Source organism: Winogradskya consettensis (assembly GCF_018332715.1).
GTDB lineage: Bacteria > Actinomycetota > Actinomycetes > Mycobacteriales > Micromonosporaceae > Actinoplanes > Actinoplanes consettensis.
In genome coordinates, this window is the sequence record NZ_BOQP01000021.1 from 1 (window position 1) to 57457 (window position 57457).

53 protein-coding genes (1 of these 53 cut by a window edge) are annotated in these 57457 nt (G+C 69.4%); 23 read left to right on the forward strand and 30 right to left on the reverse strand.

All coding sequences use genetic code 11. The annotated features are described in order from the left end of the window. The first annotated feature begins 86 nt into the window (after positions 1-86). A complete protein-coding gene (locus tag Aco04nite_RS20145; protein WP_212998790.1) occupies positions 87-980 on the forward strand; it encodes an NAD(P)/FAD-dependent oxidoreductase in 894 nt (297 codons plus the stop codon). On the opposite strand, the gene glgA is transcribed toward Aco04nite_RS20145, so the two are convergent. Next, positions 977-2200 carry a glycogen synthase gene (glgA, locus tag Aco04nite_RS20150; protein ID WP_212998791.1) on the reverse strand — a complete coding sequence of 408 codons (1224 nt, stop codon included), beginning with the start codon at positions 2198-2200 and terminating at the stop codon, positions 977-979. The two genes, Aco04nite_RS20145 and glgA, sit on opposite strands and share 4 nt — an antisense overlap. 60 nt (positions 2201-2260) lie before the next feature. On the opposite strand from glgA, the gene glgC reads away from it, so the two are divergent. After that, positions 2261-3493 (forward strand): glucose-1-phosphate adenylyltransferase, encoded by a 1233-nt coding sequence (glgC, locus tag Aco04nite_RS20155; protein ID WP_212998792.1) that lies wholly within the window; start codon positions 2261-2263, stop codon positions 3491-3493. A gap of 155 nt (positions 3494-3648) precedes the next feature. Here glgC and Aco04nite_RS20160 read toward each other — a convergent pair whose 3' ends face one another. Genes Aco04nite_RS20160 through Aco04nite_RS20170 form a run of 3 tightly spaced genes read right to left on the reverse strand, consistent with a single transcriptional unit; the run spans position 3649 to position 6253 of the window. Next, positions 3649-4254 (reverse strand): TetR/AcrR family transcriptional regulator, encoded by a 606-nt coding sequence (locus tag Aco04nite_RS20160; protein WP_212998793.1) that lies wholly within the window; start codon positions 4252-4254, stop codon positions 3649-3651. A gap of 58 nt (positions 4255-4312) precedes the next feature. Next, complete coding sequence (locus Aco04nite_RS20165; protein WP_212998794.1) at positions 4313-5077, reverse strand: SDR family NAD(P)-dependent oxidoreductase; 765 nt, start codon at positions 5075-5077, stop codon at positions 4313-4315. A gap of 60 nt (positions 5078-5137) precedes the next feature. Then, on the reverse strand, positions 5138-6253 hold the full coding sequence (locus Aco04nite_RS20170) for an MFS transporter (RefSeq protein WP_212998795.1): 1116 nt from the start codon (positions 6251-6253) through the stop codon (positions 5138-5140). Between the two features lie 42 nt (positions 6254-6295). Here Aco04nite_RS20170 and Aco04nite_RS20175 point away from each other — a divergent pair, with 42 nt between their 5' ends. After that, on the forward strand, positions 6296-6916 hold the full coding sequence (locus Aco04nite_RS20175) for a hypothetical protein (protein ID WP_212998796.1): 621 nt from the start codon (positions 6296-6298) through the stop codon (positions 6914-6916). Here the strand turns inward: Aco04nite_RS20175 and Aco04nite_RS20180 are convergent. Beyond that, positions 6913-7854: a hypothetical protein gene (locus Aco04nite_RS20180; RefSeq protein ID WP_212998797.1), complete on the reverse strand. Its 942-nt coding sequence runs from the start codon at positions 7852-7854 to the stop codon at positions 6913-6915. The two genes, Aco04nite_RS20175 and Aco04nite_RS20180, sit on opposite strands and share 4 nt — an antisense overlap. Positions 7855-7981: 127 nt before the next feature. On the opposite strand from Aco04nite_RS20180, the gene Aco04nite_RS20185 reads away from it, so the two are divergent. Next, on the forward strand, positions 7982-8707 hold the full coding sequence (locus tag Aco04nite_RS20185) for a hypothetical protein (protein WP_212998798.1): 726 nt from the start codon (positions 7982-7984) through the stop codon (positions 8705-8707). 6 nt (positions 8708-8713) lie between these two features. Here Aco04nite_RS20185 and Aco04nite_RS20190 read toward each other — a convergent pair whose 3' ends face one another. The 4 genes from Aco04nite_RS20190 to Aco04nite_RS20205 are packed head-to-tail and all read right to left on the reverse strand — an operon-like array spanning position 8714 to position 11754. Then, the gene (locus tag Aco04nite_RS20190; RefSeq protein WP_212998799.1) at positions 8714-9691 is read right to left on the reverse strand and encodes an AraC family transcriptional regulator; all 978 of its coding nucleotides are present in this window, start codon (positions 9689-9691) and stop codon (positions 8714-8716) included. A gap of 36 nt (positions 9692-9727) precedes the next feature. Continuing rightward, positions 9728-10060, reverse strand: a complete 333-nt coding sequence (locus Aco04nite_RS20195) for a phospholipase (RefSeq protein ID WP_212998800.1) — start codon at positions 10058-10060, stop codon at positions 9728-9730. Then, positions 10057-11460, reverse strand: coding sequence for a DUF4331 domain-containing protein (locus Aco04nite_RS20200; RefSeq protein ID WP_212998801.1), 1404 nt, complete (start codon positions 11458-11460; stop codon positions 10057-10059). Before Aco04nite_RS20200 ends, Aco04nite_RS20195 begins: the two co-directional genes overlap by 4 nt. Positions 11461-11475: 15 nt before the next feature. After that, positions 11476-11754 carry a hypothetical protein gene (locus Aco04nite_RS20205; RefSeq protein WP_203835490.1) on the reverse strand — a complete coding sequence of 93 codons (279 nt, stop codon included), beginning with the start codon at positions 11752-11754 and terminating at the stop codon, positions 11476-11478. A gap of 137 nt (positions 11755-11891) precedes the next feature. Here Aco04nite_RS20205 and Aco04nite_RS20210 point away from each other — a divergent pair, with 137 nt between their 5' ends. Further along, entirely contained in the window at positions 11892-12335 is a 444-nt protein-coding gene (locus Aco04nite_RS20210) for an SRPBCC family protein (RefSeq protein ID WP_212998802.1), read from the forward strand. Here Aco04nite_RS20210 and Aco04nite_RS20215 read toward each other — a convergent pair. Continuing rightward, complete coding sequence (locus Aco04nite_RS20215) at positions 12323-13234, reverse strand: RICIN domain-containing protein (protein ID WP_212998803.1); 912 nt, start codon at positions 13232-13234, stop codon at positions 12323-12325. The genes Aco04nite_RS20210 and Aco04nite_RS20215 overlap by 13 nt on opposite strands. Positions 13235-13433: 199 nt before the next feature. Between Aco04nite_RS20215 and Aco04nite_RS20220 the strand changes: the two genes are divergently transcribed. Further along, positions 13434-18206, forward strand: coding sequence for a TIR domain-containing protein (locus Aco04nite_RS20220; RefSeq protein WP_212998804.1), 4773 nt, complete (start codon positions 13434-13436; stop codon positions 18204-18206). Here the strand turns inward: Aco04nite_RS20220 and Aco04nite_RS20225 are convergent, their stop codons facing one another. After that, on the reverse strand, positions 18207-20129 hold the full coding sequence (locus tag Aco04nite_RS20225) for a M20/M25/M40 family metallo-hydrolase (RefSeq protein WP_212998805.1): 1923 nt from the start codon (positions 20127-20129) through the stop codon (positions 18207-18209). It abuts the gene before it with no gap. 122 nt (positions 20130-20251) lie between these two features. Here Aco04nite_RS20225 and Aco04nite_RS20230 point away from each other — a divergent pair, with 122 nt between their 5' ends. From Aco04nite_RS20230 to Aco04nite_RS20260, 7 genes are all read left to right on the forward strand, one after another. Beyond that, positions 20252-20959 carry an alpha/beta hydrolase gene (locus tag Aco04nite_RS20230; RefSeq protein ID WP_212998806.1) on the forward strand — a complete coding sequence of 236 codons (708 nt, stop codon included), beginning with the start codon at positions 20252-20254 and terminating at the stop codon, positions 20957-20959. Then, a complete protein-coding gene (locus Aco04nite_RS20235; protein WP_212998807.1) occupies positions 20956-21798 on the forward strand; it encodes a sulfurtransferase in 843 nt (280 codons plus the stop codon). The genes Aco04nite_RS20230 and Aco04nite_RS20235 overlap by 4 nt, the downstream gene beginning before the upstream one ends. After that, entirely contained in the window at positions 21788-22858 is a 1071-nt protein-coding gene (locus Aco04nite_RS20240) for an LLM class flavin-dependent oxidoreductase (RefSeq protein WP_212998808.1), read from the forward strand. Before Aco04nite_RS20235 ends, Aco04nite_RS20240 begins: the two co-directional genes overlap by 11 nt. Next, positions 22855-24153 (forward strand): FAD-binding oxidoreductase, encoded by a 1299-nt coding sequence (locus Aco04nite_RS20245; RefSeq protein ID WP_212998809.1) that lies wholly within the window; start codon positions 22855-22857, stop codon positions 24151-24153. Before Aco04nite_RS20240 ends, Aco04nite_RS20245 begins: the two co-directional genes overlap by 4 nt. Before the next feature lie 482 nt (positions 24154-24635). Then, the gene (locus Aco04nite_RS20250) at positions 24636-25052 is read left to right on the forward strand and encodes a hypothetical protein (protein ID WP_212998810.1); all 417 of its coding nucleotides are present in this window, start codon (positions 24636-24638) and stop codon (positions 25050-25052) included. A 353-nt stretch (positions 25053-25405) separates the two neighbouring features. Next, the gene (locus Aco04nite_RS20255) at positions 25406-26296 is read left to right on the forward strand and encodes a GNAT family N-acetyltransferase (protein WP_212998811.1); all 891 of its coding nucleotides are present in this window, start codon (positions 25406-25408) and stop codon (positions 26294-26296) included. Between the two features lie 48 nt (positions 26297-26344). Beyond that, positions 26345-27010 carry a hypothetical protein gene (locus Aco04nite_RS20260; RefSeq protein WP_212998812.1) on the forward strand — a complete coding sequence of 222 codons (666 nt, stop codon included), beginning with the start codon at positions 26345-26347 and terminating at the stop codon, positions 27008-27010. Between the two features lie 13 nt (positions 27011-27023). Here Aco04nite_RS20260 and Aco04nite_RS20265 read toward each other — a convergent pair whose 3' ends face one another. The 5 genes from Aco04nite_RS20265 to Aco04nite_RS20285 all read right to left on the reverse strand — a co-directional run bounded on the left by Aco04nite_RS20265 (position 27024) and on the right by Aco04nite_RS20285 (position 31308). Next, positions 27024-28070 (reverse strand): OmpA family protein, encoded by a 1047-nt coding sequence (locus tag Aco04nite_RS20265; RefSeq protein WP_212998813.1) that lies wholly within the window; start codon positions 28068-28070, stop codon positions 27024-27026. Positions 28071-28198: 128 nt separating this feature from the next. After that, complete coding sequence (locus Aco04nite_RS20270) at positions 28199-29089, reverse strand: hypothetical protein (RefSeq protein WP_212998814.1); 891 nt, start codon at positions 29087-29089, stop codon at positions 28199-28201. 61 nt (positions 29090-29150) lie between these two features. Next, the gene (locus Aco04nite_RS20275) at positions 29151-29555 is read right to left on the reverse strand and encodes a hypothetical protein (protein WP_212998815.1); all 405 of its coding nucleotides are present in this window, start codon (positions 29553-29555) and stop codon (positions 29151-29153) included. After that, on the reverse strand, positions 29552-30214 hold the full coding sequence (locus Aco04nite_RS20280) for a hypothetical protein (RefSeq protein WP_212998816.1): 663 nt from the start codon (positions 30212-30214) through the stop codon (positions 29552-29554). Before Aco04nite_RS20280 ends, Aco04nite_RS20275 begins: the two co-directional genes overlap by 4 nt. 182 nt (positions 30215-30396) lie before the next feature. Next, complete coding sequence (locus Aco04nite_RS20285) at positions 30397-31308, reverse strand: 5'-3' exonuclease (RefSeq protein ID WP_212998817.1); 912 nt, start codon at positions 31306-31308, stop codon at positions 30397-30399. Positions 31309-31418: 110 nt separating this feature from the next. On the opposite strand from Aco04nite_RS20285, the gene Aco04nite_RS20290 reads away from it, so the two are divergent. Then, positions 31419-32141, forward strand: a complete 723-nt coding sequence (locus Aco04nite_RS20290) for a DUF1775 domain-containing protein (RefSeq protein ID WP_244876142.1) — start codon at positions 31419-31421, stop codon at positions 32139-32141. Positions 32142-32240: 99 nt separating this feature from the next. Here Aco04nite_RS20290 and Aco04nite_RS20295 read toward each other — a convergent pair whose 3' ends face one another. The 4 genes from Aco04nite_RS20295 to Aco04nite_RS20310 all read right to left on the reverse strand — a co-directional run bounded on the left by Aco04nite_RS20295 (position 32241) and on the right by Aco04nite_RS20310 (position 35398). Further along, positions 32241-32909: a GNAT family N-acetyltransferase gene (locus Aco04nite_RS20295; RefSeq protein ID WP_244876143.1), complete on the reverse strand. Its 669-nt coding sequence runs from the start codon at positions 32907-32909 to the stop codon at positions 32241-32243. Positions 32910-32922: 13 nt separating this feature from the next. Then, positions 32923-33837: a 2-deoxy-5-keto-D-gluconate 6-phosphate aldolase domain-containing protein gene (locus Aco04nite_RS20300; protein WP_308161650.1), complete on the reverse strand. Its 915-nt coding sequence runs from the start codon at positions 33835-33837 to the stop codon at positions 32923-32925. A gap of 70 nt (positions 33838-33907) precedes the next feature. Continuing rightward, positions 33908-34741, reverse strand: a complete 834-nt coding sequence (locus Aco04nite_RS20305) for a hypothetical protein (RefSeq protein WP_212998820.1) — start codon at positions 34739-34741, stop codon at positions 33908-33910. Between the two features lie 63 nt (positions 34742-34804). Then, positions 34805-35398, reverse strand: coding sequence for a hypothetical protein (locus Aco04nite_RS20310; RefSeq protein ID WP_212998821.1), 594 nt, complete (start codon positions 35396-35398; stop codon positions 34805-34807). A 53-nt stretch (positions 35399-35451) separates the two neighbouring features. Between Aco04nite_RS20310 and Aco04nite_RS20315 the strand changes: the two genes are divergently transcribed. Next, a complete protein-coding gene (locus tag Aco04nite_RS20315; RefSeq protein WP_212998822.1) occupies positions 35452-36315 on the forward strand; it encodes a GNAT family N-acetyltransferase in 864 nt (287 codons plus the stop codon). On the opposite strand, the gene Aco04nite_RS20320 is transcribed toward Aco04nite_RS20315, so the two are convergent. The 4 genes from Aco04nite_RS20320 to Aco04nite_RS20335 are packed head-to-tail and all read right to left on the reverse strand — an operon-like array spanning position 36293 to position 41194. Further along, a complete protein-coding gene (locus tag Aco04nite_RS20320) occupies positions 36293-36460 on the reverse strand; it encodes a hypothetical protein (protein WP_212998823.1) in 168 nt (55 codons plus the stop codon). The genes Aco04nite_RS20315 and Aco04nite_RS20320 overlap by 23 nt on opposite strands. A gap of 9 nt (positions 36461-36469) precedes the next feature. Continuing rightward, positions 36470-39106: a putative bifunctional diguanylate cyclase/phosphodiesterase gene (locus Aco04nite_RS20325; RefSeq protein ID WP_212998824.1), complete on the reverse strand. Its 2637-nt coding sequence runs from the start codon at positions 39104-39106 to the stop codon at positions 36470-36472. A 28-nt stretch (positions 39107-39134) separates the two neighbouring features. Then, positions 39135-40172 carry a Gfo/Idh/MocA family protein gene (locus Aco04nite_RS20330; protein WP_212998825.1) on the reverse strand — a complete coding sequence of 346 codons (1038 nt, stop codon included), beginning with the start codon at positions 40170-40172 and terminating at the stop codon, positions 39135-39137. Further along, complete coding sequence (locus tag Aco04nite_RS20335; protein ID WP_212998826.1) at positions 40169-41194, reverse strand: LacI family DNA-binding transcriptional regulator; 1026 nt, start codon at positions 41192-41194, stop codon at positions 40169-40171. The genes Aco04nite_RS20330 and Aco04nite_RS20335 overlap by 4 nt, the downstream gene beginning before the upstream one ends. A gap of 196 nt (positions 41195-41390) precedes the next feature. Between Aco04nite_RS20335 and Aco04nite_RS48940 the strand changes: the two genes are divergently transcribed. The 3 genes from Aco04nite_RS48940 to Aco04nite_RS20350 all read left to right on the forward strand — a co-directional run bounded on the left by Aco04nite_RS48940 (position 41391) and on the right by Aco04nite_RS20350 (position 45174). After that, entirely contained in the window at positions 41391-43184 is a 1794-nt protein-coding gene (locus Aco04nite_RS48940) for a discoidin domain-containing protein (protein ID WP_280519360.1), read from the forward strand. A 39-nt stretch (positions 43185-43223) separates the two neighbouring features. Further along, positions 43224-44660: an MFS transporter gene (locus Aco04nite_RS20345; RefSeq protein ID WP_212998828.1), complete on the forward strand. Its 1437-nt coding sequence runs from the start codon at positions 43224-43226 to the stop codon at positions 44658-44660. Positions 44661-44736: 76 nt separating this feature from the next. Further along, positions 44737-45174 carry a GNAT family N-acetyltransferase gene (locus Aco04nite_RS20350; protein ID WP_212998829.1) on the forward strand — a complete coding sequence of 146 codons (438 nt, stop codon included), beginning with the start codon at positions 44737-44739 and terminating at the stop codon, positions 45172-45174. Here the strand turns inward: Aco04nite_RS20350 and Aco04nite_RS20355 are convergent. Then, positions 45146-45733, reverse strand: coding sequence for a cadmium resistance transporter (locus Aco04nite_RS20355; protein ID WP_212998830.1), 588 nt, complete (start codon positions 45731-45733; stop codon positions 45146-45148). The two genes, Aco04nite_RS20350 and Aco04nite_RS20355, sit on opposite strands and share 29 nt — an antisense overlap. 20 nt (positions 45734-45753) lie before the next feature. Between Aco04nite_RS20355 and Aco04nite_RS20360 the strand changes: the two genes are divergently transcribed. Next, positions 45754-46743, forward strand: coding sequence for an ATP-grasp domain-containing protein (locus tag Aco04nite_RS20360; protein WP_244876144.1), 990 nt, complete (start codon positions 45754-45756; stop codon positions 46741-46743). Further along, entirely contained in the window at positions 46740-47840 is a 1101-nt protein-coding gene (locus tag Aco04nite_RS20365) for a hypothetical protein (protein ID WP_212998831.1), read from the forward strand. The genes Aco04nite_RS20360 and Aco04nite_RS20365 overlap by 4 nt, the downstream gene beginning before the upstream one ends. A 77-nt stretch (positions 47841-47917) precedes the next feature. Here the strand turns inward: Aco04nite_RS20365 and Aco04nite_RS20370 are convergent, their stop codons facing one another. Next, positions 47918-48109, reverse strand: coding sequence for a hypothetical protein (locus tag Aco04nite_RS20370; RefSeq protein WP_212998832.1), 192 nt, complete (start codon positions 48107-48109; stop codon positions 47918-47920). 114 nt (positions 48110-48223) lie between these two features. Next, the gene (locus Aco04nite_RS20375) at positions 48224-49396 is read right to left on the reverse strand and encodes an acyl-CoA dehydrogenase family protein (protein ID WP_212998833.1); all 1173 of its coding nucleotides are present in this window, start codon (positions 49394-49396) and stop codon (positions 48224-48226) included. 179 nt (positions 49397-49575) lie between these two features. Here Aco04nite_RS20375 and Aco04nite_RS20380 point away from each other — a divergent pair, with 179 nt between their 5' ends. The 3 genes from Aco04nite_RS20380 to Aco04nite_RS20395 are packed head-to-tail and all read left to right on the forward strand — an operon-like array spanning position 49576 to position 52813. Beyond that, positions 49576-50622: a permease gene (locus Aco04nite_RS20380; RefSeq protein WP_212998834.1), complete on the forward strand. Its 1047-nt coding sequence runs from the start codon at positions 49576-49578 to the stop codon at positions 50620-50622. Positions 50623-50645: 23 nt separating this feature from the next. Beyond that, on the forward strand, positions 50646-51560 hold the full coding sequence (locus tag Aco04nite_RS48950) for a TIGR03943 family putative permease subunit (RefSeq protein ID WP_244876145.1): 915 nt from the start codon (positions 50646-50648) through the stop codon (positions 51558-51560). Continuing rightward, on the forward strand, positions 51557-52813 hold the full coding sequence (locus tag Aco04nite_RS20395) for a hypothetical protein (protein WP_212998835.1): 1257 nt from the start codon (positions 51557-51559) through the stop codon (positions 52811-52813). The genes Aco04nite_RS48950 and Aco04nite_RS20395 overlap by 4 nt, the downstream gene beginning before the upstream one ends. A gap of 90 nt (positions 52814-52903) precedes the next feature. On the opposite strand, the gene Aco04nite_RS20400 is transcribed toward Aco04nite_RS20395, so the two are convergent. The 3 genes in view from Aco04nite_RS20400 to Aco04nite_RS20410 are tightly spaced (at most 9 nt apart) and all read right to left on the reverse strand, a layout consistent with a single transcriptional unit that may run on beyond the window. Next, positions 52904-53824: an FAD-dependent oxidoreductase gene (locus tag Aco04nite_RS20400; protein WP_212998836.1), complete on the reverse strand. Its 921-nt coding sequence runs from the start codon at positions 53822-53824 to the stop codon at positions 52904-52906. Between the two features lie 9 nt (positions 53825-53833). Next, positions 53834-55063 (reverse strand): glycoside hydrolase family 26 protein, encoded by a 1230-nt coding sequence (locus Aco04nite_RS20405; protein WP_212998837.1) that lies wholly within the window; start codon positions 55061-55063, stop codon positions 53834-53836. Beyond that, a protein-coding gene (locus Aco04nite_RS20410; RefSeq protein ID WP_212998838.1) for a glycosyltransferase family 2 protein crosses the window boundary here: on the reverse strand, positions 55060-57457 show its 3' portion. It continues 374 nt past the right edge of the window; 2398 of the gene's 2772 nt are visible here — the last part of the coding sequence; its start codon lies off the right edge, out of view — the gene reads right to left on this strand; its stop codon occupies positions 55060-55062. The genes Aco04nite_RS20405 and Aco04nite_RS20410 overlap by 4 nt, the downstream gene beginning before the upstream one ends.

The window sequence follows — 57457 nt, forward strand, 5'->3', positions numbered from 1 at the left end:
CACAATTTAATTGTGCACAATTTAATTGTGCACAACTCAATCGCGCGCAGCCGGGCCACGACAGGTCACGGCCTAAGCTCGGCGTCATGGACGTCGTCGTGGTGGGTGCGGGGATCGCCGGATTGTCGTGTGCGCGAGAGCTGGCCGCGGCCGGGCGGACGGTCCGGGTGGCCGAGCGGGGGCGTGTGGTCGGTGGGCGGCTGGCCAGCAAGCGTTACGACGGGCGGCATGCGGACATCGGCGCAGGATATTTCGTCGCCGACGACCCCGATTTCCACACTCTCGCCGAGCAGTGGCGGGCCCGGGGTCTCGCGCGCCCCTGGACGGACACGTTCACCGTTTTCCCGGGTCAGTCGGATACGACCGGCCCGACGCGATGGGCGGCGCCGGGAGGCCTCCGCAGCCTCGCCGAAGATCTGGCCCGCGATCTGGACATTTCGCTTGAGTCCGAAATCTCCGCGATCGACCCGGAGACGATCACCGTGCTCGCCATGCCCGGCCCCCAGGCCCTGCGACTCGGCCCCCCGGCTGCCATCGCGGACGCCGCGAACGAGCAGCATTGGGAGCCCGTGATCGCGGCAGTCCTCGCGTACGGTCAAAGAACGTGGCAGGAGCTGCACGCAGCGTTCGTGAACGACCACCCGGACCTGGCCACGATCTTCGACGACGGTGACCGGCGCGGTGACCGGGCGCCCGTCCTGGTCGCGCACTCCACCCCGGCGCTGGCGCGGCGGCACCTGAACGACCCGGCAGCGGCCGGCCCGATCCTCTCGAAGGCGGTCGGCGAGCTCCTGGGCATCACCGAGCGGCCCGAGATCCACACGCACCGCTGGACCTACGCGCAGCCCGCACCGGGAACCGGGCCCTACGCCACCGACGGCCGGGTCTGGCTCGCCGGTGACGCGTTCGGCAGACCGCGCGTCCAGACCGCCTGGCTGTCCGGACGCGCGGTGGCACGCGCGATTCTGGAGAAGACCTAGAGCACGGAGCGGTAGACCTTCAGCGTGTCCTCGGCGATCGTCGACCAGGAGAACTTGTCGACGGCCCGCTGCCGCCCGGCGAGCCCCATCGACGCGGCCCGCGCGGGGTCGGCCAGCAGCGTCGTCATCGCGGCGGCCAGGTCGGCGACGAAGCGCTCCGGGTCGACCGGCGTGCCCGTGCCATCGGCGACCTGCTCGATCGGGACCAGCAGCCCCGTCTCACCGTCGGCCACGACCTCCGGGATGCCACCGGTCGCGGTCGCCACGACGGCCGTCTCGCACGCCATGGCCTCCAGGTTCACGATGCCCATCGGCTCGTAGATCGAGGGGCAGACGAAGACCGTCGCGTGCGTGAGGACCTGCACGACCTCGTGCTTGGGCAGCATCTCCTGGACCCAGATGACGCCGTTGGCGTCGCGGGCGTTGCGCAGCTGGATCGCCAGGCCCTCGACCTCGGCGGCGATCTCGGGCGTGTCGGGCGCGCCGGCCAGCAGCACGATCTGCGTCTCCGGGGGCAGGTCGTGGCAGGCCCGCATGAGGTACGGCAGGCCCTTCTGGCGGGTGATCCGGCCGACGAAGACGACGCTGGGGCGGTTCAGGTCGATGCCGAGCCGCTCGATCACGTCGGTGCCGCGGTCGGGGGCGTACTGCGTGGTGTCGATCCCGTTGTAGACCACGTGGATGCGGTCGGCGTCCACGCTCGGGTAGGCCGTCAGCACGTCGCGCTTCATGCCCCCGGACACCGCGATGATCGCGTCGGCGTTCTCGATGGCGGTGCGCTCGCAGAACGACGAGAGCGCGTAGCCGCCGCCGAGCTGCTCGGCCTTCCACGGGCGCAGCGGTTCGAGGCTGTGCGTGGTGACCACGTGCGGCACGCCGTGCAGCAGCTTCGCGGTGTGACCGGCGAAGTTCGCGTACCAGGTGTGGCTGTGCACGAGATCGGTGCCGGCGGTGCCCGCCGCGATCTCAAGATCGACACCCATGGTCTGCAGTGCGGCGTTTGCCCCAGAAAGGCCCGAAGGCGTCTGGTACGCCGTGACGCCGGGCTCGTCGCGGGGCGCCCCGAAGCAGTGCACACGCACGTCGGCGAGCGGGCGAAGATCGCGCGCGAGGTACTCCAGGTGCACGCCAGCGCCCCCGTACACCTCCGGGGGGTATTCACGGCTGATGAGGTCGACGCGGAGAGTGTCGCCGGTAAATTTCGAGTGCGAGTCGGTCACGTGACGCAGCTTAGGCCTTTCGACTGGCGTGGACGCCAAAGGAAAGTTAGGTTCTCGTTCATGGCTGTCAAGGTGCTTGCGATCGTTCTGGCTGGTGGCGAAGGTAAGCGCCTGATGCCCCTCACCGCGGACCGGGCCAAGCCCGGCGTCCCGTTCGGCGGCATCTACCGCATGATCGACTTCGTCCTCTCGAATCTCGCCAACGGCGGGTATCTCAAGATCGTCGTGCTGACCCAGTACAAGTCGCACTCGCTCGACCGTCACATCACCAAGACGTGGCGGATGTCGACGCTGCTGGGCAACTACGTCACGCCGGTCCCGGCCCAGCAGCGGCTCGGCCCGCGCTGGTTCGCAGGCTCCGCGGACGCGATCTACCAGAGCCTCAACCTGATCAACGACGAGAGCCCGGACTACGTCATCGTCTTCGGCGCCGACCACATCTACCGCATGGACCCGAAGCAGATGGTCAACGACCACATCGCCTCGGGCGCCTCGGTCACCGTGGCCGGCATCCGCCAGCCCAAATCCATGTCCGACCAGTTCGGCGTCATCGACGTCGGCCCCGACGGCAAGCGCATCAGCGCCTTCCGCGAGAAGCCCGTCGACGTCGAGGGCCTCCCCGACTCCCCCGACGAGATCTACGCGTCGATGGGCAACTACGTCTTCACCACCCGCGCCCTGTGCGAGGCCGTCTCCCAGGACGCGCAGAATCCGGACAGCAAGCACGACATGGGCGGCAACATCATCCCCATGCTCGTCGAGCGGGGCGAGGCCAACGTCTACGACTTCCGCGACAACGACGTCCCCGGCAGCACGGAACGCGACCGCGGCTACTGGCGCGACGTGGGCACCCTGGACTCCTTCTACGACGCCCACATGGACCTGATCGCCACGCTCCCGGTCTTCAACCTCTACAACATGGAATGGCCGATCTTCACCAACTACGGCTCCTGGCCGCCGGCGAAGTTCGTCCACGGCTACGACGACCGCCAGGGCCGGGCCATCGAATCCATGATCTCCCCCGGCGTCGTCGTCTCCGGATCGCTGGTCGAACGCTGCGTGATGTCCCCCAACGTCCGGGTCAACTCCTGGTCCCACGTGGAGAATTCCGTGCTCATGGAGGGCGTGCAGGTCGGCCGGCGCGCCGTCATCCGCAACGCCATCATCGACAAGAACGTCGTCATCCCCGAAGGCGCCCAGATCGGCGTCGACCTCGACCGCGACCGCAAGCGCTACACCGTCTCCGACAGTGGCATCGTCGTCATCGGCAAGGGCCAGACAGTAGAGCTCTGACCGGCACGGCCCGCAGCTCCCGGCCCTCTGCCAGCACGGCCTGCAGCTCCGGCCCCCGGCCGACGGGAGCTGCGGACAGGCCTGGCCGACGGGAGCTGCGGGCAAACCTGGCCGGCGGGAGTTGCGGACAGGACCTAGTCGGCGGGAGCTGTCGACTAGGGCTGGCGGGCGGGAGTTGCGGACAGGACCTGGTCGGCGAGGGTTTCGGCGACGGCCCGTAGCTCGGCGACGTCGATGCCGGTGCGGCCCATGAAGACGATGCCCTGCTGCGCGGCCACGATGGCGCGAGCAGCATGCAGCGGGTCGGCATCGGCTGAGAAATCGCCCTCGCGCTGCGCCCTCGCCACCGCCTCGGCGAGAATGCCGGCCCGCTCCTCGAACGCGCCGCGGGACGCCGCCAGCACGTCGGCGTCGGCGGCGGCCATTTCGCTGGCGCTGTTCGCCAGGAAGCACCCCCGGAGAGCGCCGGCGCCGGTGGGATCCGCGGCGGGGGCGGTCAGATAACGGCGGAGCCCGTCGACCGCCCGCGGAGCGTCTGCCAGCACGGCCCGCAGCGCCCCGTGCGTGGCTTCGACGTAGTCGCCGAGCACCCGCAGATACAGCCGGCGCTTATCACCGAACGCGGCGTAGAGGCTGCCCTTGCCGAGCCCGGTGACGCGGAGCAGATCCTCCAGGGACGTGGCCGCGTAACCGGCCGTCCAGAACTGGTCGCGGACCGCGGCCAGCACGGTCTTCTCGTCGAACTGCCGTGGTCGTGCCATGGGAGCACTTTACCCAGTTCTTGACTGCGCGGTCCACGACGACCCGTGGCGGCCGGCGTCAGGCCGCGGCGAACGTCTGGACCTCACCGCCGTCGGCGAACAGTTCGCTCCCCGTCATGTAGCTCGACTGATCCGATGCCAGGAACAGAACGGCGGCGGCGATCTCGGCGGGCTGGGCGACCCGCCCGAGCGGCACGGTGCCGGCCATCGCGTCCAACAGGGGCTGCACGTGACCGGGCTCCTGGGCGATGCCCCGCAGTCCGGGCGTGTCGGTCGGGCCGGGAACGATGACGTTCACGCGGATCCGTCGGGGCGCCAGCTCCGTCGCCCAGGTCCGGGCGAACTGGCGGATGGCCGCCTTGGACGCGGAGTAGTCGCCGAACCCGGCGTTGCCGCGGCTGGCGCTGCTGGAGCCGGTGATCACGATGCTGCCACCGTCGGCCAGCAGCGGGAGCGCCTTCTGCACCGTGAAGACCGTGCCGCGTACGTTGATGGCGAAGGTCCGGTCGAAATTCTCCGGGGTGAGCGCGTCGATGGTCGCGAGCGCGCTGCCTCCGCCTGCGTTGGCGAACACGATGTCCAGGCCGGTGCCGCCGTCGCGGATGCGGGCGAACAGCCGGTCGAGGTCGTCCAGGCGGGAGACGTCACTGCGGACCGCTGTCGCCTTGTCGCCGAGCAGGGCTGCTGCGGCGTCGAGCTCGGCCTGGCGGCGGCCGGTGATCCAGACGCGGGCCCCCTCCGCGACGAAGCGCTGCGCGGTGGCCAGTCCGATGCCCGTGCTGCCCCCGGTGACCAGGGCTGTCCTGCCGTCCAGCTGACCCACGAATTCTCCCTCGGAAGTTGTTTACCGTGCGGTCCACAATAACCATGCTGGACCGTACGGTCAAGAACTGAGCATGACCGCGAGGGCGACGGTGACCAGGGCGGCGCCCACGTAGAGGGGCGACGTGTAGCCCAGGCCCGCGCTGATCGTGAGGCCACCGAGCCAGGCGCCGAGGGCGTTGCCGACGTTCGAGGCGGAGACGTTGGCGCTGGCGGCGAGGGGTGTGCCGCCGGCGGCGTCGGTGACGCGGGTGATCATGCCGGGGACGGTGGCGAAGCCGAACAGGCCGGTCAGGAAGATCAGTGACACGGCCGCGACCCGGCTCCCGGCCAGGAGCCCGAACGCCACAAGGGTGGCGGCCAGCGCTGCCAGGGCCACGATCAGCGTACGGTCCCGGTTGCGGTCGGCAGCCCGCCCACCGAGCAGGTTGCCGGTCACCAGGCCGGCGCCGAAGACGACGAGCAGCCAGGCGACGTCGGCGGCGGAGAAGCCCGTGACCTCGGTGAACGTGTAGGCGATGTAGCTGAAGGCCCCGAACATCCCGCCGTACCCGAGGGCTGCGGCAGTGAGGGTGAGCCACACCTGCCGGGACCGGAAGGCCCCCGCCACCCGGCCAGTACGCGAGACCTCACCGGCGGACGCGGGCACCCACACCGCGAGGGCGGCCACGGCCAGCACCCCGATCGCGGCGATCCCCCAGAACGTGGCCCGCCACCCCCACCGCTCGCCGACCAGCGCACCGAACGGCACCCCGAGGACGTTGGCGACGGTCAGCCCGGAGAACATCACCGCGACAGCCCGCGAGGCCTGCGACGGTGGCACCAGCCTGCGCGCGACCAGTGACCCGATGCCGAAGAACGAACCGTGGCACAGCGCGGCGACGACCCGGCCGAGCAGCGCCACGGCGAACGTCGGCGCCACCGCGGTCAGCAGGTTCCCGGCGACGAACAGCGTCACCAGCCCGATCAGCACGGCCTTGCGGTTGATCCGCCCGGTCACCGCCGTCAGCACGATCGCACCGACGGCGACGACCAGCGCGTACCCGGAAATGAGCCACCCGGCCGTAGCCTCCGTGACCCGCAGATCCTCACTCACCTGCGGCAGCAGCCCCGCGATCACGAACTCGGTCAGCCCGATCCCGAAACTCCCGGCCGCCAGCGCCACCAGTCCCCTCACCCCGTTAACGTTAACGGGGACCGTGAGTGGTAAGAATCCGCAGTGCACCCCGCGATCACCTGGCTCGACCTGATCCGCACCGACCGCGCCGCCGCCCTGCGTACCTTCATCGCCGCCTGGCACGCGGGCACCCCGGCCGGCCCGGTCCCCTACGTCCCGCCGCCGGACGCGCCCGGGCCGCTCCGCGCGCTCTACGAGGCCGCCGAGGGCCGCAAGAGCGTCCTCGGCGTGCAGAACTTCCTACGGCCGCCCTCCGAACTCACCACGGACAACGGCTGGGTGACGTTTGCCGACGAGAACCAGGGCGCGTTCGTCTTGGAGTATCAGGCCGGCGACCCCGACCCGTCGGTACGCGGCGAGATCGAGACGCTCAGTGGCGTGCTGCTGCAGTTCGTGCTGTTCGAGGCGTCGTTCACGTCCCCGGTGACCGCCTCCGGATTCCTGTCGGACGACGAACTCGCCCGCCTGGCCGCCCCGCTGCGCCGCGTACCCCTCGGCCCGGCGAGCTGGATCGGCGGCCCCGCACGCCTCTACGCGGGCGCCGGTCTGATCGTCGCCGCCGACCGCACCGGCGACCCGGACGGTCAGTTCGTCACCCTGGGCGCCAACCATCGCTCAGCACTGCGGCCCGTGCGCGACCTCGACCTTCCGTGGTACGACTAAGAGGACTGAGTGCCGGTCAGCAGGGCGTGGCGTTCGCGCATGATCGTGGTCCAGCGGGTGCGGACCAGGCCGTAGCGCTCGGTGGTCTCGCGGCGGACCTCGGCGACGAGCCCGGCCGACTTGTCGACGCTGCGCCGCGCGTGGTTGATGCGTTCCCGCCGCACCGAATTACGGGTGAAGTAGTTCTCCAGGAAACCGTTCAGGACACCGATCGGCTGGACCACGGCGTACGCGTGTCCGAGCGGCCGGGCCAGCCCCACGTCGGCGAGCTCAGTGTGCAGGACGGCCAGGCACCGGTCGGCGTGCACGGCTGCCCAGGCCGCGGCGTCGACCCAGCCGGGCTTGTTCAGCAACGTCGCGCCGCCCGTCCAGTTGTTCGCCGCCTGCAGGTCGGAGACACGCTCGAGCTGACGGCGTACCTCCGTGAGTGCACCGAGGGCGACGTCCGCCGCGGCGGTGGCCTCCCCCAGCTCGCGCAACTCCGCCTCGGCCCGCCCCCGCTCCTGCGCCAGCACCATCAGACGGGCGGCACCGGGACCGCGCGTACCGCGTACATAGCTGTCCTTCTCGTCAAGAACGGCCGCGTAGCGGGCGGGCAACCCGGAGAGCGCATGCAACCGCCCGGCCACGACCTGACGCTCGGCGTGCAGTGCGGCCAGCCGGCTCTGCGCCTGCGCGACCCGGTAGCCGGCCGCGTCCGCCTCGGCCTGTTCGCGGGCCACGTGGCTCTCGGTGTCACCCCGCAGCGCGGCCAGCACCCGCGAGATCGACATGCTGTCGATGTCCTCGACCTCGTCCGCATGCTGCTCACGCAGCGTGGTCAATTCGGTGGTCTGCTCGGCCAGCCGGGTGTCCAGCTCCTGCGCCCGCCGGGCGAGCAACTCGCTCCCCCTGGTCAGTCCGGCCAGCTCAGCGAGCCGCGTCTCGATGTCGGTCACCCCCCGATTGGATCAGAGGGGGTCAACGCGTGAAGGCCTCACGCCCCGCAATCACCCGCGTCGCGAACACTCGGCCACGACCGTCTACAGTGGCGCACCCTGAGATCATTTAGAGGAAGTCCATATTTTGTACGCCATCCTCCGGGCGGTAGCCACCGCCACCGTGCTCGTCCTCGCCGCTTGCACATCGGGCGCATCCGGCGCCCCGGTGCCGGTCCCGTCCGATCCGGTGACCGCCCTCAGCGAGGCGGCCGGGCGACTCGGCACCCAGCCCGCCCGTTTCACGTTCGTGTACGGCACGCAGCAGCCCCTGGACGCCGCGAACCACACCGGGCTGATCGATCCCGCCACCGGTCACTGGGAGATCACCGGCAACGGCTGGACGGTCCGGCGGATCGGAGATGACGTCTACATCCGGCTGACCAAGGAACCGCCGATGCCCCTCTCGCCCGGCTCCTACGCGGCCGTCTACGGCACATGGATTCATCAGCGCGTACCCGTCGGCGGTGAGCTGTCCTATATTTTCGGTGCGGACTTCCCCTGGTCTCTGGCGCGCGGTGCTGCGCACGGCACGGATATCACCCGGATCGGCGAGCGCTCCTTCCGCGGAAGCGTCGCCGTGGCCCCCGGTGAGGAGGAACCCCGGAACCGGGGCTTTCTCGCCGACCTCGACGAGCAGGGCAGGTTCACCAGCGTCGCGTTCCTCAGCGACACGCAGCCGGCGGCCTCCGGGATGTCGATCGCCTTCTCCGGCTTCGGCACCCCGGCCGACATCCAGGCGCCATCCGCCGGCGAGACTGTCGACGGCGAGGCGTACCTCACGGTCCTGATCGAGATCGGGTTGTCCTTCTGATAACGGCTACGTGCGGTCGCGGAGCGTTTCCGACGGGGTGAGGCCGTAGCGGTCGCGGTAGGAGCCGGCGAAGCGGCCGAGGTGGGTGAAGCCCCAGCGGTGGGCGACCTCGCTCACGCTCACCTGGCCCTTGTCGGCCCGGATCAATTCGGCGTGTACGCCCTCAAGTCGCAATCGCCGCAGGTACGTCAGCGGTGGGACACCGACGTGGCGGCGGAACGATTCCTGCAGGACGCGAACGCCCACCCCGGCGATCGCGGCAAGCTCGTGCGCGGTGAAGGCACGGCCCGGTTCGGCGTGCATCGCGTCGAGGGTCCGTTTCACCGGGCGGGGGCGGCGGGCGGTCGGGACGCCGGGGATGTCGTCACCGTGGCGTTGCTCGACGGCGCAGGCCAGGGCGCTGATCGCGAGGTCGCGCCACCGGGTCAGCAGGCGGGGCAGGGCCGACAGGCCGTCCGGCTGGCGCAGTTCGGTATGCAGGAGGCGGATCAGCGCCATCCAGCTGCGGCCCGGACCGCCGGCCAGGCCGAACGTCAGCCCCAGCGGACCCGGGGCCACATCGGGCGGGTCGAGGGCGGTCAGTTCGCGTTCGAAGGCGAGGCGTTCGACCTTGACACTGTAGACGCGGCAGTCCGCCGACCAGCGCAGTTCGATGTCGCTGCCCGGCTGGAACACCGCGGCCCGGCCCGGATCGGCGGTGGTCGACGTCCCCCGGTGCAGGACCTGCACCGAACCGGTCAACGGCGCGAGGACGTGGTACGCCGTCCGCAGATCGCCGATCGCCACACAGATCTCGATGCCGTAGCTGATCTCGCCGACGGTCAGCGAGCCGAGCTGGACGACGTCGCCGGAGAACGCGAACCCGTCGAGGCCACCGGTCGCCTTGACCTCGAGCGGGCCGTAGAACATGCGGCGGCAGAACGCCCGTGCCTCGTCAACGTCCGCGGTACGAAGAACCGTACGCGCGGCCCCTGCCGTATCCATCCAGTCACCCTAGACCGACAGGGGCCTCACCGGCAGTTACAGATCGGGCCAGGAGTGCTCGGTGACGGCGCCACCGGACACCTCGACCTCGGCGAGCGGGGTCACCGGGTCGCGCCAGATGACGTACCGGCCGGCGGGGAGGCTGTCGATGACCACGCTGAAGCGGACACCGTCGCGGACGTAGCGGGCGCGGACCGCGGCGTGCGTACGCGTACCCGCGTCCTCCACCGGGCTGACCTCGATCTCGTGGCCGTGCAGGCTACCGGGGGTGTGGATGACCATCGCCCCGATGCCGGCACCGATGTTGAGCACGACCGTGCCCTGCCCGGACGGGGCCATCGTGTGATGGTGGTGGACCCCGACGCTCACTTCTCCACCTCGGGGTTGTTGAACCCGTCGAACGGCAGGCCCAGGAACGGGAACTTCTTGAGCAGCTTCGAGCTGGCGTCCTTGGCGGACAGTCCCTGCTCGACCAGCGCGGCCGCGGCGTCCGGCTTGAACTTCTCGTCGACCAGCGGCACGGTCACCCCGGCGATCGCCCGCAGCGAGATCGACACCACGTCATCGGCGACGCGGCGCCCGTTCGGGAACCCGGCGAGGTCCCCGCCGAGCAGGCCGAAGGCGTTCTCCTCCTTGGCCGGCGGCACGGCGGTGTTGAGCCGCAGCATGTCGGCCTGGGTCTCACCGGTGTTGTTCTGGAAGTCGTCGATGAGCCCGTCCGGGATGCCGGTGAGCAGGATCGCGACCAGGTCGGCGCGGGCGGTCTTCGCCTTGTTCAGCTCCGCCAGGTTGTCGAACAGTCCGGGGTAGAGCACCGGGAGCAGCGCCCCCAGCTCCGGCTGCTCGACGAACTCCGCGAACCGCTTGTCCTCGCTCGGCGGCAGGCTGTTCCACAGGTCCTTCTGCGCCATCGGCACGATGACCTCGTTGAACAGCGGGTTGCCGAGCCGGGACACCTGCACCTGCGGGCCGACGTACACGTCGTCGTTGTTCTTGTCGCCGTGCCGGACCTGCACCTGCCGGCGGCTGGCCGCCGTCCACACACCGATGACCGCACCCGGGTCACGGCCACGGACCTTCTTCTTGCCGTCCTTGCGCACCATGTGCAGCGGCACCTGGATGGCGATACTGTGCACGTTCATCTGGTCGGTGGCGTTGACCGCCTTGCCCGCATAGTTGAACAGCTTCTGCCCGACGAGGTGCTTGTCCTGGAACGGACGCAGCGTGCCCAGGTCGAAAATGGCACCGAGGTCGACGAAGAACGGATCGGCGCGCTGCCCGGCGAAGACCTTCTCGCCATCCTTGAGCTTGTGCACGGCGTCGTCGGCCAGCTTGCCGTAATCCGCGATCGACAGCGGCCCGACATTGCACGGCGGGCACGGCAGCTTCTCGGCGAGCACGGTGTGCTTACCACTGGAATCCACCCGGGTCACCGAGTAGAACTGCCGCCGGTTCCAGTTCTCACTGTCCAGCGACTCGATCGGGCCGGTGTTGTAAAGAAACGTCCGGTCGTTACGCAGCTCGGTCCGGAACCGGAACTGGTACGTCAGATCCGGCCGCCCGTCACCGTTCTTGTCGACGTGGATCTCATAGAGCACGTCATCGCCGAACTCGAAGAAGTTCGGGCCGCTCGACGGCAGCTGCAGCGGCACGTAGTTCGCGATCAGGGTGACCGTGTCATGGTCGTCCGGGCTCACGAACGCGTACAGGTCGGCGCTGTCGGCGACCGGGTCCTTGGAGATTTCCGGTGCTTCGCGGTGCGAGGACATCGTCAGCCTTCCTGGTCAGCGCTTGACGGCTTTGAGAATCTTCTTTGCCAGGTCAGCATCGGTGATGGTGACCTTCGACCCCCCGGAGAACACATCGAACGTGCCCTTCTTGGCGTCCCGCAGAGACAGCACCAACGGCTCGCTGTCGGCGCCCGCGTTCTCCCGCTCACCGGCCATGCTCAGCCCGGCGACACCGGCGACGGAAACCCCGACGCCCGCGGTGGCGGCAATGGCAAGTACCCGGCGGCGCGACAAGCGGCTGGTGCCCCGCTTGCCGTAGTGAACACGACTCATGCTCGGCCTTTCGTCCCAAGATGCCCTGACAAAACGTCGTCGACAGCCATCAGTACGAAACGATCACCGCAGCGGTTCAAAGCAATTTCCCAGTAAAGGTTCCCCACAGGTTGGTAACACGAAAGGACCCCGTGGCCATGCCGTCCCAGACCCTCTCCCGAACAGCCCGGATATCGGCCCCACCTGCGAAGATCTACGCCCACCTGAGCGATCCGCAGAGCTACCTCGGCCTGTCACCCCTCCTGGTCGACATCCGGGACGTACGCCCCCACCCCGGCGGCGTCGCCTACACCGCAGTGGAACGCTTCCGCTACGGAGTGTTCACATGGGACAACCCCATCGCCGTCACCATGACCTTCCAGGCCCCGGAAACCCGCATCGTCAGCGACGTCCGCAGCCCCGCCCGCGTCCACCTCATCTCCACCGTCGACCTGACCCCGGTCCCCGAAGGCACGGACCTGACGGAAACCATCCACGTCACCTACCCGCCCCTGCTGGGCCGCTTCGTCGTCGGCCAGGCCACCGCCGTCCAGCAGCACCGCCTCGCCGAACTCACCCGCCGCATGTCTCAGCCGAGGTAGACCGACCAGGTGCGGGAGGGGGTGCGGGTGCATTCCTCGAGGTTGAGGGCATTGTTGAGGCCGGTGCCGTCGTTGGCCGCGGCGAGGCAGAAGCCGCCGGAGTTGAGGATGCTGTAGCGGCCACCGAGTTCGCCCCTTGCCCACTGACGGCCCGGCTGACCGTCGCAGTAGTACTGGACGATCGGGACCCCCGGGCGTCTGTTGCCGCCGGCCGGGGACAGACAGAAGCCGGTGCTCACGTTCATGATATGAAAGACGTTCGGGTCAGGGGTGGGCATCCACTTCCACAACCGCGCGGGCTGGCCGTCACAGGTGTAGGTGACCGCCTGCGCGTTGGGGGCAGTGCTCCCGCCCGCGATCGTGACGCACAGATGACCGGCGTTCAGGTTCTGGTAGACCTCCGCGGTGTACCAGTCCCAGGTGCGGGACCGGTTCCCGTCGCAGTAGTACTGGACGATGGTCGCGTTCAGCGCGGTGCTGCCACCCGCGGGCGAGAGGCACAAACCGCTCTTGGCATTCCGCAGCGACCAGATCCCCGCCTGCTTGACGACGTACCAGTGCCGGGCCCAATCGCTGTCGCAGGTGTACTGCACGATGACGACGTTGAGGCCGACGCTGCCACCTGCGGGCGACAGGCAAAGGTCGTTCTTCATGTTCCAGATCTGGTAGCTCTGCCGCGCACTGTCGAAATGGATCGTGTACGACCGCGACGGATCCGCCTGGCACAGGTACTGCACGATCGTGGCGTTGAGCGCCCCACTGCTCCCGGCCGGCGTCAGACACAGCCGGCTCTCCAGATTCTGGATCTTGACGTTGGCAGCCTCGTCCCCGGCCGCCCGGGCAGGGACGCCGACGAAAGGAGCAAATGTCCAGAACATGGAGACCACAACGAGGAACACAGTCGCAACGAAGGCACGATGCCACCTGACCATGGACAATCTCCCTGCCTCGGTGCCGACGATGCTACAAATGCCGGCTTAACAACCGCCTAAGAACCTGGTCGGGCTGCGGTCCGCGGGCATCGTCGAGACGAACGGGACTGACGTGGGTGCATGCAGGACCAGCGATCATGACCTCCACACCGTTACCCTCGTCGGCGTGCGACCCGAACCGTCCCTGACCCTCCTCGGAGCGCTGCAGATCCTCGGTGACGCAGGGCTGCCCGGTATAGACCGACTCGACACCGTCCTAGGCGAGCCCGTCATCGGGTCGTACGGCCACGCGGGACCCCCCGCGCACGTCACGATCCGGGATACGCTTCTCGGCTGGCTGGAACCGGGCAACAGCACGACCACCTCACTGACGGCTGCGATTGCCGGTTTGCCGAATGTGGTATCGGCGGCACGCGGGGCCCGGCGTCACCGGCTCGTGACCTCGGCTCACACCGTCATCGCGGCAGCCTCCTTCTTCGAGGCGCTGGCAGGTGGTGCGGGAGGCCGCCTGCTCGCCGATGAGTACCGGCGCAGGCTTTCGGTCCCGGGCAAGAGTGAGCTGCAGCAATTGCGGGGTTTCCTGCACCGGGCTGAGGTACCCGCGCCTTCGATCACCCGGGGATTCGCGGAGAACGCCAGCGCTGTGACCGGATGGCTGGCCGAGTTGGCAGGCCGCACCCAGCCCCTCTTCGGCGGTCTCACCGGCTACCCATTTTTCGACGCCACGGCTGTCGCGGCCAATGCGAGTAGACGCTATCTCGCGCACTACCTGGACGTCAGCACCACTGTCCCTGAGCTCGTGGTCTGGTTACACATTGATCACCGAGCCACAGAGCTGGATCATCTGGCCACTCTCCTCCGGAGACGAACGCCCACCGGTCGGCACGTATCGGACCTGGGACGGCTCATTCACCAAGCAAACAACGCCCGGGCCTGGGAGCCCGTCGGAGCACAGGCCGCCGCTGGACAAGATGGAGACAACGCCTTTCCTCCTCTCGCCGCTACCTTCATCGTGCCCGGCTACCGGGCGGAGCGCACCGATGGCCGGTCGCGGATCTCTGAGGAAAAGTGGTGGCGCAGGGCTCCACCTTTGGATGATCTCGAGAGCATCGTTACCAACCACCTACGCTCCCCAGGCGCCACCAGGCAGCCAACCCTGGTGCTGGGTGGCCCCGGAGCAGGTAAGTCGGCGCTGCTCACCATGATCGCCGTGTGGCTCCCGCCGGGTGGGTACACGGTCATCCGCGTGCCGCTCCGGGCAGTCGACCCGAGCGCTACGGTGCTCGCACAGATCGAGCAGAGCCTGGCAGCGACAGCGTACGGGCCGGTGACCTGGCTACATCTGATCGAGCAGACGGGAGGTACCCTGCCGGTGATCCTCGTCGACGGCCTCGACGAGATGATGCAGGCAACCGGTGCAGCCAGATCGGACTACCTGGTGGACATCGCTCAGTTTCAGCAGACTGAGCACGACGCAGGCAGACCCGTCGCGGTGATCGTCACCAGCCGCACGGTAATGGCTTCTCACGTGCGAGTTCCGGCTCACTCTCTCGTCTTGAGACTGGATCCTTTCTCTGACGACAAGATCGCCTCATGGCTCTCAGCTTGGAACACCGCCAGCCTCTCCACCATCGGCGCACGCCGGTACCGACCGCTGACGATGCCCGAGGTGACCCGGTACGGCGAGCTCGCGCGTACCCCGTTGATCCTGACGATGCTGGCCATGAACGCCGCCCACGGAGAACTACCGGCGCCGACCGGCGAGGTAGCCGCGTCTTACGACTGGCTGATTCAGAGCTTCGTGCGCAGGGAGCTTGCGTCTGGCGGCGCGTCAGGAGCCGTGCAGGACGACCACCGAGCCGTATCCACAGAGATGTACCGGCTCTCCATGGTTGCCTTCGCTGCCTTCAACCGCGGCCGCGACTGGGCAACCGAGGACGAAATCAACACCGACCTGAGCGCGTTGTCACCCGCACCACCTGCACCCGGTTACCCGGGTTTCGGACGCCTCCTCGATCAAGCTGCGTCGTTGACCGGACGGTTCTTCTTCAGCGTCGGCACCCACGACAACCGAAGCGCCGTAGCCTCACGGACCTACCAATTCCTCCACGTGTCCCTGCGTGACTATCTGGTGGCCCTGACGATCCATGAGTCTCTTGCCGAAGCTGCGGAAGGCTGGCGGCACCACTCGGCACGCCGATATCAACCGGACGCTCAATCACCGTATGCGCTGCTCTCTTTCGAGCTCCTGCATACCCGCAGAACCGCCCTGGACTTCCTGATCTCCTTCGCGGCGTCTCGTTCCGGGAACCCGGAGAACCTGGTCGCGGTGCTCACCAATTGGTTCGACGCCGCCGAGCACGGTGCCGGAAGCCGCTTTGAGCAATACGTGCCGCAGTCACTGGCCCGGCCGGTCCGCCAGGCCCGGTACGCGGCCAACATCTTGACAATTACCGACATCTATACAGACAGGCAAACCGCCGACGTACTGCGTCGTCGCTGGCAGGAACGGATCGGCAATCTATCAGCCACGGCGCTGGAGCTCCTGTCGCCACGACGACTTGCGCCCTCCATTGTGGTGACTTACGTGGCTTCCGACCGGGCCTGGGCACAGTGGGCGGCGTGGCATTTGGAGACAGCCGGTTGTCGCGTCACGCTCGATGCCTGGGAGGTCAGAGCCGGCGACAATTTCATCTCTCGGTTACAGAAATCCATCGAGCCCGGCGTCCGGGTGTTGCTGATCGCGTCAGCGAATCTCTACCGCTCCGCGGGTTCCTCTGCGGAGTGGAACAGCCCTCTTGTCGGGGAAACCGGTCTGACCGTCGTCAGAGTGGACGCTCAAAACCTGCCACCGCAGTTTGTATCCGTTGCTCTTGTCGACGTCAACGGGCTCGGGCCGGACGACGCACGCCGGAAGCTGATCCAGACGGTCACGGGAGACCTTCCCCGAGACGAGTTGCCGAGGTTTCCGGGCACCGACGAGGCGGTCGCGGCTCCGCTCGAGCCTGTCCACCGACTTTCGATCATGCATGCTCCGGACGACGTGATGTATGCCGAGCTGCTCTTCGAGGCTCTGAATCGCCCCGACATGGCGTGGTTGCCGACGCTCTTCTCGACCGCGACCGGTGATCTTCAGTCACCTCGGCTCGACGTTCTCGGTGGTGACCTGACCTTGGTCGTCGTCACCCCCGGCCTGCTGTCGTCCGGTTATCTGCAGAGCGTCGAGATGCAGGAAATCCGGCGGCGTCACGAGGAACGCCGGCACGGAATCGTACCTGTCATCGCTCGGCACGCGGCGTGGGAGAACGGCTGGTTCGGCAGGATGACACCGCTGCCTCCCGGCGGCCGGCCGATCTCCGCTCATGACAGCAGGGACGAGACGATCAAACAGGTCGTCGAGGGCGTGCGGCTTCTCGCGAAAGCCCTTTCGGCCCCGGGCCCAGAACCGGAGGCGATCCACCGTCCACATGGTGACCTCGTACGCCTGGAGGAGGTGTTTCTCCCCGCAGGAGTACCGCAGTTGACCTTCGTGGAACCGGAGACGTTCAAGAAACTACAGCTCGCACTCCGTCAGCCCGGCATCGGCGTCATCATCGAAGGCCCCTCGGGCATCGGCAAGACGACCCTGCTCCGCCAAGCAGCGGCGCGCTCCGACCTCCGGGAGCCGATGCGGATCCTTCAAGCAAGCAATCAGCGTGACGCCGAAGCGATCCAGAAGCTGGCGGACGGACACCAGGGAGTCGTCGCCGTCGACGACTTCCACCGCCTGGCCGCCGCGACGCGCACGATGCTGGTGAACTATGCGAAGGCGCTGGCCGACGGCGAATCAACCGCAAAACTGGTACTCGTCGGCATCCCTCATGCCGCCGGCGACTTGGTGCCGATCCCGCCCGATCTTGCGAACCGGATTCGCGTCTTCCGGCCTGCACCGGTCTCGGCGTCGGTCATTCTCCAGATGATCGCAAAGGGTGAAGCGGCACTGAACATTCAGTTCACGATCAGGGAAGAGATCGCCGTCAGCGCGGCCGGGAGCCTCCTGACCGCGCAGACGCTCTGCAACCAACTTGCCGGGATGGCCAACGTGAGCAGCACCGTCGAGCGCCGGCGGATCATCGATGGTGATCTTGCTGATGCCCGGGCCGAAGTCTTCGGTGCACTCCGGTTGAAGTACGAGACAACGGTGCACCGCTTCACTCAACTCGATGGTGAGGACCAGACCGTCTGTATCGATTTGCTCCTCCGGCTTGCCGGCACTGACGACGGCATTCTTCGCCTCGACGACCTCCGGAACGATCCTCGGCTCCGAGCAACCGTCACAAGAGTCTTCTTGTCCGAAGTGGCGGAAGCATTGTCGGCCGATGAGCAGATCGCACAGCATCTGTTCCTCGACCGCGCCGGTCGGCGGCTGATCGCCGACGACCCGCAGTTCCTTTTCTACCTGCGCCATCTTGGCCGAGACGCCCTGCTCGAGCGGGCCGGCAAGAAGCCGCAAACCGCCCGCGACCAGGTATTCATCTGCTACAGCCGAGAAGACAAGAAGTGGCTCGACCGTGTCACCAAGCATCTCGATCCGTGGTCCGGCCGGGTCGATATCTGGTCTGACGAACGCATTGCTCCCGGCGAGCTCTGGGAAGACGAAATCGCAACAGCTCTGCACCGTACTGCGGTCGCCATCCTGCTGGTCAGCGCGGACATGATCGCCTCGCCATTCGTGAAGCGCGAGGAGCTGCCACGGCTGTATGCCGCAGCCGAGACGGGCGGCTGCCGGATCATTCCGCTGCTGGTACGACCGAGCGCCTTCGCCCACATACCTCAGCTGAATCGCTTCCAGGCTGCCAATCCGCGAGGAAGGAGTCTCGCGGAACTCCCGGAGCACGAAGCTGAAATCGTGCTGGCCATGCTCGCCAAGGATGTGGCGGAGATGTTCAAGGAAGGTTAGTTACAGGGACTGCAGAAACGCGGTGAGGGCTTGGCGGTACGGCTCGATGGTGGCGAGGTCGGCGTATTCGGTGGGGCCGTGCTGGCCGTCGCCGCCGGGGCCGAAGATGACTGCGTCCGTGCCCGCGGCGTAGTAGAAGCGGCCGTCTGCTGCGCCGTGTTTGCGGAGGAAGTCGCCGGTGTAGCCGACTGACACCGCAGCTTCGCGGAGTGCTGACACGAACGGTGAGGACTGGGAGGCGTGGTGGGGTGGGCCGAAGCTGTCCACCGTGACCGGGAGGCCCGCCAGGTCGGAGAGGTGGGTTGCCACCGCGGCAGCCGTGCGGCCGTTGATGGCGGTGTCTTCGGGTGGGAAGCGGATGTCGAGCCAGGCGGTGGCGTCGGACGGGACCTGGTTCGTGGCGCGGTTCGACGTTTCGATGCGGGCGACGGTGACCGTGGTGGTCCAGGCTTCTGCGGACGGGACCGGGTAGTGGGCCAGGATGCGGTCGAGGCCGGCGGTCAGGTTCAGCAGGGCGTTCTCTCCAAGCCACGGGTACGCGGCGTGCGCGGCGACTCCGGCGGAGTGGACGCGTACCTGGAGGATGCCTTTGGAGTCCGTCACGATGCGTAGCGCGCTCTGCTCGCCGATCACGACGAAGTCCGCGGTGACTCCGGAGTCGATCTGGTGGGCGGTGCCGTCGTAGCCGCCGACCTCCTCGTCGGTGACCAGTTGCAGGCCCAGTGGGTAGCGAACCGAGCGGGCCACCGAGCGGAAGACCTGGGCCATGACGAGGGCGGCGAGTTTCATGTCGTGCGTGCCCCGCCCGTACAGGCGGTCGTCGACCACGGCGGGCGAGAACTGCGGATCAGTGCCGGGGACGACGTCGAGGTGGGCGTTGAGGACGATGTGGAAATGCGGGCGCGACGTACCCGCGTACACCAGGGCGCTGGGTTTGCCGTTGGAGAGGAAGCGTTCGACGGTGAAGCCGGGGCCGACCTCCTCCAGGACCAGGTCGAGGGCTTCGAGGAGCTCCGCGGGCCGGTCCGCGGTGGATCGGACGGCGATCAGGCGGGTGGCGGTGTCGAGGAAGGCCATCAGGCCAGTGTTGCGCGCAGGGCGGCGGCCACCGTTTCGGAGAGCGTGGAGTCGGTGCCGTGGCGGGTGTTGAGGCCGAGGGCGGCCGGGGCGACCGGGGGCAGGTCCGGGCGGGGGGGCGAGACCTGCCGGGGCGGTGCCGGTGTCGGCGAGCAGGGCCACGCCGAGGCCCGCGCGGACCGCGTCGGTGACGCCTGCGGCGTAGCCGGTGTCGCAGACGACGAACGGGTTGAGGCCGCGGCCGGTGAGGGCGTCGAGGGCGCGGCGGCGCAGGAGGCAGGGGTCCTCGATCGCGACGACCGGCCAGGGTTCACCGGCGGGCGGGGCGGTCCAGCCGGGGGCGGCGTACCAGGAGAGGCCCAGTGCGCCGACCGGGGCCGCGGGGGCGGACGAGACCTCGGCCATCGTGACGGCCAGGTCGAGGGTGCCGCGGGCGACGGCTTCGTCGAGGCGGGCCGTGCGGTCGATGCGGAAGCGGACCGCGCTGCCGGGGTGGGTGGCCGTGAGCGCGGCGGTGACGATGGGCAGGATCAGGTCGGCGGCGTGTTCGGTGGTGCCGACGGTGAACGTGGCCTGCGACGGGCCGGCGAGGCGGCGCAGGGCGTCGTCGTGGGCGGTGAGGATGCGGCGGGCCTCGGCGATGAGGGCCTGGCCGTCGGGGGTGAACGAGGTGCGGCGGCCCTGTTTGGTGACCAGGGGCCGGCCGACGGCCTTCTCGAGGCGGCGGACGTGCTGACTGACCGCGGGCTGGCTGATCCGCAGGACCTCGGCGGCGCGGTGGAAGCCGCCGCAGTCGGCGACGCCGATCAGGCTGCGAAGTGCGACGATGTCCAGTACAGGTGCCATGGCCGGACCGTAGCAAGCGATTGATAAGTAATAGTGTTTATTGGTGATCGCCAAACGTTGTTGGACGCGCGCGGCCGTGATCGGCGAGACTTTCTCCCAATCCGACAGCGAGGTTTGCGATCATGACTGAGCAGTGGAACGAGCCCGACGGTATCAACCCGCGGGGCACCGTGATCGTCGCGGCGGGCCGCGGCGAGAACGTCGATGTGTACGCGCGGTTCGGCCGCCGCATCGCCGCCGACGGCTACAAGGTCCGGGTGCTGCCCGACGTCACCACCGACCTGCCCGCCGGCTTCGCCGCGGCGGAGAAACTGCTGGTGGACGATGCCCTGCCCGGCCCGCGGGTGGTGGCGGGCTCCGACACGGGCGCCCTGTTCGCGCTCGCGCTGGCCGCTCGTGGCGCGCCCGGGCTGGACGGTGTGATCACCGCCGGGATCCCCCGCGCGGGGGTGCGCCCGGCGATCGACCTGACCGGTTTCGACGACGAGGTCGAGGCGCGCACGGCGTGCCCGAACCATCAGGGTGTCCTGGGCCGCGGCGGCGCCACGCCAGGCGCTGTTTTTTCGGCCCAAATTCCTACTGAATTGATAGACCCAGTAGGCTCTGTCACCGTTCCGGTCCTGGGGCTGCACGGCGGCGACGACAAGATCAGCCCGCTCGACGGGGTGCGCGGTCGCTACGCCGGGGGGTCGTTGCTCGTCATCGAGGGCGGCCGGCACGACATCCTCAACGACGTCACCCACCGTACGGTCGCCGCGCACGTGATCCTCTTCCTCGAACGCCTGCGCCTCGGAGCGGACCTCCCCGTGATCACCAAGGAAGCCTCGTGAGCCGCGACGACGTCCTGGTCACTGCCGCCGCCCTGCACCGGACGCTGGCCGAGCCGGAGCCGCCCGTGCTGCTCGACGTCCGCTGGGCGCTCGGCGACCCCGACGGCGAGCGGCACTACCGCGACGGCCACCTCCCCGGCGCCGTCTACGTGGACCTGGACACCGAGCTGGCCGGCCACCACGGCGATGGCCGGCACCCGCTGCCCGCCCTGGACGACCTGCAGAAATCCGCCCGCGGCTGGGGCCTGACCCGCAGGCGCGGCGCGGTCGTCTACGACAACAGCGGCGGCCTCGCAGCGTCGCGGGCCTGGTGGCTGCTGCGCTGGGCCGGGCTCGGCAACGTCCGGATCCTCGACGGCGGGCTCGCCGCGTGGGCGGACGCCGGTTACGACCAGGCGACCGGGGCGGCGAACCCGCAACCCGCGAGCGACATCACGCTGACCGGCGGGCACCTGCCCACGCTCACCGCCGACGAGGCCGCCGCGCTGGCCACCACCGGCGTTCTGCTCGACGCCCGGGCACCCGAGCGCTACCGGGGCGAGGTCGAGCCGATCGACCCCCGGGCCGGCCACATCCCGGGGGCGGTCAGCGCCCCCACCGGCGCGAACCTGACCGGCGGCGTCCCGTCCTTCCGGCCCGACGACGAGCTGCAGGCCCGGTTCCAGGACCTGGGCGGCAAGACGGTCGGCGTCTACTGCGGGTCCGGTGTGACCGCCGCCCACGAGATCGCCGCGCTCGCCGTCGCGGGCATCGACGCCGCGCTCTACCCCGGTTCCTGGTCCGCCTGGAGCAGCGACCCGAGCCGCCCGATCGAGACAGGCGACAGCAATGCCCGTTGAATTCATCAGCGCGATCTCGCCCTCCCCCGCCCTGGGCATGGGAGCGGCCTTCGACGCGGACTACGCCCGTAAGTACGCCCACGCGCTCGACGACGGCGGGTTCGACTACACGCTGGTCGCGTATCACTCGTCGTCGGTGGATGCCGCGCACCTGGCGCACTTCGTCGTCAACCACACCGAGCGGATCAAGCCGATGCTGGCCCACCGCCCCGGAGTCACGTTCCCCACCCACACGGCCCGCACGTTCGCGACCCTCGACCAGATCTCGAAGGGTCGCCTCGCGATCCACATCATCTCCGGCGGCAGCGACGAGGAACAGCGGCGCGAGGGCGACTACCTGAGCAAGGGCGAGCGGTACGAGCGCAGCGACGAGTACATCCAGATCCTGCGCGAGGCCTGGTCCTCGGAGACCCCGTTCAGCCACACCGGCCCCTACTACAGGTTCGAGGGGTTCCAGTCCGCGGTCCGGCCGTACCAGGAGACGATCCCCATCTCGGTCGGCGGGTCCAGCGAGGACGCGTACCGGGTCGGCGGGCAGCAGGGCGACATCTTCGGCCTCTGGGGCGAACCCCTCGCCGAGACGAAACAGCAGATCGACGCCGTCAACAAGTACGCCGACGCCGCCGGCCGGCCACGCCCGCACATCTGGGTGTCGTTCCGCCCGATCGTCGCGGCCACCGACGAACTGGCCTGGGAGAAGGCGTACGCCACGCTCGGCAAGGTCCAGGCCGCCGCAGCCTCTACCGGTGCAGCCCCGGCCGGTGACGAGGCGCGCCCGGCCAACGTCGGCTCGCAGCGGCTGCTCGACGTCGCCGCGAAGGGCGAACTCCACGACCGCGCGCTGTGGACGCCACTGGTCACGGCCACCAACGCGGCGGGCAGCTCCACCGCGCTGGTCGGCTCGCCGGAGACGGTCGCCGCGGCGCTGCTCGACTACGTGGACATCGGTTGCGAGCTGCTGTCGATCCGCGGTTACGACCCGCTCAACGACGCCATCGACTACGCGCGCTACGTGCTGCCGATCGTGCGCCAGGAACTCGCGCGGCGGGCGCTGCGGTGACTGAGTTCGGGGGCGTTCCGTTCAGCACGGAGGACGCTGTGCTGGACTCACGGCGTACCGACAGATCGGGAAGTGCTGTCGAGGGACGGCCGGAAGCCGTCCTCCTGCCGCGAGATGCCGCGGACGTCGCGAAAGCTCTGCGGTGGGCAACTTCGACGGGTACGCCCATAGTCCCGCGAGGCGCCGGCACCAGCCTCACCGGCGCGTCCACGGCCGGCACGGGCACGGTCGTCCTGGACCTCTCCGGCATGAACCGCATCGTGTCGCTGTCGGCCGCCGACGCCACCGCCGTCGTCGAACCGGGGGTGATCACCGCCGACCTCGATCGCGCGGCCGCCACCGTGGGCCTGCGCTACGCCCCCGACCCGGCCAGCCACGAGATCTCCACCATCGGCGGCAACATCGCCACCAACGCGGGCGGCCTGCGCTGCGCCAAGTACGGCGTGACCAGGGACTCGGTCCTCGGCCTGTCGGTCATCCTGGCCGACGGCACCCGGATCGAGACGGGCACGGGGACGTTCAAGGGCGTGGCCGGGTACGACCTGACCGGCCTGTTCGTCGGCTCCGAGGGGACCCTCGGCGTGGTGGTCTCCGCCACCGTGCGCCTGCGACCCATTCCCGCCGGGCTGACCACGATCGCGGCGTCCTTCGCGGACGCGGCCGCTGCGTGCACGGCTCTCGCCGGCGTCCCGGGCCAGCCCGTGATCGCGGAGCTCCTCGACGCCGCAGCATTACGCGCGGTCGATGCCTACCTGGGCACGTCTCTGGCCGCCCGCGGCTCGGCACTCCTGATCGTCCAGGCCTCCACCGTGGATTCTCCGGGCGTCTTGTCCGCTTTACGCCCCACGGCGGTGTCGCTCGAGGTGAGCTCGGACGGGGATGCGCTCCTGCACGCCCGCCGCTCCGCCCTGCCCGCGATCGAACAGCTCGGCCGCCCCCTGATCGAGGACATCGCGGTCCCCCGCTCCCGCCTGCCCGAAGCGATCACCGCGATCGCCGACATCGCGGCCCGCTGGCAGATCCCGATCTGCACCCTCGCCCACGCCGCCGACGGCAACCTGCACCCCATCATCGTCGACGACCCGTCCCGCCCTGCCGCCGCAGCCTCGGCCGCGGACGAGATCTTCGCCCTGGCGTTGAAGCTGGGCGGCACCATCACCGGCGAGCACGGCGTGGGCACCCTGAAACGCGAATGGCTCACCCGCGAACTCGACCCCGCCAACCTCACCCTGCAACGCGGCCTCAAGAACCTCTTCGACCCGCAGGGCATCCTCAACCCCGGCAAAGTCCTGTAACGACGCTCTCTCCCTTCATCTCCAGGGCTGATGCCGGGATATGGGACCTTGACGGTCGCTCCACCTCGACCCTGCCGAGAATCAGATGGTGAGCGCGGGATGCGCCTGGCATTGTCGGTGGATGGTTAACCCACACTTCGGCAAGGCAGGTGACGTGTGGAAGCACCTCATGGTGTGTGAGGTGCTCGCAGCTGCCGGACCGACGCACTACGCCGAGAGCCATGCGGGCAGCGGCGCCTACGACCTGGTGTACGACGATGAGCGGAATTACGGCGTGGGTCATTTTCTCGAGGTGTCCTCGGTCGTCGACACACTGGGCGCATCCGCATACGCCCACGCGTTGCACAGGTCCACTTCGACCGGACGAGCGCGTTACCCAGGATCAGCGCAACCTCGAGCTGTCTCGATGTCAGGTCGTCGAGCGCGACGGCATGACCGCGGTAGCCGAGTGGCTCGACACGTGCGCCGGTAGTCGTTGTGTCGTGCACATCGATCCGTTCGACCCGTTCGCTGCTCAACCAGGCGGCCTGTCGGCGGTTCAACTCGCAGGGCAGGTCGCCGAATCCGGGTCGGTGCTCGTGTATTGGTACGGGTTCGACAGCCCCGTCGAGCAGGCGTGGGCACTCGCGGAGATCACTCAGCGCACCTCCAAACCACTGACCTGCTTGGATGTGCTCGTCACGGACGAGACAGGCCAGGGCATGAATGGCGATCTCGGTGTGGGGACGACACCCGGAACCGGCTTCGGCGTGGTTCTGGCGAACGTCAAAGAGCGGGTGATCGCCAATTGCGATCAACTGGGTCGAGATCTCATTCGCACCTACGACGGCAAGCGATTGCCCAACGGGCAACAGGGCGGACTGAGGTTCACGCGTCGCCAGCAGGTACCGCCGCTTTAAATCCAGGTTGGCTGTAAAGCCATGCCCGGCTGACCTTCGCGGCGGCAGCGACCCTGGTACAGGTGACGGATTCGCCCGATGCCTCTACGTTGACGATAACCTCGTCGTCCACGGCGGCACCGGGCAGCCCTTGGGTGCGGTGTCGGAGATCGCCGGCGAGCGATCGGCTTCCACGGTCCGGGACCGGTAAACCAGTTGCGGGTGGTGCTGCCAGGCGGTAGATATACGGTCCGTACCGACAACCGAAAGGAGGGACGAGCGATGAACCGCATGACCACCGCGCTCGCGTCCTCCCGGGTCAGCTTCGCCTGATCCGGATCCGCGGGCGCTCGTCTCCCTGGGAGAACAACGCCTTGACGCTGCACCTGCGCCCGATCACCGGGCCGGACGAGATCGACCTTTTCAATCAATTTCCGTACGTGCTCAACAAAGAAGTCGCCGGCGATCTGACCGCGGGGCGACGCCACCCCGGCTGGTTGTGGGTGGCGCTCGACGACGGCGAGCTCGTCGCCAGGGTGGGGCTGTGGTCCCGGCCGGGCGAGGACGCGCCGCAGGTTCTCGACATCTTCGACTTCACGGATGCCCGGGCCGGGGAGGCGCTGCTTCACGAGGCGCTGGATCCGCTGGTCACCAAGCCGGAGTACACCCGGTTCCTCAGCCCGGACTGGCGTGCCGATCCCGGCAACCAGGAGCGGTTCGCCGTCCTGGAACGCACCGGGGCGAAGATCTTCGTGGAGCGGCTGCGGCTGCACTGGGAGCCCGGCACACCCATCGCCGAACCGAGTGGCCGGCTCACGTTCCGGCAGCCGCGCGATGCGGAGGAGCTCATCGGGCTCATGACCCGGGTCCTGACCGGCACCCTCGACGCGCACGGGCGCGACGAGCTCACCCGGATGACCGCCGAGCAGTCCGCGCGGGAGCAGTACCGGGACGAGCTGGAGCGTTACTCCAGCCCGCACGAGTGGTGGCGCGTCGCTGAGTGTGACGGCGAGGCCGCCGGGTTCGTGATTCCCGCCCACAACGGCTACAACCCGATCATCGCGTACCTCGCGGTGGTGCCGGAGCTGCGTGGCAAGGGCCTGATCGACGACATTCTCGCCGAGGGCACGCGGATCCTGGCCGCGGCGGGGATGCCACGGGCGCGGGCGGCGACCGACGTGGGGAACGTACCCATGGCCAGGGCTTTTGACCGTGCCGGTTACGTCGTCTTCGAACGGCAGATCGACATGGTCTGGCCAGGATAGAAACCCGCGAGTGGGGAGGTCTGCCGCCGCGTGTGGCAGGCTTCCCCGGTGGATCTTTATCCGTACGCCCACCTGTACGCCGGCGACCGCGAACTCCGGTCCTACCGCAGCGTCGTCGACCCGTACGCCAGCTTCGTCTTCGCCCCCGCCGACCTCGTCCCGGCGCAGATTTCCCCGGAGCGCGCGATCTACCGCGCCACCGCGGCCCAGATCCGCGACCGCCTCGACATCATGGGCTTCGGCGAGGAGCTCGCCCGCCACTACGGCGAGGAAGCCGACGACATCCGCCTCGTCATCCGCCTGGCCGCCGCCGAGGACGACGACACCATCTTCACCCTCGACGTCACCGAACTCGTCAAAGCCCTCGCCGACGACGGCGACCTGATCACCCCGCTCGCCGACGTCGCCCCCGACGGCCCACCCGTCGTCATCACCGAGACCCCCGCCGCGGCGACCGCCCTCCGCGAGGCCCTCCACCAGCACAAACCGCACCTCGTCGGCTTCATCGGCATCTTCGACCACGACGGGCCCGCCGCCCGCCTCCTCACCAGCTTCGCCGCCGCCGGCATCGCCAACCGCACCGTCGCCGTCCTCGACGCCCCGCCTGCAGCCACGCTCGAACTGCCCCCGCACTACCGCGTCATCACGGCCCCGCAGGCAGACCCCGCCCAGATCCTCGACGCCGTGGTCGCCGCCCTCACCGACATCGGGTAGGCGGCTGCCCGGGTCAGGAAGCTTTGGCTTCGACGATCACCAGGCGATTCTGCGCCGCCGCCCCGGGCAGCAGGTGCCCGTCGGCGTCGAGATCGGGGACGTGACCTGGCCAATCACTGCCGACGCCCTTCGCGACGATCGATGCACGGTCGACGCCCAGCGACACCAGGGTGTCCCGGACGGCTTCGGCCCGTTGCAACGAAAGCTTGCGACGGCCGGTGGCCGTACCGGCACTCGCGGCGGTGCCGGTCAGCTGTACTGCCAGGCGCTTGGCGGAGATCTGATCAGCGAGAGGCTGGAGAAGTTCCTTGACTCCGGCCGGATCCCGGTAGCGAGCGGTGTCGGGTACGAAGGCCACGGTCTGGTCGTCCAGCTCGACCTTGGCGGGCTGAGTGCCGGTAGCAGCGAATGACGGCGCTGCCGGAACGGGAACGACGCTGACCGCAGGGAGCCCGGTCAGGGGTGCCGCGGTCATCGGCTGGTCCACCTGTTCGACGATGCCACCCGCCCGTTCGAAGATCGCCTTCCAGATCGCGATGAGGTTCTTCCGCTGGGCAGCAGAGAGGGGGACCTGCGGCGCGGCGGTATCACCGAACCCGGAAAGGACGACCCGGACGTCCTTGAGATCGGGCAACCCGTTGTTGTCCGCGAGGTATCCGGCCACCTGATCGGGCTCCGCCGCGAGCATGCCCTTGTCCTGGAACGCCAGGGGGGCCGTCGACTGAAGACCACTGTCGACAATGACCAGCGTACGACCCGTTGCCGTCGGGCTGAGTGACCTGGCCGCAAGACCCACAGCCGCGAGCAGGTCGTTCTCCGCCGTCGTGGCCCGTGCCTTGCCGAGCACGGCACCGATCGCCGTCAGATTCTGCCGTGCCTGGCTCTTTTTGGCGTCCGAGTTGGCGGCCCCGTGGACGACGCCTGGCATCGGCACCACATCCGGGCGGCCCTGGCCGACCACGACCGAGACACCGTCGCCGGCTCCCACTGTCTGACTGATCAGTTCTTTGACCTGTGGTACGAGTTCCGGCGCCGGACTGTTGGCATGTGCACCGAGCACGATCGCGAGACTTGCCGGTGTGGTAGCGGACGAACCCGCCGACTGTCGAACTTCGGCTGGTGAGCAGCCTGCGAGAACCCCGGTCAATGCGACGGCGGTGACCGCGACTGCGGTCCTGCGGACGGTGATCATCGTGGTGTTCCCCCGGTGTCGGTGTGGTCGGCGTAGGTGACGGCCGCGGGTAACGTCGTCGACGTAAGTGCAGACGTAGCGGCCGGATCGCCGAGGAGCAGCGCCTGGACAACGCGGGCCTCGCGCTTCATCTCGGTCGCTTGATGGGCGATCAGGTCACGACGGTCGCGACGTTCGGACACCACGTGCTGCAACTCCTGCTCCAGCGCCGCGACGGCCGCCTCTGCGTGACCGTGACGCTGCCGGGCAACCTTCAGGTCCCCGTGTGTCGCTCGCATCCGCTTTCGTTGAACCCGTCGGGACCACCAGGACAGCAGAGTCGCCGGAAGCTCACGGAGCCGTGCTCGACGCCGTCTGCGGTTCGCATAGACGGCGGTCCGGGTGAGCAGGCGGTGTTCGAGCCGGACATCGCGGATCGACTGGGTCCGCATGCGACGAGTCCGCCACTGGGCTCGACCTGCCGCCATGACTCCCGGCGACTTCCGGTAGGCGAACCAGGCTGCGAGCGTTCCGCTGGCTGCGTACAGCGCCACGAAGACCAGGGCCGGTCCCAGCTGTGCCGGCGCCGAGGAGGGGCCGGTGGATCCTTGCAGGTCGAGCGCATCGGAAAGGTCCGCCGAGGGGAGCTGCTGGGTCAGCCTGATCCAGAACGCCGCGGCGCCGAGGCCCGCCCAGACCACGCCGAGCATAGCCGCAGCCGCGAGACTCGCCGGGTTCCTCCGCGCGAGCCGCGCAGAGGATCCAGCGGCGTGCATCAGGGCGATCGAGGACAACGTCATTGCCGCTGTCAGGATCCACGCCTCGGCATCCGTCTGGTTTGGCATGAGGATGGCACAGACGGTTTTGAGATTGATGGCGTCGCCCGCGATCAGGATCAGGAGAACCAAGTACCAGAGTGTGCCGGCGCTCTCCGGTTCCCTGCGCCCGGCATCCGACACGGTGTCGTTGCTAGGACTCACGTTGCTGCCTTTCTCGCGTCGCCATCGGCCGGACAACATGTGGGCGGCGGCGGTCGGTCTGCCGTTCATCGCCCCCGCCACGAACGGCTCTGAGCACCCCCTCGGCCTCGTCACGTTCAGCCTCGGCCCGTCTCAGTTCCGCCCTCATCGTCTCCAGCCGACCGCGGAGCTCCTGCTCCTGACGGAGCAATGCGATCTCGTTCTCGGTAGCGACCCGCACTGCCCAGGCGTCGATCCTCGCGTCATAGATGTCCGGATTACCCTCGTCCAGAGCACCCGCCGCGAAGAGTTCACGAATACCTGCCGCGACCCGGGCCCGCATCGCTGAGGCGCTCCTGGCAGCGGTGCTGGCCGGCAAGACCGCGTGCGGCTTTACTGCGCGGCGCCACGTCATGCCAACTCCTCGGTGACCCAACCGGGCCTGGGTGGTGGCGCCGGGCGCAGAGTCCCGGCGGCCTTGAGGCGACGGCGCGCTCGCAAGAAGGCCTGCCAGTAGAGCGACTCCAACCGGCCCACGGCATGACCCGTGGCCATCGCGCGAACACCTGCCGCTCGAACAGCCAGCCTCTGCCGCTCGGCGGCCTCCGCCTCAGCCGCCTCGGCGTCGGCGATCGCCTTGTGCATGGCCGCAAGCTCGAACCGCATCGCATCGATCAGCCGCTCGTGCTCCCTGGCCCGCCGCCGACGCACCACAGCCTCGTCCACTGCTTCCTCACCAAGCCGGCGAGCAGTATCGGGGCCGGTGGAGACCAGAGCCTCAAGCTGCTGTCGCCGATCACTGACGTCCTCCTGCAGCGCGCCCAGCCGCCGCCGGACAGCATCGGTCCGCAGGGCGCCGCCCTCTCGCAACGCGGCAACCTTGTGAAACTCAGCGTCGAACTGCTGGTCAGCCAGACTCCGCAGATACCGGGTCCGGGGCGTGACGTGATGAGAACCGGACCACGACAGCACGGGCGACGGATGCCGGCCGTCTCGTTGCCCGTGCCACCACAGAGAGACTCGTCTCCCCCAGGTCGGCCGGCAGTCGATGCCCGCCTCCGAAACCAACTTCACCTCTGTCGCCCTTCACCCTGCGCAGCGCGCAAACCTCACGCAGCGCAACGGCTGCGATCTCCAGGATGACGGGCAACAGCGTGCACATTAACGGCCGATCGGATGAAATCGCCCCTCCGATACGCTGAGTTAGCGCACTCGCCGACCAAACAGTTACATAGGGTGACTGGCTAGAAGCGCGGCTAACCGGCCATGGCGTCGACGAGGCGTTTGGCGGAGCTGGCGAGGTTCCAGCGGGCGGCGAGGGCGAGGAAGGCGTCCTCGTTCTCCGGGGCGGTGGGGAGGGTGGCGTCGAAGGCCGGGAGGGGGACGTCGAGGGCGACCTTGCAGACCGGGAGGGCGGCGGCGAGGTATTCCTTGGCGGCGAGGAGCTTGACGCGGATGCCGGGGGCGAAGCCGGAGTCCGGGTCGTCGAGGGCTGCGACGATGTCGTCGATGCCGCCGTAGCGGGCGATGAGGCGGGCGGCTGTCTTCTCGCCGACGCCCGCGACGCCGGGGAGGCCGTCGCTCGGGTCGCCGCGCATGGCGGCGAAGTCCGCGTACCAGCGGGCCGGGACGCCGTATTTGGTCTCGACCGCGGCGTTGTCGGTGTCCTCGAGTTTGGCGACGCCGCGGCCGCAGTAGAGCAGGCGGGTGCCGCGGGTGTCGTCGACGAGCTGGTAGAGGTCGCGGTCGCCGGAGACCACCTCGACCGGGGCGGGCTGGGTGGCTGCGAGGGTGCCGAGGACGTCGTCGGCCTCGTAGCCCTTGACGCCGAATGCGGGGATGCCGACGGCTTCGAGGACCTGGAGCAGGATCGGGACCTGTTTCTCCAGGGAGGAGGGGACCTCTTCGACGTCACCGTGGGCGACGCGGTGCTTCTTGTACGACGGGACGAGCGCGACGCGCCATGCCGGGCGCCAGTCGGCGTCGAGGGCGCAGACGACGCGGTCGGGGCGGCGGGTGCGGATCAGCTGGGCGAGCATGTCCATGAACCCGCGGATCGCATTGACGGGCTCGCCGGCGTCGGTGCGCCCGGCGGACTCGGGGATGCCGTGGAACGCCCGGAAATACAGGCTCGGGGTGTCGACTGCCAGTAAGGGTCGCGAGGTCACGGGAACGACCCTAACGAACGGGTCTGACAAAAAAGCTGAGCGCGCCGGGAACTTTCGCGGCACGGTGGACGACTGTTGGCTCGATTGTTCGTCTGCCGAAGGTGGTTCGCGTGCGTAACAGGTCCCGCTTGTCCGCTGTCGCCGTCCTCGCGGGTCTGGGGGTGCTCGCCCTGGCCGCCCCCGCCGCCGCGCACGTGGAGGTCACCGCCGACAAGGACACGGCCGGCGCGACCGACGTCACGCTGACCTTCTCCGGAGAGGCGGAGAACCCGTCCGCCGGCATCAAGAGCGAGCGGGTGGTGCTGCCCGCGGGTATCGCCCCGGCCGACGTCACGCTGGTCAAGGCCCCGGCCGGCTGGACGTTCGCAGCGAACGCCGACGGGTTCACGGTCGGCGGCAAGGCCCTGAAGGCCGGCACCGACGCCGAGTGGAAGGTCAAGATCGCCAAGCTGCCCGACGGCGAGACCCGGCTGTCGTTCAAGACCCTGGAAACGTACGGCGACGGCGAGGTCGCCCGGTGGATCGAGATCCAGCAGGAGGGCGAGGACGAGCCGGACAGCCCCGCGCCCCTGGTCACCCTCAAGCCCGGCCCGAAGCCGACGGCCACCGTGAGCAGCGCCCCCGCCGCGGAGCCCAGCGCGAGCGAAGCACCGAGCGCCGCACCCAGTGTCGCCCCGAGCAGCGCACCGGCCGCGGTGACCGACCCGGTCGCGAGCAACGATGACGACGGTGGCATGTCGACGTGGTGGATCTGGCTGGTCCTGGCCGCCATCCTCGCCGGCCTCGGCTTCTTCCTGGGCCTGCGCCGCAAGAAGAGCACCGGCCCTGCCTAGAGAAGCACGACCGCGGGGCGGCCGCGAAGAAGTGCGCACCTCGCCCGGCGACCGGGACCTCGTGATCCTGGTCGCCCGTCGCAACGGCCTGCACTGAGATCAGCTGGTCACCGCGACGAAATTGACCTCGGTACGCACGGTGAAGCCCAGGTTCTCGTACAAGCGGATGGCCGTGGTGTTGGTGTTCGCGGCGTGCAGGAACGGGATGTCGCCGCGGCTGCGGATCTCGTCGGTGACCGCGGCGATCAGCCGGGTGGCGAGGCCGGCGCCGCGGAACTCGGGGTCGGTGCAGACGGCGCTGATCTCGGTGTAGCCGGGCAGCCGCATCCGCTGCCCGGCCATCGCCACCAGCTTCCCGCCACGCCGGATCCCGAGGTACGTCCCCAGCTCGACGGTCCGCTCCCGGAACGGCCCCGGCCGGGTGCGGCCGACGAGATCCATCACCTCGGCCACGTCGTCGCCGGTCAGCACCTCGGCCTCTGCGGCGGGCGCGCCGTGGTAGCCGGCGCCGACGAGTTGCAGCCCCGGAGTGAGGCCCTCCGCCCCGAATCCGTCCGGCACGACCAATCCCGGTGCGGCGAGAATCACCGTTTCACCCTCGTCCAGCAGGGACCGCAGATCCGCCCAGGCGAGCGGGTCGGACGGGTCTTCCAGCGCGGCGAAAGCGCTGATCGCGGGGTCGAAGCGCGCGCTTCTCGCGTACCTCAGGGAAAGGTTCTTCTGCGGGCCGGAGAGTGCCGCCCAGACCGGGTTGTCGAGGTTTTCCACGCCCTTGATCCTCTCAGGCCTTCCAGCGGGCCACGCAATCCAGATACCGCTGGGCGATCGCCTTCCGCGCGGCCTCGTCGTCATGATTCTCGTTGTGCTCGCGAATGGCGTCCTCCCAGATGCTCCGCCCGATCGCGAACCCGACGAACTCCGGCACCTCACTCGCGACCTCGAGCCAGTGGTAGAGCCGTTCCTGCGGCGCGTCCCGGCCCAGAACGATCAGATCGGCGTGCGGATCCCCCGCCCTGACCTGCGCGGCGACCAACCGGGCGGCCTCCACGGTCTCCAGCCCCTCGACCTTCCAGATCGCCGGCGCCACCCCGTGCCGCTGATTATCGGCAATCACCCGCTCCACGAGCCCAGGCCTCAAATCCCGGTCATATCGGTACGCATCCCCGCCGACGCTGTCCAGCTGCGCCTCGGTCGCGGGCACCAGCAACTCATAGAGCATCGGTACGCCCAGATCGCCCAGCTTCTCCGTCACATCAGCGAGCAGATCGAACTGCTGCTCCCGCGCCCCGATGGGAAAGTCGGGATTGTCCCGCACGAGGACCTTCGCAAAGTCCGGCCGAATCTGATCGATGTGCTCCAGCCACTGCGAAGCCCACTGGAACGTGAACCATTCCTGCCCACTCGCCTCGATCGGCACGGCGAGAACAACGCCATCCTCGTCCCGCGGAATCTTGTCGATCACATCCTGGCCGTACTGCTCATCGACCAGCACGCCGGCCCGGCCGACAGGCAACTGCGCTGCAGCGACCTCGAGACCCTCGAAGATCAGCCGCTTGGCCTGCTTGATCCCGGCCAGCTGATCGGCATCGGGCTCATCGCCCTCCACCCCGAACAGCGTCTTCCCGAACGAATCCCGGTGATCCATCGCCAGGATGAAAAGCGGACCGTCACTCCCAGGTTCCCACGTCATGACCATCGGGTTGCCCACCCCCGGCCACCCCTAAAGCGACTCGTACATCACACCGTCGGCCCGGGTGGGATAGCGGTCACGCCGAATTCTTGACGAGATCGCGCAGCCTGTCCGTGAGTTTGGAACGCAGAAGTTCGAGACCTTCGCCGTTGGCGTGATAGTGCAGGGAACGGATGGATCGCAGATCGAAAGGGACATCATCGTCCGACTGGGTGATCTGGATGACGTCGCGCCCGAGGCTGTGGGCGATCCCCGCCTCGTAGAAGACGTTGGGATTTCGGCCGGTGAAATCAGCGATCACCACCTGAGCGCGCCAGATGAGGCTGATCACGTCATCCATGATGTGATGGTGCTCCCAGATGTCGTCGGCACGCAGACATCGGAGACCCGCGTCCTCCGAGGCTTGGCGCAACGCGGCAGTCACGGGGTCGAACCGCGCGTCGAATGGCATCATCACCGCGACGAGGTCGGGCTCCCGCGGACGGTTCACCGGCAGACTGAACACGGTCGAGCCGGGTTCATTTCTGGTGCTGACCTCGTGAAGGACCCGATGCAGGTCGACGTCCTTCACCGCCCAGTGGGTCCGGCGAAATTCGAACTCCCTGATGTCCAGACGATCCGCCACAGCCTGAATGCGCGAGCAAGAGATTTCGGGAGACACGGCGCTAGGAACGAACCTGAACCGGTAGTTCCGGCCATCCAGCCTAAGGTTCTCGAGGTGTCCGACCCGGGCGACCTGCGGCGACCCCCGATCGATCTCCGGCATCACCAGCGTCGGCAGGTTCAGCAGCCTTGCGACGTCGGGCTTCCCGCCAGGTTCGACGTAGGCACGGATCGCATCGTCGGTGTACTCGACCACACGATCCGGAGACGCTTCCCCATCGGTGAACCCCACGATCAGGTTGTACACGAATCATCCCTCCGGCAGCCCTCACGTTCAGTACACAGTAGAACTCGCCGGCCGATGTGCCGATCAGGCAGCGCGCCCGAGGAGGTCGGTGGCGCCGCGGAACATGTAGATGCCGTAGGCCGTGGTGGCGGTTGCTGCGCCGAGGCCGACGGCTGAGGCCGTGCCGTTTGCCGACGCGCCCAGGGCGATCGCCACGATGCCAGCAACGGCGCTCAGGCAGGTCCAGGTGGCCAGGTAGAGGTCGATGGTGCGGCGGAAGACGCGGGCCATCGGGTAGAAGTGGAGGCCGACGATGAGGGCGATGGCCGGGACGACGTAGTCGCTGTTGTTCGTGGCGTTGAGGATGAGGACGACCAGCCAGATGGCCAGGCCTTCCGCGCCGAAGATGATGCCGAACGCCTGGCCCGATTTGCTGCGGATCTTGGCGTCGTCCGCGGAGAGCTCGGCGGGGAACTGCTTGCGGGCGCGCAGGAGGCGTACGCCCTGGAGGATGAAGCACACGACCGCGATCACCGCCAGAGCCATGATGATCGCGGCGACCGCGACCGGCCAGCCGGTGAAGGTGTTCGAGGCCCAGAGCAGGGTGAAGAAGCTCATCAGGAACAGGCCGGTGGCGGTGCTGGTGACGGCGATGCGGGGCGGGGCTGAGGTGGTCACCCGCTGATCGTGTCATCCCGGGACGAGCGGCGAGGTCCCCTAAAATCGCGGGCATGGCTTCTTATCGATGGCGGTCTGCGACACCGGGCGATGTGCCGGCGATCCGGGACCTGGTCGCTCGGTGTGACCCGGACGGGCCGGATGCGGAACGGATCGCCGCGGATCTGCGGCGGCCGGGGCTGGAGCTCGCGCTGGATACGCGGGTCGTCGAGGACGAGGACGGCGTGATCGTGGCGCGGGCGTGGGTGAATCGGCGGTCGGAGGCTGATGTTCATCCGGCGCATCGGGGGCGGGGGCTCGGTGGGGAGTTGCTCGGGTGGATCGTGGATCGGGCGGTGCAGGCCGGGGAGGAGCAGGTGGTGCAGACCGTCCGGGACGACGATGTGGCGGCCGGGGCGTTGCTGGCCGCGCACGGGTTCGAGGCGATGGTGACGTCGTGGATGCTGGAGAAGGTGCTGGCTGACGAGCCTGGCGCCGGGGTGACGGCCGGGATCACCGTGCGGCCCTATCGCGAGAGTGATGCGCGGGCGGCGTACGAGATGGTGGAGGATGCTTTTCAGGGGTTGCAGGGGCGCCGGTTGGAGTTCGGCGAATGGCAACGGCAGACCGTGGGGCGCGGTGATTTCGCGCCGGAATTCTCACCGGTGGCCTGTGACGGGGAGCGGATTGTCGGGGCGGTGCTGACGCTCAAGGACGGATACGTCGAGCGGGTCGCCGTCGATCGGGAATACCGGAGTCGCGGAATCGCCCGGCAGTTGCTGCGACAGGCGTTCCGCGATCTCCACGAGCAAAAGGTGCGTTCATGTACGTTGTGGACCCATTCCGCGCTGGGGTTGTACCAGCGGGCCGGGATGGTCGTGCGGCGCAGTGCGACCGTTTACCGCAAGGGGCTCGTCACACCTCGGCGATCGGGGTGAGCTCCTTGATGTCGGTGGTGGGGACGCGGAGGAAGACCTCGTTCTCGCGCCAGAATTCGTAGATGCCGTCCTCGAGGATGACGTCGTCCGCTTCGAGGGCCTGGGTGCCGCGCTCGTCGTTCCAGATCACGTTGTAGGTAGCCATGAGCCGAACTTACCCCGCCACGCCCGCCACGATCGCCGCTGTGAGCGCCGGCACGTCGTCCGGCCAGACCGGGCGGGAGAACAGGTAGCCCTGACCGTAGGGGCAGCCCATTCTGGCGAGCATGGCGCGCTGGTCGGCGTGCTCGATGCCCTCCGCGACAACGGTGAGGTCCAGGTTGCGGGCCAGCGTGACGATCGCGTTGACGAGGGCGCGTTGCTGTTTGCTGGCGAGGATGTCGTCGATGAACGATTTGTCGATCTTCAGGACGTCGACCGGCATCTGCCGCAGATAGCTCAGCGACGAGTATCCGGTGCCGAAATCGTCGATCGCTATGCGTACGCCCACCGCGCGCAACGTCTCCAGATCCGCCCACACCTGCTCGGCGTCCCGCAGCACCAGGCTCTCGGTGATCTCCAGCAGCAGCCATTCGGGGCGGGACCCGGATTCGCTCAGCGCGGCCCGCACCTTGTCGACGAAGCCGGGCTGGCGGAACTGCCGGGCGGAGACGTTGACGCTGATGTAGCGCAGCGTGGAACCGGCGGCCCGCCACTGCGCGAACTGGCGCAGGGATTCCCGCAGCACCCATTCGCCGATGCCGACGATCGCGCCGTTCTCCTCGGCGAGTTCGATGAAATGGTACGGCGAGAGCAGCCCCCGATCGGGATGCTGCCACCGCACCAGGGATTCGACGCCGACGACGATCTGCGTACGCACATCGACGATCGGCTGGTACTGCAGCACGAACTGTTCCGCGTCGACGGCCTCGTGCAGCGCGGTCCGCAGCGCGAGCCTTTCCACCATCGCGGAGTGCAGGTCGTTGCGGTACCGCTGCCAGGTTCCCTTGCCGGCGCCCTTGGCGAGGTAGAGCGCGAGGTCCGCGTGGCGCAGCAGTTCGGTGGGGCTCTTCGCGTCCTGGCTGGTGGCGACGCCGACGCTGGCCGCGCCGTTGACGATGTGCGTGCCGCCGAGGCCGTCGCTGAGCTCGACCGGCACGGACAGCGCGGCCACGATGCGGTCGGCGACGGCGTCACCGTCGGCGGAGGCGATCAGGACGGCGAACTCGTCGCCGCCCATCCGCGCGGCGGTGTTGTGCACGCCGATGGCCTGGGTGATGCGCTGACCGACGGCGATCAGGAGCTGGTCGCCGATCGCGTGCCCGAGCGTGTCGTTGACCTCCTTGAAGTCGTCCAGGTCGACGAAGAGCACCCCGAGGTCATGACCGCCCAGGGCGGCCACGGCGTACGCGTGGTCGAGCCTGTTGCGGAACAGCACCCGGTTGGCGAGCCCGGTGAGCCCGTCGTGGAAGGCCTGGTGGGCGAGGTCGTTCTCGAGGCGGCGGCGGTCGGTGACGTCGCGGATCGTGAGGACGAGGCCCGCCACGGTGTGGTCGGCGCGCAGGTCGCGGATGCCGCACTCGACCTGCAGCGGGCGGCGGTCGGCGGTGATCGCGGTGAGGTCGAGACCGTCGGTGTCCGTACGCCCGGCGCGTGCGAGGGTCAGCGCGTCGCTCAGCGCATGGCGGTGGGTGTCGGCGATGAACTGGTCGAGCGACGAGCCGGTGAGGTCGGGGTGGCCGAGCAGCGCTACGGCGGAGGGGCTCGCGTACCGGACGCGGTCGTCGTCCCCCACGATCAGGATGACGTCGGAGGCGCTCTGGATCAGGGTCCGGAAGTAGGCCTCGCCGTCGCGGCGGCTGATCTCGGAGGCCAGCGCGATCCGGTCGGTGAGCAGCCCGCCGACCCGCGCCATGACCAGCAGGAACATCAGCGCGGAGCCGGCCGCGATGACCGGGGCGTCGACGACGCCGCCGCTGAGGTGCTCGGCGAGCAGCACCGCCGGGGCGATCAGGGACGCGGCGGTCAGGGACGCGAGCCGGCGCCCGCCGGTGGGCATGGTCGTGGCGATGTGCCGGGCGTCCTCGGTGAGCGTGACCATCGAGGGGTGCAGGGCGGCGAGCCCGGCCGCGGCGTAGAACACGACCCAGCCGAGGTCGATCGGGCCGCCGACCGCCCAGTCGCTGTCGAGCCGGGCGAGGCCGTAGATGATGTCCGAGACGAGGACGCCGAGGATGCTGACCGACAGCAGTTGCAGGGCGACCGGTTTGCGCCCGGGAGTGGCGAGCAGGCGCATCAGGATGGCGAGCGCCAGCACGTCGCCGAGCGGGTAGGCGACCGACACGGCCTTCTCGAGCACGCTCAGGCCGGTGTCCCGGGTGTACGGCGCGATCAGGTACACCCAGGAGAGCAGCCCGAGGCTGACCGTGGGCACCAGCGCGTCGAGCAGCGCGGCCCGGTTGCGGTCCCCGGCCCGGGTGCGGATGAACAGCACCAGCCCGACCGCCAGCAGCGGGTAGACGAGCAGGTACAGCACGTCGGACCAGTCCGGGAACGGCGGCACGATGCCGAGCGCTGCCTTCGTGTAGTAGACCGTGTCGCCGGAGACGAAGACGGCCAGCGAGAGGGCGATCAGGTACCAGGGCAGCCGCCGGGCCGGCCGGTGGATCCGGACGCCCGCCACGATCGCCGCGGCGCTGGAGAAGCCGATCGCACCCCACGAGTAGACGTGGGAAGCGGGCCACGCGTAGTAAACGACGCAGAGTGCCACGATCCACGCGACGAAGCACGCGCGCACCCGCTGGGACGTCATGTACGTCACATCGGCGGGAACGCCCGATTTATGAGCCCCAGCTCTCGACCGTCGTCGTGACGGTCCGGTCGGTCTCGGCGGACTCCTGCACGGCGAGTGCGATCAGGTGGTCCTGGGCGCCCTCTGCCAGGGGGTACGGCGGCGGGCCCTCGCCGCGCACCCAGGCCGCGGTGGCGTCCAGCAGGGTCGCGATGGCGATCTCCTCGTCGCTCCAGCGCCGCCCCGGGTACGGGTTGCGGTAGAGCACGTCGCCGCCGAGCGTGATGGTGTCCGTGTCGAACCCGTCGAGGTCCAGGTCGTAGCCCGTCTGCCGGCGCACCAGCGGGGTACGCACGACCGTCCGCGGCGCCGTCAGCCGCACGATCTCGTCGTCGCGCAGCTCGCCGTGGCTGCCCCGGACCAGGAGCCGCCGGAAGCGCAGCTGGTTGTGCCACTGGTTGTCGGTGAAGTCGTAGAGCCCGGAGAGCCCGTCGCCGAAGTCGAGCGTGGCGATCAGCGTCTCGGCGGGCTGCGGGTCGGCGTCACCGGTCCATCCGTCGCGGGTCAGCGGGTTCACCAGCGGGGCGGTGGTCGACGTCGCGCGCACGGCGACCGGGCCGTGACCGGCGCCGAGCAGCCCGCGGATCATCGCGACCGCGTGGTAGAGGTGCGTCGACGAGACCTGCACCTGGGACGGCGTACCGATCAGACCTGCCCGGACGGCGGCCTGGCGGGCGGCGTGCGCGGGCATCAGCAGATACTGCTCCGCGACCTGGACCAGCCCGGACTCCCCCACGGCCGTCCAGAGCTCCCGCAGCGCGGCGGCGTCCTTGGCGGGCGGCGTCTCGGCGAGCACGGGCAGCCCCCGCCCGACCGCCTCGGTGATCACGCCCGGGTTGGCCTCCCAGGACACGGCGCTGACGACGAAGTCGGCGTCGACCTCGGCCAGGCTGCCGTAGGCGGGGACCGGCAGCTCACGCGGGGTGCGCACGACGGCCCCCACGCAGTCGACGCCGTCGAGGCCTTCGGCGATCCGCCAGAACATCTGCGAACGCCACCCGGCGCCCACCGTCACGAACGTGGTCACGGCCGCACCCTACCCGTCGAGTCCCGGACGACGAGCTCGGTGGCCAGCTCGACGTGCAGGGCCTCCTGGTCGTGGCGCTGGATCGCGCGGTCGAGCAGCGACACGGCCATCCGGCCCAGCTCCGCGAGGGGCTGGCGCACCGTGGTGAGCATGGGGCTGGTGGCCCGGCTGAGGTCGATGTCGTCGAAACCCGCAACCGACAGATCCTCGGGTACGCGCAGAGCACGCTCGGCGGCAGCCCGCAGCGCACCGACAGCGGTCTTGTCGTTGAAGCCGACGATCGCGGTCGGCGGATCGGCCAGGTCCAGCAGCTCGGCGGCCGCCCGCCGGCCCTGCTCGACGGTCGGCTCGACATGGCGGACCAGGGCGGGATCGGGCAGCACACCGGCGGCGGCGAGAGCCGTGTGGTGCCCGGCGAGACGGCCGTCGCTGGCCATCCACTCGTCGGGCCCGGCCACCACCCCGATCCTGCGGTGCCCGAGGGCAGTGAGGTGGGCGGTGAGGCTGCGCGCCCCGGCGGCGTGCGCGGCGGAGACGGCGAGGGTGTCACGCGGCGGTGGCTCCCGGGGGTCGGCGACCACGAACGGGAACTGGCGCCGGCGCAATGCGGCCAGCTCCTCGGCGGGTTCCGGGGGCAGGATCAGCACGGCCCCGGCGACTCCCGCGCGGGTGGGCAGCCGGCTGAGCACCGGGGTGCGCTGCGCGGCCTCGCCGGCGCTGAGCAGCATCGCGCGCCCGTGCAGGTCGAGCGTCTCGGCGATCGACGACACGATCAGCCCGAAATAGTCGGTGAGCACGTATGGGCAGCGCACGAACACCGCCCCGGCCGCCGGGCGGGCGGGGCCGCGAGGGCGGGGCCCGGTGCCGCCGAGCTCGGCGAGTGCCTGCTCGACCACCTCGCGGGTGTGCTGGGCGACGTTGCCACGGCCGTTGAGCACCCGGGAGACCGTCGCGATCGACACGCCCGTAGCCGCGGCGACGTCCCGGACCGTGCCGCGTCTTGTTTCATCGCCCTGTTTCATGGTTGCCCTCCTGCCGTCTTTCTTGAGTGTTGACAGTTTGGTTTCCGCATTGTTTCCTGTCGATAGAAACGCCGCTGGCGTGTTTCATTTGTTACAGGAGGCGGTTGTGCGGATCCTGCTTGCCGCGGTGCTGGCTTTCAGCCCTTTGCCCGCTTTATCCCCTCACTCTTCGTCGCGCGCCGACGTGCGGGTCTGGGTGACGACCCCCGACCGCGCCGAGGAACTGCACGAGCGTGCTCCGCTGTCGTTCAGGACCGCCGCGAGTGACCTGACGACGATCACCCTCGACCCGGGCGTCAGCTACCAGAGCATGGACGGCTTCGGCGCCTCGCTGACCGATTCCGCCGCTGCCGTGCTCTACCGGCTCGACCCGGCGAAACGCGACGCCGCGCTGCGATCGCTTTTCGACCCGCGGCAGGGCATCGGGGTCAGCTTCCTGCGCCAGCCGGTCGGCTCCTCGGACTTCACCGCCACCGCCACGCACTACAGCTATGACGACGTGCCCGCCGGCCAGACCGATTTCGCCCTGCGGCACTTCAGCATCGCCCACGACGAGGCCCAGATCCTGCCGCTGCTGCGTCGCGCGCGTCAGCTCAACCCCCAACTGACCGTCATGGGTACGCCGTGGAGCCCGCCCGCCTGGATGAAGACCAGCGGTTCCCTCATCGGCGGCCACCTCATCGACGACCCGGCGGTGTACGACGCCTACGCGCGGTACCTCGTCAAATACGTGCAGGCGTACGCGAAGGCCGGCGTACCCATCGACTACCTGACCGTGCAGAACGAACCGCAGAACCGGCACGACGGCGGGTACCCCGGCACCGCGCTGCCCGTACCCCAGGAAGCCAAGGTCATCTCGGCACTCGGGCCGCTGCTGCGCAAGGTGTCCCCACGCACGAAGATCCTCGGCTACGACCACAACTGGACCACCCACCCCGGCGACGTCGCGACGACACCGGCCGGCGAGGACCCGGAGACCGACTACCCGTACCGGCTGCTCGCGTCGCCGGCGGGCAAGTGGCTCGCCGGGACCGCGTACCACTGCTATTCGGGTGACCCGAGCGCCCAGACCGCGCTCCACCAGGCCTTTCCCACCAAGGGCATCTGGTTCACCGAATGCTCGGGGTCGCACGGACCGGACGACACCCCCGCCGACATCTTCAAGGGCACGCTGACCTGGCACGCGCGCACGCTCGCGATCGGCACTACGCGCAACTGGGCGAAGTCGGTCGTGAACTGGAACATCGCCCTGGACAGCACCGGCGGCCCGCACCTCGGCGGCTGCGACACGTGCACCGGCCTGCTCACCCTGCAGCCCGACGGCACCGTGACCCGCGACGCCGAGTACTACACGATCGGGCACCTGTCGAAGTTCGTGAAGCCGGGCGCCGTACGCATCGCCAGCACTTCTTTCGGCACCACCGGCTGGAACGGCCAGCTGATGGACGTCGCCTTCCGCAACCCCGACAGTTCCACGGCCCTGATCGTGCACAACGAGAACGACGCACCCCGCAGTTTCGCCGTCGCCGTCGGAGCCCGCACGTTCGAGTACTCCCTGCCCGGCGGCGCGCTCGCGACGTTCACCTGGCCCCGCGGCTCCTTCCCGGTCCCCCACCGGATCACCACCGAACCCACCGCGACCGCCTCCTCACCCGGCGCGCAGGACGCGGTCGACGCCGACGCCGCCACCCGGTGGTCCAGCCAGGCTCCCCAGGCGCCGGGTCAATACCTGCAAGCCGACTTGGGTACGCCCACCGCGTACACGAAAATCGCCATCGACAGCGGTGACAACCTCGGCGACTACGCCCGCGCGTTCACCCTGACCGCGAGCAACGACGGCGTCCACTGGCGCACCCTGGCCACCGGCACGGGCACCGGCCAGCTCACCACCGTGACCGTCCGCGCCACCCGCTCCCGCTACCTGCGGGTCACCAACACGGGCACGAGCAGCAGCTGGTGGAGCATCGCTGACCTGCGGCTGTACCGGTAGTCACTGTTTTGGAGCAGGCCACCTGGGCACTCCCCGGCGGTGACAAACCGTTGGAAGGCGATGACCGTCGCCCTGGTGGCCGGCTTCATGACACTGCTCGACGTCAGCATCGTCAACGTCGCGCTCCCCTCGATCCGCGACGACCTCGGCCTCAGCTCCGGCGGCCTGCAGTGGGTCCTGTCCGGGTACGCGCTGACGTTCGGCCTCCTGCTCGTCCCCGCAGGCCGCTACGGCGACGCCCGCGGCCGCCGCGACGTGTTCATCGCCGGCCTCGCGGTCTTCGTCCTGGCCAGCGCCGCCGCCGGCCTCGCCACCGGCGCCCTCTGGCTGATCATCGCCCGCCTCGTGCAGGGCGCGGCAGCCGGCGTGGTCAGCCCCCAGGTCTCCGGCCTCATCCAGCAACTCTTCGAACCCGAGGAACGCGGCCGCCCGTTCGGCCTGTTCGGCGCCACCGTCGGCATCTCCTCCGCGGTCGGCCCCCTGCTCGGCGGCCTGCTCATCCAGTTCCTCGGCGCCTCCCAGGGCTGGCGCTGGATCTTCTTCATCAACGTACCCATCGGCGTCGTCGCCATCATCCTCGGCCGCCGCTGGATCCCCACCGCCCCCGCCCGCGACGCCGCCCCCGGCAGCCTCGACCCCGCCGGCGTCGGACTGCTCGGTCTGGGCGTACTCCTGCTGCTGTTACCCCTGGTGGAGGAACGAGAGTGGCACGGCCCGGCCAAATGGCTGCTCACCGTGGCCTCCGCCGCCGTCCTGGCCGCCTTCGTCGCCTGGGAACGCCACTTCGAACGCCGCGGCGGCACCCCCGTCATCGACCTGGGCCTGTTCAAGGTCCGCTCGTACGGCCTGGGCGCCCTGATCGGCGGGTTCTACTTCGCCGGCTTCACCACGATCTTCTTCATCTACACCCTCTACCTGCAGAGCGGCCTGCACTACACCGCCCTGCTCGCCGGCCTCTCCCTGACCCCGTTCGCCGTAGGCTCGGCCGTCGCCGCGGGCCTCGGCGGCCGCGTCGTCAACCGCTACGGCCGCCACCTCGTGGTCACCGGCCTCAGCCTGGTCACCATCGGCCTGATCGCCACCCTCGTGGCACTGCACTTCGTCCCGGGCCACCACGCCGGCTGGGCGGCAGCCCTCCCCCTGCTGGTCGCGGGCATCGGCAGCGGCCTGGTCATCAGCCCCAACCAGACCCTCACCCTCTCCGAGGTCCCCGTCGGCCGCGCCGGCAGCGCCGGCGCCGTCCTCCAGACCGGCCAGCGCATCGGCACAGCCCTGGGCATCGCCGTCGTCGGCGCGGTCTTCTTCAACCGCCTGGCAGCCAACGGCGGCAGCTGGTCCTTGGCCTTCCGAACAGCTTTGCTGGTCACGCTCGCCTTCGTCCTCATCGCCCTGACTGCCGCCCTCACCGACGTCCTGACCACCAGCGACAAATCCCGCGACGAGCCCGCCCCCACCCTCCAGGACTCCCGCACATGACGCCCCCACGGTCCTGCTCGTGACGACCGCACGGTCCGGCTCGTGACGACCCCACGGTCCTGCGATAATCCCGCCCGTGACGACCCTCACCCTCGGCCAGGACGATCCCGCCCTGCAGCAACGCCTCTCCGACGAACTCGACGCCCTCAACAACGCCGCCCTGACCTCGGATGACGAGGCTGCCCTGTCCGTGCGCCTGACCGCGGACGACGGCACGCTGCTCGGCGGGCTCACCGGCTGGACCCGAGGCGGCTGTGGCGGCATAACCTCGCTGTGGATCGCTCCCGGAGCACGAGGAACAGGCCTCGGCAGCCGCCTGATCCTCGCGGCCGAAGCGGAGATCGTCCGGCGCGGTTGCGACCGGGTGGTCGTCGCGACCATGTCGTTCCAGGCCCCGGGTTTCTACCTACGGCACGGCTACCGCGAGGTCGGCCTCACCCCGGACATGCCGGACGGCACCGCCAAACACCATTTCCACAAGCGCCTCACCCCGCCAGCCCCTCAAGAAGAATGATCAGCCCGATGCCCATCAGTACGACGGGCAGCACGACGTGGCCCCAACGGGACAGCGCGCGAGCCACGGGCGGTCGGGTGGCCAGGAACCAGCCTGCCGCGCACCAGAGAGCCACACCGACGAGGAACACGCCCGCGTAGATCGTCATGCCACCCGGCCCCGCGACGGTGAACACGGGCACGTACACGCCGATGTTGTCCCCGCCGTTGGCGAACGTCACGGCCGCTACCTGCAACGGTCCCGGCGCTTTCTCGCTCGGTTCGCCGTCCGCGCTTTCGTCGTCGTGGCGGGTGCGCCAGGCCGACCATCCGGCGCGCAGGCCCAGGAACAACGGGAGCAGGCCAAGGTAAGGAATCAGCGCTTCGGGGAGCAGGCCCGCGCCGAGCGCACCGACGACCGAGACCACCAGGATCCCGAGGAATCCCAGGTACTGCCCGGCGACGATGCGCCACGCCCGCGCGCCGGTCGCGCGGCCGAAGAAGACCGCGAGGATCAGGAGGTCGTCGATGTTCGTCACCGCGAACATCCCTGCGGCCTGGCCGAGCAACGACAGTCCCATGGGCAGGTGATCATAGTGGGATGCTGCTGCTGGTCCCCTGCGACGTACTGCGCCCCCGCCGCCCCGACTCACACTTCGCCGCACAGGCCTCTGCCACCGGCTCGGTCGCGCTGATCGACCATGACGCCCTGGCCGCCGGCGGGGACGCGGCTGCCGCGGTGGCCCGGGTCCCGGAGACCGACGACGCAGTCTACCGCGGGTGGATGCTCAGCAGCGGTCAGTACGCGACCATGGCGTCAGCGCTGTCCGACCGCGGCGCCACCCTGCGGACAAGCGCCGCGCAGTACCGGCAGGCGCACGAGTTGCCCGGCTGGTATTCCGCGCTGGAGGCGGTGACGCCGCACTCGGTGTGGACAGTGGGAGACAGCCGGGAGGAGTTCTCACGGGCTGCGGCTTCGCTGGGCTCCGGGGCCGCCGTACTGCGGGACTACACGAAGTCGATGAAGCACTACTGGCACGAGGCCGCGTACATCCCGGATGTGTCGGACGCAGCGGCCGCGTGGCGCGTCGCGAACCGGATGCGCGACCTGCGTGGCGACGATTTCGCCGGCGGCTTCGTGCTGCGCCGCTTCGAGACGTTCACCGGCCCCGAGGCCCGCACCTGGTGGATCGGCGGTGCCTGCCGGCTCGTAACCGCCCACCCGGACACGCCCGGCGACCTGCCCGATATCAATCTGCTCGGCGCACTCTCCGGCGCGGGCGCTCCCGACGTCGATCGGCCCGGCGCGCTCCCCGGCTCGCGCATTTCGGGCGCGGTCACCGGCGGGAGCCCGGTTGCCGACGCGGATCCGACCCGCGCAGGCCTATCGGGCGGGGTCACCGGCCGGGACCAGCTGGATCTGGCTCGTGTGCGGGAGGCGGTCAGCGGGTTGGGGCTGCCGTTCGTGACGACGGATCTGGTGCGGGACGCCGGCGGGCGGTGGCGGGTCGTCGAGGTCGGTGACGGGCAGGTCAGCGATCTGCCGGCCGGGGTACCCGCCGAGGACCTGATCGGGGCGCTGGCCGCATGACCACGTCGCGCATCTCCCTGACCGGCCCGGACAGTCACACCCTCGTCCGGCAGCCCGGCGTGGGCATCGTGATCATCGGCCCCGCACTGCCCGGGAGCCGCCGCCCGGACCTGGTCGTATCCGCGGCCGACACCATCGACTGGTCCGTCTTCGACCCGTTCACCGTCCCCGCCGGATACCCGTGGCCGCGCGTGTTCCGCTACGAGGGCGACGACACCGGCTTCCTGACCTGGGCCGCCCGCCGCCCCATCGAGACGTTCACCTGGCAACCGCATGCCCCACTCACCGCCGACGCCTCAGCCGCCCAACTGAGCCGGCTCAGCGTGATCCTGCGCAACGGGCCGCTCACCATCGTCCTGCCCGCCGACTGCCACTACTTCTCCGCCGCCGGTGACCTGTCCCTGCTGACGGTCACCACGCCCGGTGACTGCCCGCCACTCGGGTTCTTCCCCGACACACAACCGTCCGGCCCACCCGTTGCTCTGCCGCCGCTGCCGGGCCTGGCCTATGCCCGTTCCGTCGATGTCACCGTCCCGCCGCTGCGCCAGCCCTTCGACTGCGCCTCGCTGCTGCAGTTCCCGGGCCTCACCCGGGTCGCCCTGTCCGGCAGCCTCACGAACCTGTCCGCGCTGGCCTCCCTGCGGCACTTGGAGATGCTGGAATTGCGCTACTGCCCCGACCTGTCGGACCTGCCCCCGCTGGACACCTGGACGCTGTCCCACCTGCTGCTCTTCAACGCCGACGACACCACCGGCAAGCGGTTGCGGGCTTCGGGCGTACCGTCGCTGTCGATCTCGCAACCCCGCAAGCCGCCCTGGTTCCGCACCGAATACGGCCTGCCGTTCTCAGCCTGGACGCCCCGCAAGGCCAAGGCCGCCACGAAGGCCTACCGGTCGGCCGCATCAGCGATCGGCAAGGCAACCACCGCCGCGGACGCCGAGGAAGCAGTCCGCGCTTTCGTCCGTGTGATCAACGCCCTGCCCGACGTCGAAACCACCGAACGCGAGGACGCGGGGGAAGCCGTCGCCCTCCTGACCACCGGCACGCCGTACGCCCAAGCCGCCGAAGCCTGGTTCGACGCCGAACGCGACTTCTGACCCGCCTGGTCACGCCTTGTTGTGTTTTCAAAGAACCGAATCAGCAGGTTTCCTCGCAGCCGTTCACGCCGGCACCATCACGATCGGCAGTGGACGATACGGGTTGCTTTGCCAGTATCGGAATCGATGACGACAACCTCCGCCATCGGTGGGTCCAGGAGCTGGATCAGGGGGCAGAACGTCTCCTTGTCGTCGGGGCTGGGACTCGGCGAGCCGTAGGGCTCCCCGGTGAGGCCGAAGAACAGCGCGCCCACCGTCAGCGTGGCCAAGAGCCGAAGATGCTGTCGAGGCGCCCGGCTCACCTCTGCCCGCACTTCATGATCAAGATCGATCAGAGGCACTATCAAACTCCTGACCACAGCTCGGATGGATGGGGGTCGCCGTCAGATCTGGCCGTGGTTGGGCGGGAGGACGTCGGCGAGGTCGTACGCCGCGATGTGGTGGTATTTCCAGTCGAGGGGGTCGTGGACGCTGTGGGTGCGGGCGTTGCGCCAGTGGCGGTCGAGGTCGTATTTGCTGGCTGTGGCGCTGGTGCCGCACATCTGGAAGAGCTCCGACGCTGCTTCGACCGCGACCTCGCTGCCGAAGGCCTTGGCGCCCGCGACCGCGAGGGAGCCGCGGGCCGCCTCGTCCGCTGACTCGGGGATCAGGCCGATCTCGTCGAGGGTGCGGGCTGCGGCGGCGAGCAGGGCCTCCGCCGCGTGGACCCGGGTCGCGATGCGGCCGTAGCGGTGCAGGACGTGCGGGTCGTCGGCTGCGGTCGATGCTCCTTTGCGGACGGCTTCGGTGGAGGGGCGGGCCTTCTCCTTCAGGTACGCCCTGGCGTCACGCAATGCCGCGCCCGCGATCCCGACCTCGATGGCGGCGTGCACGATCTGCGCGCGGGCGCCGAGCTGCTGGGGCACCTCGTAGGCGTGGGCGTAGTCGAAGGTGAGCTGCACCGGGACGTCGTCGAAGGTGGCCGTGCCGCTGATCGTGGCTCGCTGGCCCATCACGTCCCAGTCGGTGTCGACGGTGACTCCGGCGGCGTCGCGCGGGACGAAGGCCAGGACGAGGCGGCCCGTGTCGTCGAGGGCGCTGACGGCGATCCAGGACGAGGTCAGCGCGCCCGTCGTGTAGTACTTCCGGCCGTTGAGCCGGCCCGAGGTCAGCCGGGTCTTCAGGTCCTGCGCGTGTTTGCCGCCGCGCTCGGCGAAGCCGTTGCCGATGCGTTTGTTCGACAGCACATCCGCGTACAGCAGGGAGCGGGTTTCTTTGTCTCCGTGGGCTGCCAGGATGTCGACGAGCAGATAGTGAGCCTGCGGGACCTGGGCGATCGCGGGGTCGGCTGCCGCGATCACGCGGGTGACCTCGGCCAGCGTCGACGGGCCGAGGCCGGGGCCGCCGTCCTCGACCGGGACCGTTATGCCCAGCAGGCCGGAATTGTCGAGAAGGGCAAGGGCCTCGACGGGTACGGCGGTGGCGCCGGCGCGGTCACGCTCGATCGCGCCGGGGGCGAGGGCGGCCGCAACGTCGTGGGCTGCGGCGATGGCGGCGTCATGGGTTTCGATGCTCACGGGCCGATCGTAGGACTTCGGCAACCTCGCGGTGGGGACCCTGTGGACAACCTCCCGACGGATGTGCATATGCGCAGGTCAGCATCGGTGACTTTCACCCTGTGGATAACTCGGGGCCCCGGCGGGCGAGCCGGTATGGTTGGCCGCGGCCGACCCCCGACCCCGATCCGGAGTGTTCGTTGAGCGCAACCGACGAGATCGACCTGGCGGCTCCTGCCGATCCTCCGGCCGGGGCCGCGACCAGCGACGACCTGCTTCACGAGCCCGCACCGCGCCCACGCCGGTTCGGTTCGGTGGAGGCGCTCGCCGTCCTGCTGGTGCTGCTCGTGATCTTCCGCGGCCCGCTGGCGTCGCTGATCTCCAGCCCACGCCTGCAGACGTGGACGACCGTGTTCGTCTCCGTGCTGGTGCAGGCCGTGCCGTTCCTCGTGTTCGGCGTCATCCTCTCCGCGGTGATCGCCGTCTACGTGCCACGATCCTTCTGGGCGCGGGCGCTGCCGAAGCATCCCGCCCTCGCGGTGCCGGCTGCCAGCCTGGCGGGGGTCGTGCTGCCCGGCTGCGAGTGCGGCAGCGTGCCGATCGCGGGCTCGCTGATCCGCCGGGGCGTGACCCCTGCCGCCGCGCTGGCGTTCCTGCTGGCCGCGCCCGCGATCAACCCGATCGTGCTGACCGCGACCGCCGTGGCTTTCCCCAACAACCCCGAGATGGTGGTCGGCCGCGGCGTCGCCAGCCTGATCGTCGCGATGACGATGGGCTGGCTGTGGCTGCGCCTCGGCAAGGCGGAATGGATCAAACTGCCCCATCGCCCCGACCTCGACGGCATGTCCCGCGGCAACGCGTTCTGGTCCGCAGCGCGCCACGACGTCATGCACGCCGGCGGGTTCCTGGTGCTCGGCGCCGCGGCCGCCGCGACCATCAACGTCGTGGTCCCCGAGCGCTGGCTCACCAGCCTGGCCAGCAACCCGGTGCTGTCGGTGCTTGCCCTGGCCGTGCTCGCCGTCCTGCTCTCCATCTGCAGCGAGGCCGACGCGTTCGTGGCCGCTTCGCTGTCCCAGTTCTCGCTGACCTCGCGCCTGGTGTTCCTCGTCGTGGGCCCGATGGTCGACCTGAAGCTGATCAGCATGCAGACCGGCGTCTTCGGCCGCCGCTTCGCGTCCCGCTTCGCCCCGGCAACCCTCGTCGCCGGCATCCTGACCGGCACTCTCGTGGGGGTGATCCTCCTGTGAACCGGCAGGCACAAGCAGTCATCATGCTGCTGTTCGGCGGCGCCATCCTGCGCGCGAGCATTGGCGACCTCTACCTGCGCTACGTCAAGGAAGGCCTGCGCCCTTTCCTCATCGGAGCCGGCATCCTCCTGGTCGCGGCAGCAGTCATGACCCTCTGGTACGAGCTGCGCCCGCCCCGCAAACCATCGCCCGCCGACACTGACGCGAGCCACGGCCAGGTGAGCGCACCGACAGTGACTGCGGCGTCTGCAGCGGCACTCCCGGCTGGCGCCTTCGCGACGTCCACGCTCAAGCACGACCCAGCCGCCTCGGATGCGGCCGGGCAGCGTGCGTCCGATTCGGATGCGGCAGGGAAGAACGCGGCCGGGAAGGGCGCGGCTGGGCAGGGCGGGGTGGCGGTGCTCGAGGATGCCGACGAGCATGGGCACGCGCATGACCATGAGCCGCGCATCGGCTGGTTACTCATTCTCCCCGTGCTCGGGTTGCTGCTCGTCACGCCGCCGGCGCTGGGGTCGTATGCCGCGGGGCAGGCCGGGAGTGTGCTGACCGCGCAGAATTCCGACTCCGACTACGCGGCGCTGCCCGCGGGCGATCCGGTGGACGTCACGCTGCTGGACTACGCGTCGCGGGCCGTGTTCGACGCGGGGCGCAGCCTGACCGGACGGCATCTCCGGCTGACCGGGTTCGTGACACCGGGGCCGGACGGGCAGCCGATGCTCGCCCGGATGGTGCTGTCCTGCTGCGCCGCCGATGGGCGCCCGATCAAGGTCGGGCTGGCCGGCGAGGGCCCAGCCGGTGTTGCCGCCGACACGTGGGTGCAGATCATCGGGACGTATTCGGACAAGGTCGGCACGGATCCCGTCAACAACGCCAAGGTCCCGTTCCTGCAGGTGACGAGCTGGCAGGAGATCACGCCACCGAAGCAGCAGTACGAGTGAGGGCTCGGGCCGGTGGTGTGGCCGGGCTTGCGGTGGCGGTGGTCGCGGGTGGGGCGCTGATCGCGTACCCGAGGGATGACGGGCCGGCTGTGCCGCTGGGGAGGGTGGGCTTCGAAACGGCCTGGCCCGGCGCGCAGCGTGCCACGATCTCCGGGAACGTGCCGGACGGGCCGATCTTCCACCCGGAGACGTTCCTCGACGCCCACACGGCGGTGGGCACGGCACCGAGCCCGGACGGCACCGCGGTCCGCCTCCTGCTCCGCACCACAACCAGCGCACCGGGAACGGCCGGCACGGACGCCGCACCGGGGACCGCCGGCACAAGCTCGAACGCCGAGGGCGACGCAGGTGGGGACACACCGGGTGGCGACACCGCAGCGGATGGCGATACCGCAGCGGATGGCGATACCGCAGCGGGTGGGGACGCCGCCGCGAGTGGGGACGCCGAAGCGGGTGGGGACAGGGTGCGGGAGTTGCGGCGGCGGGCGGTGGGGACGAATCCCGAGTTCGGGGCGGTGACCGTGGCCGGGGATGACCTGGTGTGGACGGAGTTCGCCGATGGGGAGAAGGTGTCGCTCTGGGCTGCCAAGACGGACGGTTCGCAGGTGCGGCGGGTGACCCGGGACACCGGGGATGCGATCTTCTCCGGGTCGCAGTGGGATCTGGTGGTCGCGGACGGGAAGGTCTGGTGGGTGGCCGCGGACAGCACGGACAGGACCGAGGTCCGGTCGGTGCCGCTGACCGGGGGCAGGGTTTCCGTGCGGGCCGAGCCCGGTGAGTGGGCGCTGACCTCGTGGCCGTGGCTGACCGACGGGACCGGTGACCAGACCGGTACCCACACGCTGCGGTCCCTGGCCGACAACCGGGAGATCCGGGTCGACACGACCGGTACGGAGTTGACCACGTGCAGTCCGGCCTGGTGCAGGGTGATGGTGCTGACCACCGACAGCCTGGCCCGCATCGACGCCATGCGCCCGGACGGCACGACGCGGCGCCGGATCGCGGGTGGCGCTGCCCGGGCCGCGATCAACGACGTCGCGGTGCTGGACCGCTTCGAGCTGCTGTCGGAGCCGGGCCCCGACTCCGACCTCACCGGCACCGAGGGCCTCGTCGCCTACGACCTGACCAGCGACCGTACCGTCGAGATCAGCACGGCGGTCGAGGGCGCGTTCAGTCGCAACGGCATGCTCTGGTGGGCGACCGGCGACCAGGATTCCCTGCTCTGGCACACCCTCGACCTGCGAACCGTCTAGCCAGCGGCTCGGCCGGCGGGATGCGCGGGTCGGGCAGTGCGAGCGTCAGGCGCTGGCCGGGCACCCCAGCAGCAAGCGCGGGACGGCGGGTCAGGCCGCTTGGCGGGCGAGGTGGGTGATCTCGTCGGCGCAGCCCCAGCTGAGGGTCATGCCGGCGCCGCCGTGACCGTACGCGTGGATGATCGTCCCGTTGTCGCGGTGCTCGGCTTCGACGCGGGGGCCGCCGTGGCGGGCCGGGCGCAGGCCGACCTTCTCGGCCAGGACGGTGACTCCGGCGAGTTCGGGGACCAGGGCGACGCAGCGTTGCAGGATCGCGGTGCGGGTGGCCGGGTCCGGGGTCAGGGTGGCGTCGCCTTCCTGGTAGGTGCCGCCGAGGACCACGTCGGAGGTGCGAGGGTGGATGTAGGTCGGCGGGTCGGTCTCCGTGCGGATCGAGGTGGTGAGGCCGGGGTTCGCGACGATGAGGATCTGGCCGCGTACGGGGAAGACCTCGGGGTCCTGGCACAGCCGGCCCGCCGCCAGGCCGGTGGCGTTGACCACCACCGGGGCCTCGGCCAGGGCTTCGGACAGGTCGGAGATGCGACGCTGGTGCATGCGGACGCCCGATGACGCGAGGTGGGTTCGCAGCCAGGGTAGATAGGTGTCCATCTCGACCAGCGGGGCCTCGAAGTGGACCTCGTTGCCGGCGTAGGTGACCTCGCCCGCGGCGGGGGCCCACCACGGCTCGGAGGCCGCGCCCGCCGCCAGGATGTTGCGGGTGGGGCGGAGCAGGACGCCGGGGATGTGCTCGGCGGCCTGGTGGCGGAACTCGCTGTAGGTGGCGGCGGCCCAGGTCAGGACGCGGGGGTCGTAGTCGGTGCGGGTCGGGTACCAGACCGCGGCCGCCACTGCGGAGGTGGTGTCGAGGGGGTCGTGGGCCGACCAGATGGTGACGGTGGCGCCCTGGGCGCGCAGGCGGGCGGCGGCGGTCAGGCCGATGATGCCGCCGCCGACCACGATGACGTCGGGCATGTGGGGCCGTCAGTCGGTGGAGGGTGAGGCCGACGCGGACTTCGACGTCCTCGGTTTCTTCGAGGACTTCTTGCTCGACGAGGTGGACGGGGACGGCGAGGAGCTGGGGGTGGCGCCCGTACCCCAGGTCGGGGGGTCGGTGTTGGGGAGCATGCTGCCTGACCAGGTGACCTGGAACGGGGCCGCGCCGGCTTCCTGTCCGAAGGCTTGCGCTGATTTTGGGGTGCTGGCGAGGCGCCAGTCGAGTTCCTTGACCGCTTCGTACCAGATGAAGCCGATGATTTCCTTGTGCTTCGGGAGGTAGTCGAAGAAGTCGCCGATCCATTTCGTACGCTGCCCCGACTGGTTCGTGGCGCCCGTCTCGGTGATGACGATGGGGCGGTCGGTGACCTTCTTGAGCGCCTTGAGGGTGGCGTCGAAGATGTTGCCGGGCGTGCGGTAGTTCTCGGTGCCCGCCGTGCCGTAGTAGCCGGAGATGCCGACCCAGTCGACCTGGTCGTCGCCGGGGTAGTAGTCGGCGAGGTCCAGTTTGTTGTCGAGCACGACGTTGGTGCTCCAGACCCAGGTGACGTTCTTGACGCCCTCGGCCTGGAAGATGCCGCGGACGTGTTTCCACATCTTGACGTAGTCGCCGGGTTTGTTGCCGTTGACGTTGGCGCCCCAGGGGTACCAGAAGCCGTTCATCTCGTGGGCGAGCCGGATCGCGACCTCGTACTTGAGGTTCTTGACGCCCTTCGCGTACGCCTTGAGGTAGGCGTCGTGCTCGCCCGCGGTGATCGCGGAGAGTTTGTAGTCGGGCTGGTCGGCGTGGGTGCCGTTGTCGTCGACGCTGTCGTCCTTGTAGTTCCACGGCTCCCAGCTGAGCATCGGCAGCATGCCGCGCTTCGCGATCTTGTCGAACGGGGAGCGGTCGAACTTGGCGTTCACCCAGCCCTCGTTGAACATCATGACGCTGGGCTTCGTGCCGGTGGTGTCCTCGAACGCGTCGACCGGCTTGAAGTCGAACGCGCCCTCCTTGGTGGTGACGCCGATGAACCGCTTACCCGCGGCGGGGAAGAGTTGCGGTTCCTGCGACTGTCCGCCGCCGTGCTGGGAGTCGTCGCCGGAGCCGAGGCCGAGCGCCTCCGCCACCGCGTCGGCGTTCTGGCGTTCGGCGACCTTGGGCGCCACCACGAAAACGTAGCTGATCAGGCCGACCACGAACAGGAAGACGGTCAGCTGGGGTCCGGTGGGTTTCATCGCTGTCCCTCCCGCTGGTCGCGGCGGTGCGCAGGTCCGGCCTGTCCGTCACGGTACGCAGGGTCGGGCTGATCATCGCGGTACGCAGGGTCAGGGCGGCTATCACGGTACGCAGGGTCAGGACGGCCATCGCGGTACGCAGGACCGGGCTGGCCGTCGCGGCGGGCGGGACCGACGCCGCGCCCGTCGCGGTGTGCGCCGCCGTCGCGGTGGGCGGGGCCGCCGTGCCGGTTGGGTGGTGGCCAGCCTGCCGGCGGGTCGTTCTCGTCGTGGGCGGGCATGACCGGAACCGGCGGGCGGATGTGGTGCCGCGCGGGGATCGGCGGCCGTTGCGGAGGTGCGGTCGGGGTGACCGGCGGAGAAGCAGGCCGCTGCGCAGGCACGGGTCCAGGACGCTGGGCGGGAACGGGCCCCGGACGTTGAGCAGGCACGGGCCCCGGGCGCTGGGCCGGAACGGGCGCAGGACGCTGAGCAGGCACGGGCCCGGGGCGCTGCGACGGAACCGCGCCCGGCCGCTGCGGGGGAACCGGGTGCTGGCCAGGAACGGCAGCAGGGGCAGGAACAGCCGGGCCGGGACCAGCAGGGCCGGGACCAGCAGGGGCAGGACCAACATGGGCAGGACCAGCAGGGCCGGGGCCAACAGGGCCGGGACCAGCAGGGGCAGGACCAACATGGGCAGGACCAGCAGGGCCGGGGCCAACAGGGCCGGGACGCCGGCCCGGGGCGTTGCGCTGTGCGGGGATGACCGGCACAGCGGGCAGAGTCGCAGAATTCAGGGCCGCGGAATTCAGGGCCGGAGAGTCCAGGGCCGCAGCATCCAGCGCCGGGGAGTGCAGAGCCGCGGCGGGAAGGGCTGCGGGGTGCGGGGCGACCACGGGGATGACGGCGGTGTCGACGTTGCCGGGGCCGGGGGCCTCGACGCTCGGTTCGGGGAGCGGGAGGAGCTCGGCGAGGGGCTGGGGCGGGGGTTCCGGGTGGCGGCGGGCGCTGATGCCGGAGATCCAGGCGGCGAGGGGCGGGGCGAGACCCATGAGCAGGGTCAGGCCGGCCCAGATGCGCAGCAGGGTGTAGTCGTGGTGGCCGGTGTAGCTCAGCGCGAGCATGCCCGCGGCGAACAGGAACCAGAGCAGGTGCAGGCGGAACGTGCCGAAGGACTCGGTGGTGCGCATCTTGCCCTTGGCGGTGACCACGAACGCGAGTTTGCGGCGGAACAGCGCGGCGAGGCCGGCGGCGACGTAGATGGGGCCGCAGAACAGGGCCAGGCCCATGCCCGGCATGCCGATCTCTTCGCGCTCGTGGGTCGCGATGTTGTAGCGGCGCAGCCAGAGCAGCATGCCGAACCAGGTGACCAGGGTGGCGCCCCAGAGCAGGCCCCAGGTGGTGCCGTCGAGGTCGACCGCGGAGACGCCGGTGGCGAGGTACGTGGCGGTGGCGATGTTGCCGAGCATGAGGCTGACCGCGACGCTCGGGTAGTAGAACTGCAACAGGCGGTAACCCCAGCGTCGGCGTACGCCGAGCTTGTTGGAGTTGTGCAGGCGGCGGTGCAGGATGATCTCCCAGACGCCGTACGCCCAGCGTTTCTGCTGGTTGAAGTAGTCCGCCCAGGAGGTGGGGCCCTCGCCGATCGCGATCACGTCGGGGGTGTAGACGCCTTTCCAGCGGTTGCCCGTACCCGGATTGGTCGCGGTGTGGATCTTGATGCTGGTGACGTGGTCCTCGATGATCGAGTCCTGGTAGCCACCGATGTCGCGCATCGCCGACGGGCGGTACAGGTGACCCGTGCCGGTGAGCAGCGGCGCGTCGAGGCCGTTGCCGCCGCGGGCGATGATGCCGTTGAAGAGGTACTGCTGCACGGAGGCGCCGTGCGAGACCCAGTTCTGGTACATGTTGCCGTACACCTGGGGGCTGACCACGAAGGCGACGTCGGGGTCGCGGAAGTAGCCGAGCGTGCGCTCCAGGAAATTGATCATGGGTACGTGGTCCGGGTCGACGTTCGCGACGACGTCGTAGTCGTGCTCGTGCTCGGCGCGCCACGAGTTGTGGTTGCCGGACTTGGTCTTCGCGCGGAACTGCCCGGCCTCGGTGTTGTACTCGGGGCGACCCTTGCGGCTGAAGTGCTTCACACCGATGCGCGCGGCCATCGCCTTGACCTGCGGGTCGTCGCCCTCGTCGAGGATCCAGACGTCGACCTGCCCGGCGTAGAGGACCTGGCGCATGCGGCGCAGCGTGCGCTCAGCGACCTCGATCGGCTCCTTGCTCGGCACGATGGTGGTCAGCAGCGCGACCCGCAGCCCGATCGGCGGGTCCATCGGGACGGGGTCCTTGGCGTTGAACGCGAAGAGGCAGACGGTGACGCTCTGCCCGAGCCGGATCAGCTCGACGACGATCATCACG

Excerpts from the sequence above, each read along its gene's own strand:
- Aco04nite_RS20355 (WP_212998830.1), bottom strand. The coding sequence starts at position 45,733 with ATGGGACTGTCGTTGCTCGGCCAGGCCGCAGGGATGTTCGCGGTGACG.
- glgC (WP_212998792.1), top strand. The coding sequence starts at position 2,261 with ATGGCTGTCAAGGTGCTTGCGATCGTTCTGGCTGGTGGCGAAGGTAAG.
- Aco04nite_RS20365 (WP_212998831.1), top strand. The coding sequence starts at position 46,740 with ATGACCACGTCGCGCATCTCCCTGACCGGCCCGGACAGTCACACCCTC.
- Aco04nite_RS20160 (WP_212998793.1), bottom strand. The coding sequence starts at position 4,254 with ATGGCACGACCACGGCAGTTCGACGAGAAGACCGTGCTGGCCGCGGTC.
- Aco04nite_RS20405 (WP_212998837.1), bottom strand. The coding sequence starts at position 55,063 with ATGAAACCCACCGGACCCCAGCTGACCGTCTTCCTGTTCGTGGTCGGC.
- Aco04nite_RS20325 (WP_212998824.1), bottom strand. The coding sequence starts at position 39,106 with ATGACGTCCCAGCGGGTGCGCGCGTGCTTCGTCGCGTGGATCGTGGCA.
- Aco04nite_RS20240 (WP_212998808.1), top strand. The coding sequence starts at position 21,788 with ATGCCCGTTGAATTCATCAGCGCGATCTCGCCCTCCCCCGCCCTGGGC.
- Aco04nite_RS20200 (WP_212998801.1), bottom strand. The coding sequence starts at position 11,460 with ATGTCCTCGCACCGCGAAGCACCGGAAATCTCCAAGGACCCGGTCGCC.
- Aco04nite_RS20275 (WP_212998815.1), bottom strand. The coding sequence starts at position 29,555 with ATGACGTGGCGCCGCGCAGTAAAGCCGCACGCGGTCTTGCCGGCCAGC.
- Aco04nite_RS20210 (WP_212998802.1), top strand. The coding sequence starts at position 11,892 with ATGCCGTCCCAGACCCTCTCCCGAACAGCCCGGATATCGGCCCCACCT.
- Aco04nite_RS20315 (WP_212998822.1), top strand. The coding sequence starts at position 35,452 with ATGGCTTCTTATCGATGGCGGTCTGCGACACCGGGCGATGTGCCGGCG.
- Aco04nite_RS20400 (WP_212998836.1), bottom strand. The coding sequence starts at position 53,824 with ATGCCCGACGTCATCGTGGTCGGCGGCGGCATCATCGGCCTGACCGCC.
- Aco04nite_RS48950 (WP_244876145.1), top strand. The coding sequence starts at position 50,646 with ATGCTGCTGTTCGGCGGCGCCATCCTGCGCGCGAGCATTGGCGACCTC.
- Aco04nite_RS20205 (WP_203835490.1), bottom strand. The coding sequence starts at position 11,754 with ATGAGTCGTGTTCACTACGGCAAGCGGGGCACCAGCCGCTTGTCGCGC.
- Aco04nite_RS20320 (WP_212998823.1), bottom strand. The coding sequence starts at position 36,460 with ATGGCTACCTACAACGTGATCTGGAACGACGAGCGCGGCACCCAGGCC.
- Aco04nite_RS20145 (WP_212998790.1), top strand. The coding sequence starts at position 87 with ATGGACGTCGTCGTGGTGGGTGCGGGGATCGCCGGATTGTCGTGTGCG.
- Aco04nite_RS20360 (WP_244876144.1), top strand. The coding sequence starts at position 45,754 with ATGCTGCTGCTGGTCCCCTGCGACGTACTGCGCCCCCGCCGCCCCGAC.
- Aco04nite_RS20230 (WP_212998806.1), top strand. The coding sequence starts at position 20,252 with ATGACTGAGCAGTGGAACGAGCCCGACGGTATCAACCCGCGGGGCACC.
- Aco04nite_RS20190 (WP_212998799.1), bottom strand. The coding sequence starts at position 9,691 with ATGGATACGGCAGGGGCCGCGCGTACGGTTCTTCGTACCGCGGACGTT.
- Aco04nite_RS20335 (WP_212998826.1), bottom strand. The coding sequence starts at position 41,194 with ATGAAACAGGGCGATGAAACAAGACGCGGCACGGTCCGGGACGTCGCC.
- Aco04nite_RS20300 (WP_308161650.1), bottom strand. The coding sequence starts at position 33,837 with ATGGTCATGACGTGGGAACCTGGGAGTGACGGTCCGCTTTTCATCCTG.
- Aco04nite_RS20225 (WP_212998805.1), bottom strand. The coding sequence starts at position 20,129 with ATGGCACCTGTACTGGACATCGTCGCACTTCGCAGCCTGATCGGCGTC.